Source organism: Methylibium rhizosphaerae, from assembly GCF_006386545.1.
GTDB lineage: Bacteria > Pseudomonadota > Gammaproteobacteria > Burkholderiales > Burkholderiaceae_C > Pseudorivibacter > Pseudorivibacter rhizosphaerae.
This window is the reverse complement of the sequence record NZ_SWAR01000030.1, coordinates 1-56,291: the sequence shown is the minus strand read 5'-3', so window position 1 is coordinate 56,291 and position 56,291 is coordinate 1. Positions and strand designations below refer to the sequence as shown.

The window sequence follows — 56,291 nt, the reverse complement described above, 5'->3', positions numbered from 1 at the left end:
ACGGTCTGGATGAGCGCGCCGAACTTGGGCGAGAAGCCGAGCACGACGGCGATGAGCGCCGCCACCACGAACATGGCGGTCGAGTAGATCTTGGTGGCAGCCATCACGCCGATGTTTTCGGCATAGGTGGTGACGCCGGTGCCGCCCGAGGCGCCCGACACCATGGTGGCGATGCCGTCTCCGATGAAGGCTCGGCCCATGTAGGGGTTGAGGTCGCGGCCGGTCATGGCGCTCACGGCCTTGATGTGCCCCAGGTTCTCGGCGACCAGGATCACCGCCACCGGCGCGATCAGCAGCATCGCCTTCGCGTCGAACACGGGCGCCGCGAAGCGCGGCAGCCCGAACCAGGGCGCATTGGCCAGCGCGGTGAAGTCGAGCGGCTTGCCGAGCCCGAGGCCGTTGGTCAGCACCGCATAGATGACGCTGGCGATGATGAGGCCCACCAGGATGAGCAGCCGCTGCACCATGCCGCGGGTGAACACCGCCACCGCGCCGACGCTCACGAAGGTGATGGCCTGCATCCAGGCGTCGAACGGCGTGGGCGCCATGTTCTTGATCGGCACGCCCGCCAGGTTGAGGCCGATGACGGCCACCACCGCGCCGGTCACCACCGGCGGCATCAGCCGTTCGATCCAGTGCACCGCGGCGCCTGTTTCGACCTCCTCGACCTCCATGCCCTGGATGGGGGCCGACTTGCGGTGCCGCTCGTTGGTGAACCACACCACCAGGCCGATCACCGTGTAGACCACGCCGCAGGCGATGATGCCGCCCAGCGCCACGCCGATGTTGGCGTTGGGGCCGCCCTGGCCGGCATAGCCGGTGGCCGCGATCACCACGCCGATGAAGGCGAAGCTCGAGCCCAGGTAGCTGGGCACCTGGCCGCCGACGATGAAGAAGAAGATCAGCGTGCCGATGCCCGACATCAGGATCGCCACGTTCGGGTCGAAGCCCATCAGGATCGGCGCCAGCACCGTGGCGCCGAACATCGCGATCACGTGCTGCACGCCCATGGCCGCGGTCTGCGGCCATGGCAGGCGTTCATCGGGCGCGACGACTCCCTCGGTCTTTTCGCGCCATTGCGGGAACAGGCTCATGGTTTCTCCTTCGTTTTGTCTGCGCGCTGCGCTCGTGGCGCGGCGGCCGCCAGTGTAGGGAGGCCCACAAACGACGTCACCGGGGCAGGCCCGGTGTCGACAAGGGAGAGAAGAAGATGGGTGGAGCAAAAAAAGAAGGGGAGCGGGACGGGATGTCGAGGGCTCGCTCTCTCCTACCCCGACGCGCCCGCTCCCCCTGGACGTCAACCGGTCCGCAAACCTTTGCCGATGCCGCCGCCCAGCGGCAGGGCCCTCTGGCCCGGCGCGCCGCGCGATTGCAGCACCTTGAATTGACGTGGCGCCGCCCCGGAGGGGAGCGCAACCCGAAGCACCGGCGGCCGCGCAGCCTGATCTTCTACGCTCAGTGCCGCCAGTTGTGAATCGGTGTGTTTGGTATCAGACATGGTGGAGCCCCTCCCCCCTTGTCATCTCGTTGATCAGGCCTGCAGCCGGCTGGCTGCGAATTCGGACAGGCCGAACACCGGCATCGCCGCGGTGCCGCGCGGCATCAGGTGGTCGGCCGCGCGCGCCAGCCAGGCACCCAGGCCCTGGCGAGCCGCACCCTTGGTCGAGCGGTCGCCGCGCTCACCACCGCGCGCCAGGCTCGGGACGCCTTGCGCACCGTGCGGCGTGAGCCGCAGCAGGGACGAAGCGCCGCCACGGCAGCTCGGGGCTGCGGGGCGAAGGCGAGCGGGTTTCGGCGGGGTGGGCATGGGCGGGTGGCGGCTGGAACTCGGTTGGCATTCGCCATGCGCTTTCCATGCCAGCCCGCTTTACCGGTATCCACCGGCGGTTTTGCCGGTTGCGACGCTTCCAAACGACAGGTCGCGTGCGGCACAACGCCAATTCACGTCCGGAGCGTAAGTGCGCGGTTACGGCGCTGACGTAAATCGTCACTTCGCAGCGCGGCAAACGGGCCCGGGCGGTGGCTCAGCCGGGCCGGCACCAGTCGGTCACCCGGGCCATGACGGCGGCATCGGTCAGGAGGCGGCGGTGCCCGAGACCCTCGACCGCCGTCAGCTGGGCCCTGGGCGCCAAGGTCAGCAGCTTCTGGCTGGTGGCGAACGGCGCGGTGCGGTCGCCCATGTCGTGCACCAGCAGGCTGGGCACGCCCAGCCGCGGGCCCAGGCGTTCCGGCTCGAAGATCGACAGCGGCAGGCCTTCACGCGCTTCGATGTGGCGGCGGAACCGCGCGAGCGCGGCGGCGTTGAGGCCGAAGCTGCCGGCGAACCAGCTGGTCACCTGCAGCGGCGAAGGCGACGGGGCCAGCAGCACGAGGCGCTGTGCGGCGAGCCCGCGCCCGACCGCGGCGGCGGCCGCCAGGGCGCCGAGCGAATGCGCCACCACCGCATGCAGGTCGCCCAGGCGGATGGCCACGTATTCCAGCGCCCGCAGGAACTGCGGCAGGGTGCTGCTCCAGCCGTCGCTGGCGCCGTGGCCGGGGAATTCGAGCAGCACCGGCTGCAGCCCGGCGGCATGCAGCGCCTCGGCCAGCGGCAGCATCTGGCCGGCATGGCCGCCCCAGCCGTGCACCAGCAGCACGAGCGGGCGCGACACGTCGGCATCGGCGCGGCGGTAGACGGTGAGCGAGGCCTGCTCGAACGGCCACCGTTCGGCTCGCCAATGCTGCGGTGCCTGCCGGCTGCGCGTGCTCAGCTTGCTGGGCAGCACGGTGAAGAACAGCCGGGTCGCCAGCCGGGTGCCCAGCGTCGGCTGGAGCGCATGGGCGGCTCGCAGGCCCGCGCCGAGCAGGCTGGCTGTGCGGCTGGCCGCATAGAAGTTGGTGGCCGGGTTGGAAGCAGACGTCATCGGACCTCCTGAGGTATATCGCCGAAGGCGCTACGGGGGAGCTCTACAGCCACCCGAAATCGGCGTTGCGCTTGGGTACGGCGCGCAGCAGGCGCCAGGCGGCGCGGGCAGCCAGGGTGCCGGCCCACAGCACGGCAGAACTCACGAGAACGATCAGCATGGCGGTTCTCCTTCTTTCAGGATCGAGGGGGCTGCGATGATTTCGCACGACCGTGCGAAATTAGGAAAAGCAAGACGGCGGCAAGGGTCCACATGGCGGGCCTCAGCTCTGGGCGGTTGGTTGGGCGGGCGGGTCGGCCTGCAGGGTGCGGATCAGCCGTTCATAGGTGATCCAGGCCCGGTCGGCCGCCTTGGGGTCGCGCAGGAAGCGCGCTTCGCGCATCAGCGCGACGAACAGGCCGTCCAGCTCGAACACCAGCTGGTCGGGATGGGTGTCGGGTTTCAGGTGGCCTTCGTCGAGCGCCTGGATGATGGTGCGCTTGAGGGCGGCGCGCCAGCGCAGCGCGCCGTCGATCAGAAGGTCGCGGATCGGGCCGTCGCGGTCGTCGAACTCGAAGGCGCCCGCGCAGTAGATGCAGCCGTGGCGGATCTCGAAGTCGCGCGCCCGCGCCAGCCACAGCCGGATGATCGCGTTCAGGCGCGGCAGCCCGCGCGGCTCACGCATCGCCGGCACGAACACTTCCTGCATGAAGCGGCGGTCGTATTCCTCGACCACCGCCTTCTGCAGCGCCTCTCGGGAGCCGACCCGCGAAAACACCCCGCTCTTCGACAGCCCCAGGCGCTTGGCGACCTCGCCGATCGTCAGGCTGTCCAGGCCGTCCTGCGCGGCCATCAGCAAGGCCGTGTCGAGGATGGCCGCCAGCGTCAGCCCGCTGCGTTCGGTTTTGGTCTCCATGGTGGCTGGAGTTTACGCACGGTCGTGCGAAATTGCAAACCGGCCGGGGCCGGAGTCGGCCGTCAGCGAGGCCGCGAGCGTCCGCCCGCGGGTCACCGCCTCGGCGCGGCTGCCCAGGCCGAGCTTGCCGTACAGGCGGTTGACATGGGTCTTCACGGTGGACAGCGAGACGTGCAGCCGGGCTGCGATCTGCTCGTTGCTGAAGCCGTTGGCAATGCCGCACAGCACCCGCCACTCCTGGCGGGTGAGGCCCTCCGGCAGCGGCCCCGCGCCGTCAGCCTGGACCGGCAGGGCAGTGGGCGCCAAGTACTGCAGCACGCGCTCGCAGCAGCGCCGGGCCTCGGCCAGCCCGACGCTGGCGCGGTCGCGCAGGAAGGCCTGCAGGCGCGGCGCGGACAGCGGCGCGAGCCACAGCAGGTCGAGCGGCTGCTGCGTCCGGCCGCTGCGCCACCACTGCGCGAGCTGCTCGCTGCCGGGGTCAGGCTGCGCGAGACAGGCCACGAGCGCGAGCGTGCTGCCCAGCGCCGCCAGCTGCCGGCGCTCGAGTTCGGCGGCGAGGCTTCGGGCGGCCGCTGCGTCGAGGCGGCCCAGCAGCGCGCCGGCGGCGCAGGCGCAGACCGCCTCGCGCAGTGCCGCGAGCGTGGTCTGTGCATCGATCGCAGGGGCATGCGCGGCCCATCGCGCGAGCACCGTCTCGTCGCCGCGCGCCCAGGCGGCCCACACCTGCACATGGCACAGGTCAGCACGCCAGCGCGCGCAGTGGAAGTCGAGCGCCGCGCGCGTCTCCAGCGCCGTGAGTGCGGGCTGGGCGAGGGCCGCCTCGCCTTGCAGCAAGGCAGACATCACCGCCTGCACCTCGTCGGGAAACGACCAGTAGTCGGCCGGCTGCTGCACCACCGGCAGCTCCACCGCCTGGAGTGAGCGCAGGCGGCGCCCGCGAGCCTGGCGCCGCAGCGAACGCGCCACCCAGCCCAGCGGCGCGGGCGCGGCGGCATCGAGCGGCGCAAGCGAGTCGAGCAGGCGCACCCCTTCGTCGGCGCGGCCGAGGTCGTCGAGCGCACGGCCCATGGCATGGGCACACAGCGCCTCCAGGTAGCCCAGCTGGTCGCGCCGGGATGCTCGCAGCGCATGCTGCAGCGACTCCAGCGCCGCCTGCGGCCAGCCTGCATCGAGCTGTGCCAGGCCCAGCACGAACCGCGCGGCCACCGCCAGCGGCTGCAGGTCGTCCTCGACTTCGGCCAGCGCCTCGCGCGCGTGGGCCTGCGCCTCGCCGGCGGCGTCGAACATCTGGGCCGCACGGGCGCGCACCAGCGCCAGGCCGGCGCGCGCACGCCGCGGCAGGCCGGCCGTTGCATCGAGCCAGCCGGCTTCGCGCAGCCCGCGCAGCGCCTCATGGGGCTGGCGCATCACCTCGGTCTGCCAGGCGGCATGGAGCACGGCCGCATCGGCCGGCGCCTGGGTGGCGGCCTGCTGCAGCAGCGCCTGGAGGCTTGCGAGGTCGCTGCCGGCGTACAGCCTGGCCCAGCCCTCGCGGCGCAGGCGGGCGCCGGCTTCTTCGGAGGGCTTCGGCTCGTGGACAAGACTCATCGGGGGCAGCAGACGTCAGGACGGCGGCGCCGATTGTGCTGCCGTGCATGCGCGCGGGCCGCGTTGCCGTGGCTCCACCGTGGGAATTCCACCGGGGCGGTGGACGCGCGAACGACCCGGTGCCCCGAACAATGGCGGCCCACCGTTTCGAGGACGACGACCCCGCCATGACGACCCTGGACGATCTGCGCCACGCCGCCCAAAGCGCCCTGCTCGCCGCCGGCACGCCGCTGCAATTCGGCACCGCAGGCTGGACCGCCCTGCCGGGTGACCTGGCCGCCGCGGCGGCCGACGCGGACCACCCGGACTGGATTGACGGCGGACTCACCGCCCGGGTGCGCCGGGTGGTGCGCGGCGACGGGTCGGCCGTCGCGCTCAAGGTGGCGCGCAGCGAATGCCTGGTGCGCAACCGCGACGGCCAGCGCTCCTTCCTGAACGAGCTGCTGCGCCGTCGCGAATTGCACGAGCTGGCCGAGCGCGGCCAGGGCATCGCAGGCGTCACGCCCACCCTCCATGCCAGCCTGCACGAGGGCGTGCTGGTGTCGCCATGGATCGAAGGCGGCGAGCGGGTTGCGGCCTGGAGCGAGCGCTCCATCGCGCAGCTGTTCGACACCGGGGCGGCATTGCTGCTGGCGGGCCTGTTCGAGTGGGACTTCAGCCCCGGCAACCTGCTCGACGACGGCCGCCAGTTGTGGCTCTTCGACTTCGGCTACATGTACCCGTTCGATCCGCTTCGCCACCTGAACACGGCCGGCGACGGCACCAGCGCGCCGCAGTTCCACCTCGCCGAACGCTTCGAGACCCGCTGCTTCTTCGGCCACCTGCTCGAGCAGGAGTCGCAGCGCGGCGATGCGGTCGCACTGGCCGCCTTCCGGCTCGAGAAGGAGGTCGCGCTGGCCTGCTACCTGCGCCTGCGTACCGCGCTGGCACAGCGCGGCGCCGGTGCCGCCGTGCTGGCGCAGTACGACTCGGTCACCTCGCAGTGGCGCGACGCGTTGCGCGGCGATCTGGCGGCGCTGTACCTGCGCGAAGGCTGGCGTTCGCACGACGCCGATCTCGACGACGACCTGCGCGGCCAGACCTGCACGCCGATGACGCTGCGGCGCGCCCAGTGGCTGATCGACCAGGCGCACCGCAACTACGACACGCTGCGCGCCGGCGGCGCGCTGGAGCGGCCCGGCGGCGCACCGACGCGCGAGGCGCTGCTGGCGCGGCTGGAGCACGACCACGAAAGGGCCGCACGGTGGCAGGTGGCGGCGCATCCGGGCTGAACCCGCCCGGCGCGCGGCTCAGGCGACCAGGCGCCCCTGCAGGCCGCGCGGCACCGCCGCCAGCAGCCGCTTGGTGTAGTCCTGCTGGGGATGGGCCAGCAGCACCTCGGTGGCATTGCGCTCGACCACTTCGCCGTCCTTCATGACCAGCACCTCGTCGGCCATGAAACGCACCACCGCGAGGTCGTGGCTGATGAAGATGTAGGCGAGGCCGAGCTCGTCCTGCAGGTCGCGCAGCAGGTTCAGCACCTGCGCCTGCACGCTCACGTCGAGCGCCGACACCGCTTCGTCGAGCACGATGACGTCGGGCTCCACCGCGATGGCCCGCGCAATGGCGATGCGCTGGCGCTGGCCGCCCGAGAACTCGTGCGGGTACTTGTGCATCGCGCCGGCATCGAGGCCGACCTTGCCGAGCAGGTAGCGCGCGCGCTCCTCGCGCCCGGCGTCGGTATTGCCGCCCAGCTTGTGGATGCGCATCGGCTCCAGCAGCGTCTGCCCGATGGTGAAGCGCGGGTTGAGCGACGCATACGGGTTCTGGAACACGATCTGGATGCGGCGGCGGAACGGCTGCCACTGCGAGCGGGGCACCTGCAGCAGGTCCTGGCCGTTGAACAGCACCTCCCCGCCCATCGGCCCGCCGGCCGGCTCGTGCAGGCGCAGCAGCGCGAGGCCGGCGGTGGTCTTGCCCGAGCCCGACTCGCCCACGATGCCCAGCGTGTGGCCGCGGCGCAGCGCAAAGCTCACGCCCTTGACGGCCTGGAACTCCTTGCGGCCGAACACGCCGCTGCGCAGCCAGAAGCTCTTGGTGAGCGACTTCACCTGCAGCACGACCGGTTCGTCGGCCCGGGCGGCATGGTCCACCGGCTTCGGCGCCTTGAGCTCGAGACGGCCCTCGATGTGGTCGTCGATCACCATCAGCCGCTCGGCGCGGCCGTCCAGCGTGGGGCGGCAGGCCAGCAGCGCCTTGGTGTAGGCGTCCTGCGGCGCGGCGAAGATCTGCGACACCTCGCCCTGCTCGCGCACCAGGCCGTGGCGCATCACCACCACCCGGTCGGCGATCTCGCCCACCACGCCCAGGTCGTGGCTGATGAACAGCATGCTCATGCGGTGCTTTTCCTTCAGCCGCGCGAGCAGTTCGAGGATCTGCCGCTGGATGGTCACGTCGAGCGCGGTGGTCGGCTCGTCGGCGATCAGCAGCTTCGGTTCGCAGGCCAGTGCGATGGCGATCATCACGCGCTGCTGCTGGCCGCCGGAAAGCTCGTGCGGGTAGGCCGACAGGCGTCGCTTCGGATCGGGCAGGCCCACTTCGGTGAGCAGGCTCTCGGCCTTTTCCAGGGCATGGCGGCGGCTCAGGCCCAGGTGCCTGACCAGCGGCTCGACGATCTGCTCGCCCACGGTGAACACCGGGTTGAGCGAAGTCATCGGGTCCTGGAACACGCAGGCGATCTCGCGCCCGCGTATGGCCTGCAGCTGCGGCAGCGTGGCCGCCAGCATGTCGCGGCCGGCAAAGGTGATGCCGCCATGGCGTTCGGCGTTGTCGGGCAGCAGGTTCAGGATGGACATCGCCGTGACGCTCTTGCCGGAGCCCGACTCGCCCACCAGCGCCACGGTGCTGTTCTCCGGCACCGCGAAGCTCACGCCGAGCTCGCCGCGGCCGACGCCTTCGGCATAGGCGACCCTGGAGCCGCGGCCCATGCGGAAGCGCACGCGGAGGTTTTCAACGTTCAGCAGCGTCATCAGTCGGCTCCGCGAAGCTTGGGGTCCAGCGCGTCCCGCAGCGCGTCGGTCATGAGGGAGAAGGCGGTCACGAACACCGCCATGAAGGCCGTGGCGGCGGCCAGCTGCCACCAGTGGCCCAGGATCAGCTCGCTCTGTGCCTCGGCCAGCATCGTGCCCCAGCTGACCTGGTCGACGCTCACCCCCAGCCCCAGGTACGACAGGATGACCTCGGCCTTGATGAAACCCACCACGTGGATGGACAGCTGCACCAGCACCACGTGGCTCACGTTGGGCAGGATGTGGCGGAACATGCGCGACACGGTGGAGGCGCCGACGGCCTCGGCCGAGCGCACGTACTCGCGCACCGAATGCTTCAGGAACTCGGCGCGCACCAGCCGGTAGATGCCGGTCCAGCCGGTGAGGCCGAGGATGAGTACCACCGAGCCCACGCCGCGGCCGGTGACCGCCGCGAAGGCGAAGATGAGCAGGATGCCCGGGATCGAGGTGAAGACGTTGTAGACCCACTCCAGGAAGTCGCCGACCTTGCCGCCGAAGAAGCCGCCGAAGGCGCCCAGCAGCGTGCCGATGAACGTGGCCAGCAAGGCCGCCGACACACCTACGAGGATCGAGATCTCGGCTCCCTTGACGGCCTTGGCCAGCACGTCGCGGCCGAGCCGGTCGCCGCCGAAGGGCAGCGTTTCGGAGCGCACCTGTTCGGTGGTCTTGAACTGCCTGGCGCGCTCTTCCCATTCCTTGTAGCGCGGCGCCAGCGGGTCCACTGCGGAAAGATCGACGTTCGGCCCCTTGGGCGCGGCGATCGCGGCCGACTCGGTGGACGCCGCCGGGCCCATGAAGGTGGGTGGGGCGTTGGGCACGCCGACCTCCTGCTGCCAGTCGCGGGCCACCAGGCCCACCCCGGCAGCAATGACCAGCAGCAGGAACAGGGCCACGATGACCAGCGACACCATGCCGACCCGGTCGTTGCGAAAGCGCCGCGCGGCGGCGGCCCAGACGCCTTCGGAGCGGGTGGGGACGGCCGTCGCTGCGGCCGCCGGATTTTCGAGTACAGCACTCATTTCAGTTCTTCCCTGGAGCCGCGAGCCGCGCCCGATGCGCGAACGGCAACGCAACCGAGCGGACGCCGCGGAACCGGCTTTGCCGGGCCGCTGGCGGCGCCCCCTTGAGGGGGAGCGCCGAAGGCGCTACGGGGGTGGGTCATTTCAAAACCACCCGTGGATCGACGACCTTGTAGGCCAGGTCTACCAGCAGGTTGATCACCATGGTGATCACCGCGATGTAGATGGTGACGGCCTGGATGACGGGGTAGTCGCTGCGGTTCACCGCCAGCAGCACCTCGCGGCCGAGGCCCGGGATGGAGAAGAACACCTCGATCAGGAACGAGCCGACGAAGATGCCGGGGAGCTGCACGCCGATGTTGGTGAGGATCGGAATGGTCGCGTTGCGCAGCACGTGCTTGAGCAGGATGGTGCGTTCGCTGAGGCCCTTGGCGCGCGCGGTGCGCACGTAGTCCTGGCCGATCTCGTCGAGGAAGAAGCTGCGGTACAGCCGGGTCTGCGGCGCCAGGCTCACCAGCACCGCCAGCAGCACCGGCAGCGGCGCGTAGCGGGTGAGGTTGGTCCACAGGCTGTCGGTCCAGCCCTGCACCGGGAACAGGCCGAGCTGGAAAGCGAACACGTACTGGCCCACGATCACATAGACCAGGAAGGAAATCGACAGCGCCACCGTGGTGAGCACCATGATGCTGCGGTCGGTGAGGCTGCCGCGGACGTAGGCGACGGCAATCGCGAACGGGATCGCCAGCAGCACTTCGAAGAGGAGGATGGGCACCATCACCGTGAGGGTGGCGGGCAGCCGGGTGGCGAACAGGTTGGCCACTGACTCGTTGGTGGCCCAGCTGCGACCCCAGTCGAAGGTGGCGATCTGCCTGACGAAGATCCACAGCTGTTCGAGCACCGGCTTGTTGAGCCCCAGCTGCTCGCGGATGGCGTCGATCTGTTCCGGCGAGGCGTTGAGCCCGCCGAGGATTTCCGCCGGGTCGCCGCCGAAGTACTTGAAGAGGAAGAACACCAGCAGCACGACCCCGGCAAGCGTGGGGATCATTTGCCACAGGCGCCGTATCAGGTAGGCCGCCATGATGGGATGGGTACTCCGCTGAAAAAACCAAACGCCCCGTCCGCTTGTGGCATTCGGGGCGTACGCCGAATCAAAACAGGCGCGAGTCTAGGGCTTTGCCGGCCCGGGTTCACCCGCATTTGCCCGGGTGGCATGCAACTCGCATGCCGTGTTGCCGTCAAAAGACACGCGCTGGGGTTGACCACGGTGGGCGCGGCAAGCGGCTCGCTCTAGACTTCGCGCCTTTCGCGGAGAGCGCCGGCCCACCCCTGCCTGGCGCACACCGGAAGTCCCACAAGGAGATGGCATGAAGATGCGACGCGGCCCGTGCGGCGTGTTCGCCCTGTGTTTGGCGCTGTTGTCGGTGCTGCCCCGTGCGGCAGGGGCCACTGCCCCGGAAAAGGGCGCGGCCGTCGAAGGCATTCCGTCGTCGGCACCGCCGGCGCCCCCGCACTGGAAGGTGCTGCGGGTGTCGTACCGCATCGCCGAAACGGGGTTCGATCCGGCGCAGATCTCGGACCTGTATTCACGCAAGATCACAGAGAACATCTTCGATGCGCCGGTGATGTTCGAGTTCCTGGCCCGCCCGGTGCGCATGCGGCCCAACACGCTGGTCGCCATGCCCGAGATCAGCCCTGACTACAGGACCTTCACGTTCCGGGTGAAGCCGGGCATCTACTTCGCCGACGACCCGGCCTTCAAGGGCGTGAAGCGCGAACTGGTGGCGGCCGACTACGTGTACGCGATCAAGCGCCACTACGACCCCAGGACCAAGAGCCCCAACCTCTACATCCTCGAGAACGCGAAGCTCGCCGGGCTGTCCGAGTACCGCAAGGAAGTGCTGGCGGCCAAGAAGCCGTTCGACTACGACCGCGAGGTCGAAGGCCTGCGCGTACTCGACCGCTACACCTACCAGATCCGCACCGTGGACCCGCAGCCGCGCCTGCTGCTGCAGCTGGCCGACGGCTCGGTGTTCGGCGCGGTGGCGCGCGAGGTGGTGGAGTTCTACGGCGACCGCATCATGGAGCACCCGGTGGGCACCGGCCCCTATCGGCTTGCTTACTGGCGCAGGGCTTCGCGCATCGTGCTTGAGAAGAACCCGAACTTTCGCGCGGAGCGGTACCAGGAAGAAGCGCCGGCCGGCGATGCGCAGGCCCAGGCTGCCGTCGCGGCGCTCACCGGCAAGCAGCTGCCGCTCATCGACCGCATCGAGGTCAGCATCGTCGAGGAGAACCAGCCGCGCTGGCTCGCCTTCATGAACGGCGAGCACGACTACATCGAAGAGGTGCCCACCGACTACGCCAACATCGCCTTGCCCAACAACCAGCTGGCGCCCAACCTGAAGAAGCGGGACATCGTGATGGTGCGCTACCCGCGCGCCGACGTGGCGATGAGCTACTTCAACATGGAAGACCCGCTGGTGGGCGGCTACACGCCCGACAAGGTGGCGCTGCGCCGCGCCATCAGCCTGGCGGTCGACCTCGACAAGGAGATCCGGCTGGTGCGCCGCGGCCAGGCGATCCCGGCGCAGGGGCCGATCTCCCCGGGTACCTGGGGCTACGAGGCCGGCTTCAAGAGCGAGATGAGCGAGTACGACCCGGCGAAAGCGAAGGCCCTGCTCGACATGTACGGCTACACCGACCGCGACGGCGACGGCTGGCGCGACCAGCCCGGCGGCCAGCCGCTCGTGCTCGAGTACGCGACGCAGCCCGACCAGCAGTCGCGCCAGCTCATCGAGCAGTGGAAGAAGAACATGGATGCCATCGGCATCCGCATCGTCTTCAAGACCGCCAAGTGGCCGGAGAACCTGAAGGCCGCCAATGCCGGCAAGCTGATGATGTGGGGCGTGGCCTGGAGTGCGGGCGCACCCGACGGCGACACCTTCCTGGCGCTGGGCTACGGCCCGGCCAAGGGCCAGGCCAACAAGGCGCGCTTCAGCCTGCCTGCCTTCGACAGGGCCTACAACACACAGAAGGTCCTGCCCGACGGCCCCGAGCGCATGGCCGCCGTGGACGAGGCGCGCCGCCTGATCGTGGCCTACATGCCCATCAAGCTGCACGTGCACCGCATCTGGACCGACCTGGCCCACCCGTGGCTCATCGGTTACCACCGCAACGTGTTTCTGCGTGAAGGGTGGCGGTACTTCGACGTCGACCTCGAGCTGCAGAAGAAGTTGGCGAGATGAGCCCGACCTGCAGCGACCACGGCGCATCGAGGTACATGAGACATCTGTGGAACGCGCTGGGCGGCCTGCTGCTCGCGCTCACCGCGCTGCACGGCCACGCCTCCGAGCAGAAGGTGCTGCGCTACGCCTTCCTCATTGCCGAAACCGGATTCGACCCGGCGCAGATCTCCGACCTGTATTCGCGTGTCGTCACGCCGCACATCTTCGAGGCGCTGTTCGAGTACGACCCGCTGGCGCGGCCCTACAAGATCCGGCCGTTGACCGCTCGGGCGATGCCGGAGGTGTCGCCGGACTTCAAGGTGTGGACGGTGCGTCTGAAGCCGGGCATCTACTTCGCCGACGATCCCGCCTTCAAGGGCCGCAGGCGTGAGCTGGTGGCGGCCGACTACGCCTACTCGCTCAAGCGCTTCTTCGATCCGGCGATCAAGAGTCCGATGTACTCGAACATGAAGGACCAGGGCGTGCTGGGCCTGGACGAGTTGCGCCAGGAAAGTCTCAGGCACAACAAACCCTTCGACTACGACCGCGAGATCGAGGGAATCAAGCTGCTGGACCGCTACACGCTGCAGATCCGGATGCAGGAGCCGCGCCCGCGTCTGCATGAGGTGCTGGCGCAGGGCGACCTGCTGGGCGCGGTGGCGCGTGAGGTCGTGGAGTTCTACGGCGACAAGATCATGGAGCACCCGGTGGGCACGGGGCCGTTCGTGCTGAAGCAGTGGCGGCGCAGCTCCTTCATGGCCTTCGAGCGCAACCCCGGATACCGCGAGGTCTACTACGATGCCGAGCCCGCCGCTGCCGATGCCGAAGGCCAGGCGCTGCTGGCGCGGTTCAAGGGCCGGCGCCTGCCCATGATCGACCGGGTCGAGATCAGCATCATCGAGGAGAGCCAGCCACGCTGGCTGGCCTTCCTGCAGGAGTCGATGGACCTCCTGTGGGGGCTGCCGCTCGAATTCGCCGGCATCGCCGTGCCCAACGGCAAGCTTGCGCCCAACCTCGCCAAGCGCGGAATCAAGCTGAACCGCCAGTTGAATGCCGACGTCGTGCTCTCCTACTTCAACATGGAAGATCCGGTGTTGGGCGGCTACTCGCCCGACAAGGTGGCGCTGCGGCGCGCCATCAACCTGGCCACCGATGTCGATCGCGAGATTCGCCTGATCCGGCGCGGCCAGGCGATTCCTGCGCAAGGCCCGTTCGTGCCGCACTCCTACGGCTACCTCGACGACTTCAGATCGCTCAACAGCGAATACGACGTCGCGCGGGCCAAAGCCCTGCTGGACCTGTACGGCTATGTGGACCGCGATGGCGACGGCTTCCGCGAGCTCCCGGACGGCCGGCCGTTGACGCTCGAATACGCAACCACGCCGGACCTGCTGTCGCGTCAGTTCGACGAGCTGTGGAAGAAGAACATGGACGCGGTCGGCCTGCGGCTGCAGTTCAAGGTGGCCAAGTGGCCCGAGCAGCTGAAGTCGGCGCGTGCCGGCAAGCTGCAGATGTGGCAACTGGGTGTCAGCGCATCGCTTCCCGATGGGGCCGACTTCCTGGTGCGCGCCTACGGACCGGCCGCGGGCGGCCAGAACTACGCGCGTTTTCGCATGCCGGAGTTCGATCGCCTGTATGAGCGTGCGCTGCAGCTGCCCAACGGCCCTCAGCGCCTGGAAGTGATGGGGCAGGCGCGCAACCTGATCCTGGCCTATGCACCCTACCGCTACACCGTGCACCGCATGGTCAACGACCTGTCGCAGCCGTGGCTGATCGGCTACCGTCGGCCGGTGTTCACGTCCACCTTCTGGCAGTTCGTCGACATCGACCTGAAGAGACTCCACGAACGATGAAACGCCTTTCGCATCTGCTGATCGCCGCGCTGGCGGCCGGTGCCTTCATGGCGGCGGCGGCACAGCCGCCGAAGGTGCTGCGCTATGCGTTTCTCACTGCGGAGACCGGCTTCGACCCGGCGCGCATCAGCGACCTGTACTCGCGCATCGTCACGCCGCACATCTTCGAGAGCCCTTACACCTACGACCACCTGGCGCGGCCATTCAAGCTGAAGCTGCGCACGGCAGCCGGCATGCCCGAAGTGTCGGCCGACCACCGCATCTGGACCGTGCGCATCCAGCCGGGCATCTACTTCGCTGACGACCCTGCCTTCAAGGGCAGGCGTCGCGAGCTGGTGGCGGCCGACTACGTGTACTCGTTCAAGCGCCTTTTCGACCCGGCAGTGAAGAGTCCGTGGTACTCGACGATGAAGGAGGAGGGTCTCGTCGGCCTCGAAGAGCTGCGTCAGCAGGCGCTCAAGGGCAACAGGCCATTCGACTACGACCGCGAAATCGAGGGCGTTCGCGCGCTGGACCGCTACACGGTGCAGTTCAAGCTCAGCGGGCCACGCCCTCGCTTCATCTACGTGCTGGCGGCCAGCGATATCTACGGTGCAGTGGCCCGCGAGGCGGTCGAGTTCTATGGCGAGAACATCATGGAGCACCCCGTCGGCACCGGGCCGTTCGTGCTGAAGCAATGGCGGCGCAGCTCGTTCATCGCGCTGGAGCGCAATCCGGGCTACCGGGAGCACCGCTACGACGCCGAGCCGAATGCCGACGACGTCGACGGTCAGGCTCTGGCGGCGAAGTTCAAGGGCCGGAGGCTGCCGATGGTGGATCGGGTGGAGATCAGCATCATCGAGGAAAGCCAGCCGCGCTGGCTGGCTTTCCTCGACCGGCAGCATGATTTCCTGGACCGCGTGCCGCTGGAGTTTTCCGGTATCGCGGTGCCCAACGGCAAGCTTGCCCCCAACCTTGCAAAGCAGGGCATCACGATGGTCCGCGGTGTCGCACCCGACTCCACGATGACCCTCTTCAACATGGACGATCCGGTGGTCGGCGGCTACACACCCGAGAAGGTGGCGCTGCGGCGCGCCATCGGCCTCGGCTACGACACGGACCGCGAGATCCGCCTTGTGCGCCGTGGGCAGGCGGTGCTGGCGCAGGGCCCCGTGCCACCGCACACCTATGGCTACGACCCCGAGTACCGCAGCGAGAACAGCGAATACGACCTGGCCAAGGCCCGTGCGCTGCTCGACATGTACGGCTATGTGGACCGCGACGGCGACGGCTGGCGCGAACTGCCCGACGGAGCGCCATTGACGGTGGAGCTGATGAGCCCTACCGATCAGGTCTACCGCCAGCTCAACGAGGTGCGCAAGAAGGCCTTCGACGCGCTCGGCCTGCGGCTGACCATCCGCTTCGGTCAGTGGCCCGAGTTGCTGAAGGCGGCCCGGGCAGGCAAGTACATGACCTGGACCGTCGGGCTGTCTGCGTCGTCGCCTGACGGCCAGCTGGCGCTGGAGGCGAGCTACGGACCGGCGACTGGCGGGCAGAACCTGTCCAGATTCAGGCTCGAGGCCTTCGACCGCCTCTACGAGAAGATGAAGGCGCTGCCGGACGGACCCGAACGCCAGGTGCTGTTCGCCGAAGCGAACAAGCTCGTGGCGGCCTACCTGCCCTACAAGTACCACGTGCACCGCGTGCTTACCGATCTGTCGCAACCGTGGCTGACCGGCTACCGGCGGCCGCTGTTCTGGACCGAGTTCTGGCAGTACGTGGATGTCGACACCGAACTGCGCGACAAGATCCTGCAATGAAAGCCTTGCTGTTCCGCGGCGTCGCGCTGACGCTGGTCACTGCGTTGTCCGTCTGCATGCCGGCCGCCTTCGCACAAGACCGGACCGCGCCCACCAAGGTGCTGCGCTACGCCTTTGAGAAGGCGGAAACCGGCTTCGACCCGGCGCAGATTGCCGACATCTATTCGCGCATCGTCACCGCGCACATCTTCGAGGCGCCGTACCAGTACGACCACCTGGCGCGGCCCTACAAGATCAAGCCGGCCACCGCCGCGGCCATGCCGCAGATGAGCGACAACCACCGCACCTTCGTCGTGCGGCTGAAACCGGGCATCTACTTCGCCGACGACCCCGCCTTCAAGGGGAAGCCGCGCGAGCTCACCGCACAGGACTATGTCTATTCGTTCAAGCGGCTGTACGACCCGGCGGTCAAGTCGCCCGGCGTCAGCAGCTTCGACGAGCAGGGCATCATCGGCCTGCGTGAGCTCAAGCAGGAGGCCGAGCGGACCAAGAAGCCCTTCGATTACGAGCGCGAGGTCGAAGGGCTGAAGGCGCTCGACCGCTACACGCTGCAGTTCAAGTTGCGCGAGCCGCGACCGCGTTTCGTCACCGCGCTGGCCAATCCCGACATCTGGGGTGCCGTCGCGCGCGAGGTGGTCGAAGCCTACGGCGACAAGATCATGGAGCACCCGGTGGGCACCGGGCCCTTCGTGCTGAAGGATTGGCGCCGCAGCTCCCTGATCGTGCTGGAGCGCAACCCGCGCTTCCGCGAAGTCACCTACGACGCCGAGCCGAACCCCGACGATGCCGAGGGCCAGGCACTGCTGGCGCGCTTCAAGGGCCGGCGCCTGCCGATGGTCGACCGCGTGGAGGTTGCCATCATCGAGGAGCGGCAACCCTTGTGGCTGTCCTTCCTCAACGAGGAGCAGGACCTGCTCGAACGCCTGCCCAACGACTACGCTGGGCAGGCCATTCCCGGCGGCAAGCTGGCCCCCAACCTGGCCAGGCGCGGCATCCAGAAGTACCGCATCCTGTCGCCCGACATCACGCTCGCGGTGTTCAACGTGGAGCATCCGGTGGTGGGCGGCTACACGCCGGAGAAGGTGGCGCTGCGGCGCGCCATCAACCTCGGGCTCGACGTGCAGCGGGAAATCGACCTCGTGCGTCACGGCGAGGCGGTGCCGGCGCAGTCCATCGTCGTGCCGATGACCTTCGGCTACCGGGATGACGTGCGCACGGGCGCGGCCGACTACGACGTGGCGCGCGCGAAGGCATTGCTCGACATGTACGGCTACATCGATCGCGACGGTGACGGCTGGCGCGAGCTGCCCGACGGCTCGCCGCTGGTGCTGGAAATGGCCACCCAAAGCGATCAGGTGACACGCAAGCTCGACGAGCTGTGGAAGAAGAACATGGATGCGCTGGGCCTGCGGCTGGCGTTCAAGACGGCGCAATGGCCCGAGAACCTGAAAGCTGTGCGGGCCGGCAAATTCATGCTGTGGCGCGTGGCCTCGTCTGCCGCGTCCCCGGACGGGCTGGGGGCGATGGAGCGCGCCTACGGGCCCTCGACCGGCAAGTCGAACCTGGCGCGCATCCGGCTGCCGGCCTTCGACGCTCTGTACGAGCGCATGATCGGCATGCCCGACGGGCCTGAGCGGCAGGCGCTGTTCGACGAAGCGACCAAGCTGCTGGTGGCATACGCGCCCTATCGCATCGGCGTGCACCGGTTCCACACGGATCTCGCGCATCCCTGGGTGAGCGGCTATCGGCGCCCGCCCTACTGGTTGGGCTGGTGGCACTACGTCGATGTCGATGCCGCACGCCAGCAAGCGGCCATGGCGCGGCGCTGAGCCGCCGCCCCGACGTCACCGTGGCGCCTGGGGATATCGCACGGATTCCGCACCGACCGCCAACCACGGCAGTACCAGCTCCACCTCGGCCACCTCGCGCGCCAGGACTTCGGCGCGTGCGGCCTGCTCGCGCGTGGCCACGCAACCCTGCAGCGTGATGAATCGCCGTTCGGCGATCACCCAGATCGACGTGCCGGCCAGTGCCGGCTCGGCGCGCAGCGCTGCGACCGCGGCCTGCGCGATGCGCGCGTCGTAGCGGTAGGCGTTCGGTTCGCTGCAGGTGCCGGCCAGCCAGCAGCTGGTGCCGCGCTCGACGCGGTAGTGAGCCTCCTGCTTCAGCTCGGTGTCTGTGTAGGCCGGCCCGCGCGGCGTGGGGCAGGCGGGCGCACCGGTGGTTGCGGCGACGAAGGGGTCGTTGAACGGGTTGAGGTGCAGTGCCTCGCCGGCCAGCGCCGCTGCCGTGCACAGCACCGCGGCCAACACCACGCTGGCGAGGCGGATCGTCATCGCGCCCGCTCCAGCTGGGCGGCCAGCGCGTCGCCCACTTCCTGCATGAACAGGCTCACGCGTGCGGTGCGGCGCAGGTCGGGGTGGGTGAGCAGCCAGACGTCGGTGCGCAGTTCCTCGATCTCGGAGGACACCGCCACCAGGCTCGGCTCGGACAGCGCCACGAAGGTCGGCAGCAGCGCCACGCCGATGCCGGTCTTGAGCATCGCCACGCTGGCGTTGAACACGTCCACGCGCAGCCGCACCTGCTGCGGCAGCAGGTGCGCGTGCATCCAGCGGTCGAAGCTGCGGTAGGTGGCCTCCTTCTCGAAGGCGATCCACGGCGCGGTCTCGATGAGCCTGGCCAGCGGGGTCACGCGCTGCGGCAGCCCGGGCGCACCGCGCAGCGCATAGACACGGATGCGCGCGGCCCCGAGGCGGCGGCCCACCAGGTGTTCGGGCACGCTGTTGGCAATGCGCAGGGCCAGCTCCGCCTCGCGCTTGGAAAGGTCGGCCAGCGTGACCGTCTCGACGGCCTCCACCTCGATGCCGGCATGCGCCCGCGCAAAGGCGGCCAGCGCCTGCGGCAGCAGGTAGTTCATGCCCACCGGGTTGGTGGAAAGCCGCAGGTGGCCGGTGAGCGCCAGGTCGCGGCCCAGGATCCGACGGCCGATGTCGTCGACTCGCGGAGCGAACAGCCGTGCCTCGTGCACCACCAGCTCGCCGGCCTCGGTGGGTGCATAGCCGCCGCGCTGCCGCACGAAGAGCTGGGCCCCGAGACGCTTCTCCAGCGCGTCGAGCCGGCGCAGCACCGTGGTGTGGTTCACCCCCAGCGAGCGTGCCGCGCCGGCCAGCGAGCCGGCGGTGGCCACCGCCAGCGCGGTGCGCAAGTCGTCCCATTGCAGCGCCGTTTCCATGGGGCGCGAGCCTACCTCACCTCCTGCGCCTGTGCAAAAACGCAAAGTCGAACTGCGATCCCGTGTATTGGCTGTGCGCCGATGCACGCATACAGTGGCCCCCTCGGACTGCAAGGGAGAGCCAGATGGCCGCCTCGACGATTGCCGCTGCCCGCACCCTGCCGCGTGCGGGCTCGCGTGTGGCACCGCGCGTCTGGGTGCCCGGTGTGGACACCCCTCGCCAGCTGCGCATGCTGGAGCCGCTGCGCGAGCGCGAGCTGGCCGAACAACGGCGTGCCGGGCAACTCGCTGCCGCCGCGCCCTCGAGCTTCGTGCCGACCCGTCCGTCATGGGCCGAGCGTTTGGGCGAGTGGCTGGCCCGCCGGGGCGACGCGGCGATGCAGCGCCACATGAAGGCGTGGACCCTGCCGCGCTGAGTCCTCCTCCGCCCGCTACAGGGGCAGCTCGGTGAAGTAGCGCCCGCCGTGGAAGATCAGCGGCAGCGCGCCGGGGCGGTGCGAGCAGCGTTCCACCTCGCCGACGAAGATGATGTGGTCGCCTTCTTCGTACTGGCTGCGGTTGAAGCACTCGAACACCGCTGCGGCCCCCTCGATCAGCGGCACGCCGCCCGCCCCTTCGCGCAGCGCCAGCCCGGCGAAGCGGTCGGCGCTCTTGGTGGCGAAGCGCGCTGCCAGTTCACGCTGCTCTGCCGCAAGGATGTGGATCGCGTAGTGCGACCCGCGTGAAAACACCGGCATGGAGCCGGCCTTCAGCGACAGGCTCCACAACACCAGCGGCGGCTCCAGCGATACCGAGTTGAACGAGTTGGCGGTGAGTCCCACCAGTGCCCCTTCGGCAGTGCGCGCCGTGACGATGGTGACGCCGGTGGCGAACATGCCGAGCGCCGCGCGGAAGTCGCTGGAGGTGAAGCTGGGCGCCTGGGCGCGGCGGGGCGGATTCATGCGGCGGATTGTCCCGTAAGCCGCAGCGGCCGGCGGCCGCCTGCCTAGAATCCGCCGATGACCGAGCCCCAGCCGACCGTCGCCCCGCCCGTTGCGGCCGGCCACACCCCCGTCTACCGCCGCAAGCTGTTCTGGGTTGCGCTGCTGTACTTCAGCGAGGGCCTGCCGCTGGGGGTCTTCTTCGACCTGTTCCCGGTGTACTTCCGCCAGCAGGGCGTCAACCTGGCCGACATCGGCCTGCTCAGCCTGCTGGGCCTGGCCTGGACGGTGAAGTTTCTCTGGGCGCCGGCAGTCGACTGGGCGCGCCACCACCGCTGGTGGGTGGCCGGCGCCAACTTCGGCATGGCGGCGGTGATGGGCCTGTTTGCCGGCGAACTGGGCTTCGGCCCGTGGGTGTGGGTGGCGATCGGCGCCTTCACCATGCTCTCGGCCACCAACGACATCGCGACCGACGGCTACACCATCGAGCTGCTCGACCAGCGCGAATACGGCATGGCCAACGGCTTTCGCATCGGCTTCTACCGGGTCGGCATGCTGACCGCGGGCGCGGTGCTGGTGGTGTCGGGCTGGTATGGCTGGACGCAGGCCTGGCTGGTGGCCGCCCTGGCCTTTGCGCTCAACGGCTGTGCAGTGCTGTTCGCACCCAAGGAACCACCTCGGCCGGGCAGGCCGCCGGCCAGCGTCGCCCAGGAATGGACGCTGCTGAAGCAGCAGCCGCTATGGCTGCTTGCATTGGCGCTGGTGATCGCCGGCCTCGTTTGGCCGGTGCTGGCGCCGGTGGCCAAGGCGGCCGGCTGGCAGGCGGTGGTGGCGGTGAGCAACACCTGGTGGTTCAAGGGGCTGCTGCCGGTCGGGCTGATGTTCGCCGGGGCCGGCCTGCTGGTGGTGGCCGCAAAAGGGCCGCGTGCAGGCGAGATGCGCAACGGCCCCGTGTTCGGCGCCTGGGTCGAGCTGCTGGCCCGCCCGGGCATGCTGGCGGTGCTGCTGTTCATCCTGACCTTCAAGCTGGGCGATGCGGCCATGGGCTTCATGGTCAAGCCGTTCTGGGTCGACTCGGGCTTCTCGAACGCGCAGATCGGGCTGGTGAGCGTGAACGTCGGGCTGGCACTGTCGATTGCCGGCGGGCTGGTGGGCGGCTGGTACGTCGACCGTGCCGGCATCTTCAAGGGGCTGTGGGTGCTGGGCCTGTGGCAGGCGCTGTCGAACCTCATGTATGCCGCGGTGGCCGCCTACGTGCCGAGGGTGCTCGCCGGCGGCGCCGAGCCGGGCGCGGTGGCGCTGTCGTACCAGTTCGCGGTCTACGCGGCCAGCGCTCTGGAGAGCTTCACCGGCGGCCTGGGCACCGGGGCCTTTCTCGCCTTCCTGATGGGCATCACCAGCAAGGCGCGGGCGACCACCGAATACGCCATCCTGTCGAGCATCTTCGCGTTCAGCCGCGCCGTGGCCGGATGGGCCGGCGGCATCGGGGCCCAGGAGCTCGGTTACGCCTGGTACTTCTTTGTCACCTTCTGGCTCAGCTTCCCGGCCTACGCGTTGTTGCCGCAGGTCCGCCGTATGCTGGAACACCATGAAGTCCGTTGAGGTCTGAACGACATCGTCACGCGTTGCCCTTCAAGTCACCATGTACCACTGCGCCTTCTGCCAAGCCTTGCACGCCGTGTCCGCCGCGGCGAATGCCCACGACCAACCGGCCCCACCCGATCGGGGCCGGCGCCTTTTCACGGGCGCGCTGCTGGCCGGCGCCATGAGCCCGGCGCTGGCGCGCGAAGGGGTCGAGGTCGGTGATCAGTCGAGCCTGGCCAAGCTGGTGCCGGCCGAGCAGATCGAGGGCGCCGCCAAGCAGCAGTACGGCGAAATGATTGCCCAGGCGCGCGCCAAGAACGCGCTGGCGCCGGACGACCACCCGCAGACCGTGCGCCTGCGCGAGATCGCCAAGCGCATCATCCCGTTCAGCGACAACTGGAACGCCCGCGCGAAGCAGTGGAAGTGGGAGGTCAACCTCATCAATTCCAAGGAGCTCAACGCCTTCTGCATGCCGGGCGGCAAGATCGCGTTCTTCTCCGGCATCCTGCGCCAGCTGAAGCTCGAGGATGACGAGGTCGCGATGATCATGGGCCACGAAGCCGCGCACGCCTTGCGCGAACACGCGCGTGAGCGCCTCGGCAAGACCATGGCCACGCGCGGCGGCATCGAGATCCTCTCGGCGCTGCTCGGCCTGGGCAGCACCGGCCGCATGATGGCCGACCTGGGCGGCCAGCTGCTCACGCTGAAGTTCAGCCGCAGCGACGAATCCGAGGCCGATCTCGTCGGCATGGAGCTGGGTGCACGCGCCGGTTATGACCCGCAGGCCGGCGTGACCCTCTGGGAAAAGATGGGCGAAGCCGCCAAGGGCGCACCGCCGCAGTTCCTGTCCACGCACCCGTCGGGCCCGAGCCGCATCCGCGACATCCAGGCGAACCTGCCGCGCGTGCAGCCGCTGTACGCGCGGGCCCCGAAGCCATCACGGCGATTTGCCGTGATGACCTGAAGCGGGCTCAGCGCGCGACTGGAAGCGCGGCTCAGTTGTAGCGCGCCGTGCTGTCCTTGTAGCTGCCGTCGAGCATGCGATAGCGCAGCTGGAGCGTGCGGCTGCTGCTGCCATCGCTGGTGAGCGGGCGGAAGCTGGCGCCGGCTGGCGCGTTGGCCACGGCCGAGGTGGCGCCGCGCGCCACGCCCACCAGGCCCTGGTTCACCGCGAGGCCGCCGCCCGAGGTGTAGACCCCGGCCGAACGAATGGTCTCGGCGTACGTATTCGCCGCCCAGGCCAGCGTGGTGCTGGCCACTGCACCGGCCTGGGCGCCGCTCGGGTCCAGGAAGGCGAGCGCGGTGCTGGTGAAGGACACCCACTGCAGGCTGCCCAGACGGGTCGCGGGCACCAGTGGTGTCAGCAGCGTCTTGTTGAAGGTGTGGCGCGGCGCAGTCTCGCCCTCGTAGAAGATTTCCACGCTGTACGAGGTCAATGCCTTCAGCGCGCCATAGTCGATGTAGTCGGTGGTGCCCGGTGCCGCGCCGTAGTCGAGCGGATGCGCCCAGTTGACGGACGCGGTGTTGTTGCTGCTGCCCGCGTTGGGATTGGGGCGCAGGGTGGTCGCGTCGGCACCTGAGAGACCCATGGTGCGCTGCAGCTTGAAGATGTTGCCCACGTCGGCCGCCGGCGTCGCCACAGCCGGGTCGGTGTTGCCCGTCTTGTTCCTGATGTTGAGCCAGCTCTGTTCGGTGACCAGCGCCGGATCAGGGCGGGTGAGCACGATGCCCGCGGTCGGCAGCCCGGGCCCGGTGACGCGGGCCGCACGCATGCCGCTGCTGCCCGGGCCGCCCTTGTTGACGAAGATCTCGAAGCCAGACTCGTAGCGGCTCGCCCCGGCGTTGGCGAACGGCGCCGTGCCGGGGTTGGGCGCCAGCTGCTCGGAGCGGCGCACGTAGGCGCGCAAGGCCGTGTCCACCGGCTGCTGGTTGCCCCACAGCCACCAGTCGCTGTTGCGCTCGGGCGTGGCGCTGCCGGGGAGCCTGATGGCCACCGTGATGATGTTGCCGGCGTTGCCGTTCGCGTCGACGTAGCGGATGTTGATGACCGCACGGTCGCGGTCGTCGCTGGTGGTGTCATCGATGAACCACATCACCTCGGGCAGGCTGAACTGCGCGCCGGTCATGGTGTTGTCGTGGAGCAGGCCGTAGAACTGCTGGCCGGCGCGGTAGCCGTTGTGCAGGTAGTTCGCATGCGCGATGTCTTCGCAGTCGGTTGCCACCTCGGTCACTTCGGGCCCGCCTTCGCTCGCCGCAATGGCAGTGTTGCTGGCCAGCGCGCGTTGCGCCGGCGGCAAGGCAAAGCATGCGTTGAACGCAGCAGCCGCCGCCTTGATGGCATCGGCGAGCGTGATGACCGCGGTGCCCGGCGCAGGCAGTGTGGTTGGCGTGGTGGTGGTGGCGCCAGCCAGCGGCACCGCATCGGCAGGCCGGTCGATGGTGGCCACGGTGGTGACGCCGTTGACGGTGCTGATCTGCAGCAGGTCGACGATGCGGTCGGCGGTGTTGCCGGACACCGTGGCGGTGGCTGCGGTGATCGGCGTGCTGAAGGGGTCGTAGCCGGCTGGCGCGTTCAACGCGGCCAGCACGTCGGCCAGCTGCCCCACCACCTTGGTGGTGATGCTGCCGAGCGCCGCTGTGTCGAGCAGCGATGGGTTGGCCACCGCCGACAACGCACTGCGATCGGGCGCCAGCTGCGCCACGATGGCCGTGGTGATGGGCGTGACGTTCACCGTGAGCGGTGTGCCCGGACTGGGTGTGCTGGTGCCCACGCTCACCATGGGCGGCCGGGCGCCGCTCGGGTCGGTGACCACCACGATGAACGGTGCCGTCCTGCCGCCTTGCAGCGTGCAGCTGTAGGCCCCGGTGTCCGACGTCACGATGCTGGTTTCCTGGCAGACCGGGGCACCCGAGGCATCGGTGATGCGCACGTCCGCCTTCGACAGGGCGGCACCCACGGCCGCGACGCCGGCCAGCGTGATGGGCGCCGCCGGTGGCGGTGCGGGCGGGTCATCGCTGCCGCCGCAGCCCAGCAGCGCCCAGGCTGCCAAGGTGGCTGCGGAAAGCCCCGCACCGGCGGGAAGGGAATGGGTGGGTGTGCGCATGCTGTCTCTCCTCTCGCGGCTGCCCGACGGGGCAGCTCGGCGAGCGAGCCTAGAGATCCCGGCATGGCGGCGCATCGTTCAAAGGAACGAAGGGTTCCCACCCCCTAGTTCGAAGTGGCCCATCCGCCACATGGCTGATGGCGCCTTGGGCAGTCCGTCCCACAGAATGAGGATGACGGTTGCATTTGCTAACAGCATGCTCACGCCACCAAGAACAACCAGCGGGGATACCGATGCCTGGCTCGTGCTGCCCCGGGCTCACCGGGTGGTGCTCGTGGTGGACGTGGTCGAGTCCGTGCGTCTCATGGAGCAGGACGAGGAAGACACCATCACCCGCTGGCGCGCCTTCGTGCGCAGCGTGGAGCGGGAGCTGCTGCCGCAGCGAGGTGGCCGCCTCGTCAAGAGCCTGGGTGACGGCCTGATGCTGGAGTTCGAACGTGTCCTGCCTGCCGTTCAGACCGCCCTTGCCATGCAACAGCTCGCCCAGACGATGAACCAAGGCCGCGCGGCCGAGCGCTGCATGTTCCTGCGCATGGGCGTGCATGCGGCCGACGTGGTGGTGGACGAGCGCGACATCTATGGCGCGGGGGTGAACCTCGCGGCGCGGCTGGCGACGCTGGCGGGGCCGGGGGAGGTGGTGGTGTCGGCGGAGGTGAGGGATGAGTTGGTTCCAGAAGTCGACGCCGAAGTGGAGGATATGGGCTCGTGCTACCTGAAGCATCTGAGCCAGCCTCTGCGGACGTTTCGCTTGCAGTGGGCGCAGCGCTCAGGGGACAGCCGTCAGCCGCCCCAAGTCAAGATCGGGCGGATTAGCGTGGCTGTGCTGCCACTGGTCGCACAGGGGGGCACAGCCGCCGATGCGACGCTCGCGGAGCTCTTTGCTGACGAGGTTATCTCGATACTCTGCAAGTCCAACCAGTGGCAGGTCATCTCTAGGCTCACCACTTCGCGTCTTGCAGGCCGTCAGTATGGGCCTGGGGACGTTGGCAAGCTGCTTGGTGCCACCTACGTGCTGTCGGGTCAGATGCTGCGAGTGGGACAGAGATGCAGGCTGTGGGTCGAGCTGTCGGCGGCACAAGACGAAAGAGTCATGTGGGGCACGTCCCTGTCCGTCACTTCGCAAGACTTGCTCGACGGCGGCGGCGACGGGCCGATCGCAAGAATCGCGGCTGAAGTCGGCAATCAGTTAATCAAGGGCGAACTGTCCAGAGCTTCAACTTCGAACCTGCACAACCTCGAAGGCCAATCCGTCCTTTTGCACGCGATTGCCCAGATGCACCGGCTGTCGTCAGCAGAGTCGGACAAGGCGCGGCAGGCGTTGCTCTATCTATGCGACCGATATCCGCGCTCCCCAGAACCCAGAGCATGGCTCGCCAAGTGGCACTTCATTCAACTCGCTCAAGGCTGGAGCGCGGATGCGCGTGTTGACGCAGAGCGTGCAAGGAGCGAAGTGAACCGGGCGCTCGAGATCAGCCCCGAGCACGCGCTCTCGCTGGCCATTGCCGGCCAAGTCAGCGCGTTCGCCTTTGGTGATGCCACAGGGGCCGAACAAAGTCTTGCAAAGGCAGTGTCCGTGAACCCCAACGAGTCTCTGGCGTGGTTGTTCTTGTCGTCGGTTTACGCGAATCAAGGCGCTGGGATCGAAGCAGTTGAAACGGCGACCAAGGCGAGGCAGCTCTCGCCGTTAGACCCGCTCCGCTATTTCTATGACATCTTTGCAGCCTCGGCCGCGCTGGCCGCGGGGGAATACCGGCATGCAACTGAACTGGCGCGCGCGTCGATCAGGGCGAACCGAACCCATCTGCCAAGCTACCCGATCCTGATCGTGGCTCAGGCCTTGGGAGGATGCGTCGACGAAGCGAGAGCGACGGCGCGGGCGTTCCTTGAAATGCGTCCAAAAGCCTCGGTAGCGCGCTACCGGCGCCTTCATCAGGCGCGTCCTGCACTCGTTGCTACCTACTGTGACGCGCTGCTGGCCGCAGGTATTCCTCCGTGACCACAATCTCAAAAGGAGAGAGGCGATGGTGATGTTTCTTACGCCTGGGCCCATCCCGGGGCGGCGCAGGCTTGGATATACGGCGTTCGATTCATCGCCAGGCAGCGTATCCGAGGAGCTGCTCACAAAGGCCATAGAGGAGGCGGCAAAGCGGCTTCCGCCCGGGTGGCCCTGGTATCAGAAGAACAAGCAACCCCTGCAGACTAACTACAGTCAGATCATCGCTGCGTTCAAGATCACGCCTGCGCCGGCGGCTGGGGGAGAGCTTCGCAAGCTTGCCCCCGAGGTTCTCGTTCTCCTCTGTCGTCAGGAGTTGCTTCAATCGCTACGAACGACTTCCTCCACCTCAGGCGGCAAGACAACCGCGAAGACATCCAGCGTCGCGGGAAGCGGTGCTTGCATTTGCAGCCTCGAGTCGCCGGCAAGCATGCTCGATGCCGAGGCGAGCGACGTCGTGACCAGAAAGTCAGACCGTCAATCACGACAAGGCGAGATCCTTGCACAGGTCTCGGCAATTGATGCGTTCATCGGGTCGGTGCTCGGCATGACCCCGGACTCCCATCCATGGACAGTTCTTCTGATGCAGGTGGTAGCGGACGCGATCGCGGGACCAGTTCACGCATTGAAAGCGGCGCTTCACATCCAGCGACCCGCGGAGTTGAACGCCAAAGTGATGCCGCTCATTGCCGTCCCGGGCCACCGCAGCTTCCCAGCTGGCCACGCCGCCTATGCCTTTGCCCTTGCACTGATTTTGCCGACCGTCGTGAACCGATCGGAGGCTTTCCAAGATCTGCTGAACCTGGCACTGGGAGTAGCCGACAACCGCGTCGTCGCAGGTCTTCACTATCCTGTGGATGGCTTGGGTGGCCTTGCAATTGCCTTGTCATTCGCCACATGGGCCATCGGCCTCGGCTCTGGCAGCACTCAGTTCTTGTTCCTGCGCACTGAAGGAGCAGTCCAGGGCCAGGTCGACCCCGTGTACGACGTCACCGTAACTCTGCAGCGCGCGCAGGGTCTGACCGGGGAAGAAGCACCGCTCTGGGGGGATCTCTTGACCTTGGCCTCCTATGAATGGCTCTGAACGACGCGATCTCGTTCGAAGCGTTCACCAATTGGACGGGAGGTGTGACTTCAGTCGAATCGATGCTCCGTTTGCAGCAAGGTACCCACCTCGCTCCAAGTCCTTCATCAACCTCGACACCATCTCCCTCGAGCACCCCACCCGGCTCGCGATCTCCGCATGCGTGAGCCGCTCGTGGATCACGCGCGTGCCGTCCCCCTGCGGCACCGCCAGCTCATCCAGCAGCCGCACCAGCCGCCCGTACGCATCCAGCAGCGCCATGTTGCGCGCATCGCGCGTGGCCATGCGTGCGCGCCGGATCACCTTTGCCAGGAGTTCGAGTGCGAACTCCGGATGCTGAGCGATGTGCTGCTTGAGCGTGTGCCGCGTGACGACCGTGCACACGCTCGGCTCCAGCGTGATCACCGAGGCCGACCGCGGGCCGCCGTCCAGGCTCATCTCGCCGACGTATTCGCCGGGGCCGTAGATGCCGAAGGTGATCTCCCGATCCTTGGCGCCCATCGAGAACGCCTTCAGACGGCCGGCGAGGATGATGAAGAGGGTGTCGCCGACATCGCCCTCCTGGATGATCAGCGTGTTGCGCCGGTAGTGGCGCAGTTCGCCACGCTCTGCCAGCGCCTGCAGGCCGGGGCTGAACGGGGACGGAGCGCCGTTGGCGGCGGGTTGTTCTTGAGTTCCTGCCATCGCACCCTCTCCACACGTGCGGCGCACGCGCGGCGGCGCGTGCGTGTGCCAATGTAGCCGAGGGCCCTTGCGACGGGTGACGTATTCAGTGCACCGCCGCCATCTTCACCGCCGGCGCAATGGGCGGCAGCGTGGCCACCTGCTTGACCAGTTCGCGAATGCTCCCAGCCGCCGTCTTGCTGCGGATGCTGCTGACCTGCGTGCGGATGGTAGAGATCGCGACGCATTGGTGTTCGGCGATCTCGCGCGGCCGAAGGCCCTTGCACAGCGCCAGCAGCACGGTGTTCTCGGCGGGGGTGAGGGCATGCAGTTTCGAGAAGAAGCTGACGCTGAGCGATTCGCACACCTGCCGCTTGGCCAGCACCAGCAGCACATGTGCGTCGGCGCCGGTGCGCAGAGGCACCACCGCCACGGTGACGCGGCCGTTGGTGTCCTGCAGAGGCAGCAGGCTGCGCCGGCCGCGTTCGGCGTCCGCCAGGGCGCGTGTCAGCGCCCCCTGGTCTGCGCGGTGCCGCGCGCTCACCTGCCCCTGCAGCAGCTGCAGCGGGCCGGCGCCGGAGCACTCGTGCATCGCGAGGTGGTTGCCGAAGCGCAGGATCCCGTCGGTGCCGACCACCAGCACCGGGTAGTCGATCTCGTCGAGCACGAGCGCGAGCAGCTCGCTGCCCGCGGCACCCGAATGCCGGGGAATGCCCGCGGCCCGCGGGTCGGCGTCAAGGTCGTTGCTTGTGAACAGCGCTTGGTTCATGCAGCCCCTCCGGTGTGTAGCGGTGACGGTCGCTACAAAGGTAGCGGGGCGGGCGTCGCGCAGGCCGTGCCTATTGCCCCGGCGCCTGGTGAATATTCACCGCGCCGGACGCACCTCAGCGCTCAGGTGCCGCGCACGTAGGGGTTCGAGCGGCGCTCCCGGCCGAAGCTGCTCTCCGGGCCATGGCCTGGAATGAACACGGTGCCGTCACCCATCGGCCACAGCCGCTGGGTGATGGAGGCGATCAGCGTGTCGAAGTCGCCGCCGGGGAAGTCGGTGCGGCCGATGGAGCCGGCGAACAGCACGTCGCCCACGAAGGCGCGCTGTGCCTCGGCCGAGTAGAACACCACGTGGCCGGGGGTGTGGCCGGGGCAATGGCGTACCGCCAGGGTGCTCTCTCCGACCTGTACCGCGTCTCCGTCTTGCAGCCAGCGCGTTGGCGCGAACGGCTCCGCGGGCGGGAAGCCGAACATGCGGCTTTGCTGCGGCAGCCCGTCGATCCAGAACTGGTCGGCAGGGTGCGGGCCGATGATGGGCAGCCCTTCCTCGCGCGCCAGCGTGCCGGTGCCGCCGGCATGGTCGATGTGGGCATGGGTGAGCCAGATGGCCTTGAGTGTGACGCCGAGCCGGCGGATCTCGGACCGCAAGGTGTCGAGGTCACCGCCCGGGTCGATGACGGCAGCCTCCATCGTCTTGTCGCACCAGACGATGGAGCAGTTCTGTGTGAAGGCGGTGACGGGAACGGTGAGGTAGCGGAGCATGGCGGCCGTGGTGTGGGGAATCGACCACCCATTGTTCCAAACGCCCGGAGCGCTCCAGGCGCTCCGGGCCGGTCAGAACGAGTAGCCGATGGCGAAGCTGATCTGCGGGATCGCCTTCACCTTGCCCACGCCGTCGCGCAGCTCGGCGGTTTCCTTGTCCAGGTCCTGCTGGCTCACCAGGTTGGCGTTGGGGCCGCTTACCGAGGTCCTGACCTTGGCCTTGCCGATGATGGCGCCCAGGTCGAACGAGAAGCGCAGCCCGGTGCCGGCGTCGTGGTGGCCCCAGCCGATGCCCAGGTAAGGCGTGGTACTGGGCAGCTTGACCTCGGCATCGATGCGGTCCTGCGGCGTGAGCACGTAGGTCGTGTCGCCGATTTCCACCGGCTGGTTGGTGCCGCGCGCGGTGAGCGCGAGCTTCATGTTGTTGGCCGTGATGCCGGCGGTGACGCGGAAGCCCCCGGCCATGGGAAACCAGTCGGCGAACACACCGCCGCGGGCGAACTTCAGAGTGCCTTCGTAGCGGATGCCTTCCTCGTCGTACTGGTCGTCATGGGTGCCGAGCGTCAGGTAGTCGGCGCGCACGGTGAAGTGGCTGTTGAGCGGCTGGGCGAAACCCAGGCCCGCGCCCGGAAAGCCGAGCTGGCCGTAGACCTCGCCCGCCTGGGCGGTGCCGAGCAGGCCGGCCGCGAGACCGAGTGCGGCGAGGGTGCGGTAAGGCTTCATGCGTACTTCCTTCTTTCGGATTGCAGTGAGTGACGGGGATGAGGCCAAGGATGCCGCCCTGCCTCCGGCTGCGCTACGTACGAAAGGATGAAGCGTCGCGCTGGCGCCGCACCCGCGCGTGAAATATCTGCGCTTGATGCCGTTTGTTGCCGGCCGGCGCGGCGGCGAGGCGGCCGCTACAGGGTGAAGTCGTAGTCGATCACCAGCGGCGCGTGGTCCGAGAAGCGCTCGTCCTTGTAGATGAACTCGCGCCGGGCCAGGCTCGCGATGCCGGGCGTGGCCAGGTGGTAGTCGATCCGCCAGCCCACGTTCTTGGCCCAGGCCTGGCCGCGGTTGCTCCACCAGGTGTACTGCTCGCCGCGGTCGTTGAGCGTGCGGAACACGTCCACCAGCCCCAGCTCCTCAAGAGAACGGGTCATCCACGCGCGTTCCTCGGGCAGGAAGCCGCTGTTCTTCTGGTTGCCCCGCCAGTTCTTCAGGTCGATCTCCTTGTGGGCGATGTTCACGTCGCCCACGAGCAGGAATTCACGTTCGGCCTTCAGCTCGCGCATGTGCGGAAAGAAGCCCTCGAGGAAGCGGAACTTGGCCAGCTGCCGCTCCTCGGAGCTCGAGCCGCTGGGGAAGTAGCAGCTGATGACCGACAGCTTGCGGTGCGGTGTGTCGAAGCGCGCCTCCACGTACCGGCCCTCGGCGTCGAATTCCTGGTTGCCCCAGCCGATCAGCACGTCGCTCGGCTCGCGCCTGCTGTACAGCCCCACGCCCGAATAGCCGGGCTTGGCGGCGTAGTGGAAATGGCCCGTCATGCCGGCCAGCGTGTCGAACTTGCCCACCACGTGTTCGGCCTGGCATTTGAGTTCCTGCACCCCCATACAATCCGCCGCGACGCTTTCGGCCCAGGGCACGAAGCCCTTGTTGGCGGCAGACCGGATGCCATTGAGGTTGAGAGAGACGAGTCGAAACAAAGGGGTGCTCCCATGACCCGAGCCCAAGGCGCTTCGGATGCGCTGGCCCAGGAATTCGTGGCGTTTTCAGTCGAAGCCGGCGTGCTGCGCTTCGGCGAATTCAAGACCAAGGCGGGGCGCCTGAGCCCCTACTTCTTCAACGCCGGCCTGTTTGACGACGGCGCCAAGCTGGGCCGTCTCGCGGAATTCTATGCACGGCGCCTGCTGGCCTCGGGCCTGCAGTTCGACCTGCTGTTCGGCCCGGCCTACAAGGGCATCACCCTGGCCGCGGCGGTGGCCATCGAGCTGGCGCGGCTGGGCAAGAACGTGCCGTATGCCTACAACCGCAAGGAAGCCAAGGACCACGGCGAAGGCGGCACCCTGGTGGGTGCGCCAGTCAAGGGCCGGGTGCTGATCATCGACGACGTCATCTCGGCCGGCACCTCGGTGCGCGAGTCGATCGCCATGATCACCGCCGCCGGCGCCACCCCCTGCGGCGTGACGATCGCCCTCGACCGCCAGGAAAAAGCCACGGAATCCGACGGGTCCGAAGCCAACCATTCCGCTGTGCAGCACGTTGAGCGTTCACTCGGTCTTGCGGTCGTCTCGATTGCCAGCCTGTCCGACTTGCTGCAGTATCTGGCCGCCCAGTCGGACCCCGAGCTGACCCGACACCTCCCTAAAGTTCAGGCTTACAGGAACCGATACGGGGTCTGAGAATCCACGAAACCATGCGCGTTGGGACCGTCGTATTTGCTGCTTTGTTGTTGCTGTCGAGCGGCGCCGCGTGCTTTGCGGCGCCCGATAGCGGGGCCGGCTCCATCTATACCTGTATCGACGCGCGTGGCCGCAAGCTCACGTCCGACCGGCCCATCCTGGAATGCCTCGACCGCGAGCAGCGGGTGCTCAACAAGGACGGCTCCCAGCGCCAGACCTTGCCGCCCTCGATGACCGCCGACGAGCGGGCTGCCGTGGAGGAGGCCGAGCGCCGCAAGGCGGCCGAGCGCGTCGCCCGCCAGGACGCCATCCGCCGCGACCGCAACCTCCTCAACCGCTTTCCCAACCTGGCGGCGCACAACAGGGCGCGCGAAGCCGCCCTCGACGACGTGCGCAAGGCGGTCAAGGCCTCCGAGCAGCGCCTGGCGGCCATCGAGGCCGAGCGCAAGCCGCTGCTCAACGAAGCCGAGTTCTACAAGGGCAAGCAACTGCCGGCCAAGCTCAAGACCCAGCTCGAGTTCATCGACGTGACGGCCGAGGCGCAGAAGACGCTGGTGCAGAACCAGCAGGCCGAGGTCGTGCGCATCACCGCGCTCTACGACCAGGAGCTGGAGCGCCTGAAGAAGCTGTGGGCCGGCGCGCAGCCAGGTTCGCTCGGTTCGGCGATGGCCGAAGCGCTGCCGGGGGCCGGCGCCGCCGCCACCCGCAAGCCCTGAGCCCAACGGGGCAGCGCCGCCCCGGCTGCGTCAGTGCAAGGCCCGGCGCATCAGGTACTGGTGCAGCGGCTGGCGCACGAAGCCCAGCTGTTCCAGCACGTCTCCGCCCAGTTGAGGCGCGAGCAGGGCCGGCATCTGCAGGCGCCGCTGCGGGTGCTCGGCGGCAAGCCGCCTCACCAGACCCGCCAGCGAGCCGCTGGCGGCGTCCGCCTCGTGCACCACACGCAGGGCCAGCATGCTGTCGTCCTGCGGTGGCAGGTCGAACACCAGCAGCGCAGTGCCGGCCTGCCAGGCGGTGCCGCGGGTGGTGGGCGCGCGCAGCAGGTGGGCCGACTGCTGGAAGGGCATGTCCGTGACCTGCCGTGCCAGCCAGTCGGCCGCCGCGGCCAGCGGCAGCACGGCCGGAACGGGCGCGGGCCCCTCGGCATGCCGGACAGCCGAGGCGCCGCAGGTGTACCCGTGCAGCGGCATCACCTCCTGAAAGCCGAAGCTGAGGTACAGGCGGTGCGCGCGAGGGTTCTGGGCGAACACTTCGAGCTCGATGGCGGTGTCGCCGCGGCCGCCGGCCTCGGTGATCGCACGCTCGAGCAGCGCTTGCGCCAGCCCGCTGCCGCGGGTCTCGGGCAGCAGGCCCATGGCGCCGACACGGCAGCGCGGACCGTCGCGCTCCGGGCGCCGGCCGATGAACACGAAGCCCAGCGGCCGGCCGGCGGCGTCCACGGCCACGCGCGACAGGACCGCATCGGCGCCCTGGCGTGCGAGGAAGGCGGCCAGGCCGGGGACGTCGAGCGTCATCGTGCCGGCCACATAGTGGGCGAAGCTGGCGTTGAAGGCCTCGGCCAGCGCCTGCGGCGCGACCTCGCCGGCCGCAACGATGGTGGGGGCGGTCAAGGCGTCGCCGCTCAGCCGAGCTTCTTCTTCAGCAGCTCGTTCACCTGCGCCGGGTTGGCCTTGCCCTTGGTGGCCTTCATGGCCTGGCCCACCAGCGCGTTGAAGGCCTTTTCCTTGCCGGCGCGGAATTCGTCCACCGATTTCCGGTTGGCCGCCAGCACCTCGTCGAGGATGCGCTCGAGCTCACCGGTGTCGCTCATGGTCTTCAGGCCCTTGGCCTCGATGAGGGCGTCCACCTCGGTGCCCTCGCCCGACCACAGCGCCTCGAACACCTGCTTGGCGCCGTTGTTCGAGACGGTGCCGTCGGCGATGCGTCCGATCAGCGCGGCCAGCGTCGCGGCGCCCACCGGGCTGTGCTCGATGCCCTTTTCCTCGGCATTGAGCCGGCGCGACACCTCGCCCATGAGCCAGTTCGCCACCAGCTTGGGGCTCCTGCAGGCATCCCGCGCGGCCTCGTAGTAGCGCGCGAAGGCGAGGCTCTGGGTCATCATCGACGCGTCATAGGCCGGCAGGCCGTCGTCGCGCATGAAGCGCTCGGCCATCACCCGCGGCAGCTCCGGCATCCCGCCCTTCACCCGCTCCACCCAGGCCGGCTCGATGACGAGCGGCGGCAGGTCGGGATCGGGGAAGTAGCGGTAGTCGTGCGCGTCTTCCTTGCTGCGCATGGCGCGGGTCTCGCCGCTGTCCGGGTCGAACAGCACCGTGGCCTGCTGGATCGGCATGCCGTCCTCGATCTGCTCGATCTGCCACTGCACCTCGGCATCGATCGCCTGCTGCAGGAACCGGAAGCTGTTCAGGTTCTTGATCTCGCGGCGCGTGCCCAGCGGTGCGCCGGGCTTGCGCACCGACACGTTGGCATCGCAGCGGAACGAGCCTTCCTGCATGTTGCCGTCGCAGATGCCCAGCCACACCACCAGCGCATGCAGGGCCTTGGCGTACTCGACGGCCTCCCTGGCCGAGCGCATGTCCGGCTCGGTCACGATCTCCAGGAGCGGCGTGCCGGCTCGGTTGAGGTCGATGCCGCTCTGGCCGTGGAAGTCTTCATGCAGCGACTTGCCGGCGTCTTCCTCGAGGTGGGCGCGCACCAGGTGCACCGTCTTTTCCTCGTCGCCGACGAAGAACTTCACCACGCCGCCCTGCACCACCGGCACCTCGTACTGGCTGATCTGGTAGCCCTTGGGCAGGTCCGGGTAGAAGTAGTTCTTGCGCGCGAAGATCGACTGCGGCGCCACCGTGGCGCCCACCGCCAGCCCGAAGCGGATGGCACGTTCGACCGCGCCGCGGTTCATCACCGGCAGGGTGCCCGGCAGGGCCAGGTCGACCACGCTGGCCTGCGTGTTGGGCTCGGCGCCGAACTGGGTGCTCGAGCCGGAGAAGATCTTGGACTGCGTGGACAGTTGCGCATGCGTTTCGAGGCCGATCACGACCTCGTAGCCGCGCACGAGTTGGGGTGTTGCCATCTCAGTAGCCCTCCGGCGCGCGGAGGTGGAAGTCGGTGGCCTGCTGGAAGGCATGGGCCGCGTGCAGCAGCTGCGCCTCCTGCCAGTAGTTGCCGATCAGCTGCAGGCCGACCGGGAGCCCGCCTTCGCCGAAACCCGCCGGCACGCTCATGCCGGGCAGGCCGGCCAGGCTGCCGGGCAGCGTGAAGATGTCGGCCAGGTAGTTGGCCACCGGGTCGCTCTTGGCGCCGATCTTCCAGGCCACCGTGGGCGACACGGGGCCGGCGATCAGGTCGCATTGGCTGAAGCAGGCCTGGAAGTCGTCGGCGATCATGCGGCGCAGCTTCTGCGCCTGCAGGTAGTAGGCGTCGTAGTAGCCGTGGCTGAGCACGTAGGTGCCGATCATGATGCGGCGCTTCACCTCGGGGCCGAAGCCTTCGCTGCGGCTCTTGCGGTACATGTCGAGCAGATCGGTGTACTGCCTGGCCCGGTGGCCGTAGCGCACCCCGTCGAAGCGCGACAGGTTCGAGCTCGCCTCGGCCGGCGCGATGATGTAGTACACGGGGATCGACAGCTCGGTGCGCGGCAGGCTCACGTCCACCAGGGTGGCGCCGAGCTTCTCGTATTCGGCCAGGGCCGCGCGCACCGCGCCGCTCACGTCGGCCGCCACACCTTCGCCGAAGAACTCCTTCGGCAGGCCGATGCGCAGGCCCTTGAGCGGCTGGGCTGCACTGGCGCCTTCGCGGGTGGTGCCGATCGCGGCCACGAAGTCGGGCACCGGCTGCTGCGCGCTGGTCGAGTCGCGTTCGTCGAAGCCGCTCATCGCCTGCAGCAGCAGGGCGCAATCCTCGGCGGTCCTGGCCAGCGGGCCGGCCTGGTCGAGGCTGGAGGCGAAGGCGATCATGCCGAAACGCGAGCAGCGGCCGTAGGTGGGCTTGATGCCGGTGACGCCGGTCAGCGCGGCCGGCTGGCGCACCGAGCCGCCGGTGTCGGTACCGGTGGCCGCCGGCACCAGCCGCGCGGCTACGGCCACCGCCGAGCCGCCCGACGAGCCGCCGGGAATGCGCGACGGATCCCACGGGTTGCGGGCCGGGCCGAAGGCCGAGTTCTCGTTGCTGCCGCCCATGGCGAACTCGTCGCAGTTGAGCTTGCCCAGGGCCACCGTGCCGGCCGCCTTGAGCTTGGCCACCACCGTGGCGTCGAAGGGCGAGCGGTAGCCGGCCAGCATCTTGGAGGCGGCGGTGCTGGCGAAGTCGGTGGTGACGTAGATGTCCTTGTGGGCGATCGGCACGCCGTCCAGCGCGCCGAGGGCCGCGCCGCGGGCCCGGCGTTCGTCGGCGGCGCGGGCCTGCTGTTGTGCCAAAGCGGCATCCACCTGCAGGAAGGCGCCGAGTTGTTCATGGGTGGCCACACGTGCAAGCAGGTGTGACGTGAGTTCCTCGCTCGAAAACTCGCCGGCGGCGAGCCCGCGGCCGACCTCGGCCACGCTGAGCTGGTGCAGGGGGCGGACGCTCATTCGATCACCTTCGGCACGAGGAAGAGGCCCGCTTCGACGGCCGGAGCGCTCTTCTGGCTGGCCTCGCGCTGGTTGGTCTCGGTGACCGCGTCGTCGCGCAGGCGCAGGCTCACGTCCTGCACGGCCGACAGGGGCGTGTACAGCGGCGCGACGCCGGTGGTGTCCACCGCTCGCATCTGCTCGACGATCTCGAAAAAGCCGTTGAGCTGGCCGAGCATCTCGGCCTGTTCGCCGGGGGTGAGTTCGAGCCGCGCCAGCAAGGCGATGCGGCTCACGTCTTCAGGGGTCAGGGCCATGGGGAATCTCTGGTGGAACCGGGCCGAAAGCCGTGTATTTCCGCGGCTTGGCGCACGAGGCATGGGGTATTATCTTCGGTTATCCACAACGGCTCGCGGCGTAGGCGCTTCCCTCTGGCATCGGCACGCAAGTGCCGGCATCTCTCGCGCTTCGCAACGGTCGTACAACCCAAACAATTTTTCCGGCGGGTCGTGTCCTACCACGGCCCGATGGGACTGCTGAGCCGCCATTCATGTTCGGATCACTGCGCCGCTACTTCTCCACCGATCTCGCGATCGACCTCGGCACCGCCAACACCCTGATCTACGTCCGCGGCAAGGGCATCGTCCTCGACGAGCCTTCCGTGGTGGCCATCCGGCACGAAGGCGGGCCCAACGGCAAGAAGACCATCCAGGCGGTCGGCGCCGAGGCCAAGGCCATGCTGGGCAAGGTGCCGGGCAACATCGAGGCCATCCGCCCCATGAAGGACGGCGTGATCGCCGACTTCACCGTCACCGAGCAGATGCTCAAGCAGTTCATCAAGATGGTCCACCCGCGCTCGGTGCTCAAGCCCAGCCCGCGGATCATCATCTGCGTGCCCTGCGGCTCCACCCAGGTCGAGCGCCGCGCCATCCGCGAGTCGGCGCTGGGCGCCGGCGCTTCGGAGGTCTACCTGATCGAGGAACCCATGGCCGCGGCCATCGGCGCCGGGCTGCCGGTGTCCGAGGCGTCCGGCTCGATGGTGGTCGACATCGGCGGCGGCACCACCGAGGTGGGCGTCATCTCGCTGGGCGGCATGGTCTACAAGGGCTCTGTCCGGGTGGGCGGCGACAAGTTCGACGAAGCCATCATCAACTACATCCGCCGCAACTACGGCATGCTGATCGGCGAACCCACCGCCGAGGCCATCAAGAAGGAAATCGGCTCGGCCTTCCCCGGCAGCGAAGTCCGCGAGATGGAAGTGAAGGGCCGCAACCTGTCCGAAGGCGTGCCGCGCAGCTTCACCATCAGCAGCAACGAGATCCTCGAGGCGCTGACCGACCCGCTGAACCAGATCGTCTCCAGCGTGAAGAACGCGCTCGAGCAGACGCCGCCCGAACTGGGCGCCGACATCGCCGAGCGCGGCATGATGCTCACCGGCGGCGGTGCGTTGCTGCGCGACCTCGACCGACTGCTGGCCGAGGAAACCGGCCTGCCGGTGCTGGTGGCCGAAGACCCGCTGACCTGCGTGGTGCGCGGCTGCGGCATGGCGCTCGAGCGCATGGAGCGTCTGGGCTCCATCTTCACTTCCGAGTAAGCCCATTCCATGTGCACCAGGAGGCCGGCTGCGACCCACGTGGCCGGCTTCTGTGCTTCAAGATTCGTGGTGTCGCGCTAGTTCAAAGACGACATGCCGCTCGGTACCCTCGACCGCACCCCGCCGCCCTTCTTCAAGCAGGGCTACTCGGCCTTCACGCGGCTCATCTTCTTTTCGGCGCTCGCCCTGTTCCTGATGGTGGCCGACACCCGCTTCGCGGTGACGCAGCCGCTGCGTGCGGTGGTGGCCACCGTGCTGCACCCGGTGGAGCTGGCGCTGCTCGCGCCGGTGAAGATGTTCCAGGGCGGGCACGAGTACCTGGCCGGACTCTCGGCGGCGCGCCAGGGCGAAACGCAAGCGCGGGAGCTGCTGGCCAAGCAGGCTGAGCGCGTCACCCGCATGGAACAGCTGGAGCAGGAGAACGCCCGCCTGCGCGCCTTGCTCGACCTGCGGCCGCGCCTGTCGGTGCAGTCGCAGACGGCCGAGGTGCTGTACGACACGGCCGACCCCTACACCCGCAGGGTGGTCATCGACCGTGGTGCCACCCAGGGCGTCGAGCGCGGCTCGCCGGTCATCAACGAAGCCGGCGTGCTGGGCCAGGTTACGCGGGTCTACCCGCTCACTTCCGAAGTCACGCTGCTCACCGACCGCGACGCAGCCATCCCGGTGCTCAACGTGCGCTCGCAAGGGCGCGGCGCCGCCTACGGCGACCCGGGCAGCACCGCCATCGGCGGCGGCATGGAGCTGCGCTTCATGGCCGGCAACGCCGACGTGCAGCCCGGCGACCTTCTCAACACGTCCGGGGTGGACGGCATCTACCCGCCGGGGCTGCCGGTCGCCAAGGTGGTGAAGGTGGACCGCCGCGCCGACTCGGCCTTCGCCAAGATCGTGCTGGCACCCGTCGCCGTGCCCGACGGCGCCCGCCATGTGCAGGTGCTGCAGCCGGTGGGCGCCCAGCTGCCGCCGCGGCCGGCACCTGTCGAGGCCGCCGCATCGGCACCTGCCGCCGCACGCAAGGGAGCCCGCAAACCATGATGCCCCGCGGCTCCGACCAGCTGCTGCTGCCGGTCAACCCGGCGTTCATGTGGGCGTCCCTGCTGGGCGCGCTGGCGCTCAACCTCATCCCGCTCGGCCGGGTCGCGGCCATGCCCGACTTCCTGGCGCTGGTGGTGGTGTTCTGGAACGTGCACCAGCCGCGCCGCGTGGGCGTGGGCGCGGCCTTCGTGTTCGGCCTGCTGATGGACGTCCACGAGGGTGCCCTGCTGGGCCAGCATGCGCTGGCCTACACGCTGCTTTCGTACTTCGCGATCACCATCCATCGCCGCTTGCTGTGGTTCACCGTGCCCTCGCAGGCGGTGCAGATCCTGCCGCTGTTCTTCGCGGCGCACGCGGTGTCGCTCATCGTGCGCTTGTTGGCAGGCGGCAGCTTCCCGGGGTGGAACCTGATGTTCGCGCCGTTCATCGAAAGCCTGCTGTGGCCGGTGGCGTCGGTGATGCTGCTGGCGCCGCAGCGCCGCCCACCCGACCCCGACGAGAACCGCCCACTTTGAAGCCGTGACCCGCGACTTGTGACCGGTGTCCGGTGAGGACATCATTCACGGGCCACGCGGGCTCACGAGTCATCCGTCACCAGTCACAGGTCACCACCCAGCCATGACCGAGCTCAAGAACGTCGAACAGGAGCTGAGCCGCTTCCGCCTGCGGTTGTTCGCGGCGGCGGCCTTCGTGCTCATCGGCTTCGGCTTGCTGGCGGCGCGGCTGGTGTTCCTGCAGATCTACAAGCACGAGGAGCTGTCCACCCAGGCCGAGGCCAACCGCATCGCGGTGGTGCCCATCGTGCCCAACCGCGGGCTCATCGTCGACCGCCAAGGCGTCGTGCTGGCCAACAACTATTCGGCCTACACGCTCGAGATCACGCCGGCCAAGCTCGATGCCGACCTCGACGCCACGATCGATCAGCTGGCCGAGGTCATCGACATCCAGCCGCGCGACCGCCGCCGCTTCAAGCGGTTGATGGACGAAAGCAAGGGCTTCGAGTCGCTGCCCATCCGCACCAAGCTCACCGACGAGGAGGTGGCTCGCTTCACCGCTCAGCGCTTCCGCTTCCCCGGCGTGGACATCAAGGCCCGGCTGTTCCGCAACTACCCCTACGGCCAGCTCGCCAGCCACGTGCTGGGCTACATCGGGCGCATCAACCAGAAGGAAAAGGAAGCCATCGAGGACTCGGAGGACGCGGCCAACTACCGCGGCACCGACTACATCGGCAAGCTGGGCATCGAGCAGAACTACGAAAGCGAGCTGCACGGCATCACCGGCTTCGAGGAGGTCGAGACCAGCGCCGGCGGGCGGGCGGTGCGCCGGCTGAAGTCCAACCCGGCCACTCCGGGCAACACGGTGCGCCTGTCCATCGACATCAAGCTGCAGGCGCTGATCGAGGAGCTGTTCGGCGACCGCCGCGGCGCGCTGGTGGCGATCGACCCGCGCAACGGCGAGGTGCTGGCCTTCGTCAGCAAGCCGACGTTCGACCCCAACCTGTTCGTCGACGGCATCGACAACGAGAGCTGGAAGGAGCTCAACGAATCGATCGACAAGCCGCTGCTCAACCGCGCGCTGCGCGGCACCTATCCGCCGGGCTCGACCTTCAAGCCCTTCATGGCGATGGCCGCGCTCAACAGCGGCAAGCGCTCGGCACACCAGGCCATCCTGGACAACGGCACCTTCATGTTCGGCAACCACCGGTTCCGCAGCCACGGTGACGGCGGCCTGGGCATGGTCGACATGTACCGCTCGATCGTGAAGTCGAGCAACGTCTACTACTACTCGCTGGCCAACGAGATGGGCGTCGACCTGATGCACGAGCAGCTCATGCCGTTCGGCTTCGGTCGCCTCACCGGCATCGACCTGAAGGGCGAGGTGACCGGCGACCTGCCGTCCACCGAGTGGAAGCGCAAGAAGTACAAGCGCCCGGAACAGCAGAAGTGGTACGCCGGGGAAACCATCTCGCTGGGCATCGGGCAGGGCTACAACAACTTCACCATGCTGCAGCTGGCCAGCGCGACGGCCACGCTGGTGTCGGGCGGCCAGCGATTCCAGCCGCGCCTGGTGCGCGAGATCGAGGACGTGCTCACGCACGAGCGGCGGCAGATCTCGTCGGAAGCGCTGGAACCGCTGGCGCTCAAGCCGGAACACGTCGAGCTGATCCGCAATGCGCTGCATGGCGTCACGCAGGAAGGCACGTCGACCCGCGTGTTCATGGGCGCGGGCTACAAGAGCGGCGGCAAGACGGGCACGGCGCAGGCGGTGGGCATACGGCAGAACGAGAAGTACAACAAGGAACGCATGGGCGAATACCTGCGCGACCATTCGCTTTACACCGCCTTCGCGCCGGTCGACAACCCGCAGGTGGCACTGGCGGTGATCGTCGAGAACTCCGGGTTCGGCGCCGAGGCCGCGGCGCCGATCGCGCGGCGCGTGCTCGACTACCTGCTGATGGGCCTGTACCCGAGCGTCGAGGACATTGCGGCCGCCCGCGTCGGCCAGGCCGGCGCGCCGCTGGGCAAGCCGCGGCAGGCGGTGGACGTGCCGCTGCCGGGGGCGCCGGCGGCGATGCCGGAAAACGGCCCGCCGGGGGCAGCGGCCCTTGCCGCAGCAGCGGCATCGGCACCCCAGCCGAGCGCCTCGGCTGTGCCGGCGCGGCAGGTGGTTCCGGTGTCGGCGGGAGCGTCGCGATGAACGTCTCCTTCGAGAAGCCCTCGCTGTGGCAGCGCATCCGGCCGGTGTTCATCGGCTTCGACGGGCCGCTGGTGTTCGCCATCCTGCTGCTGGCGGCGGCCGGCATGCTGACCATGTATTCCGCCGGCTTCGACCACGGCACGCGATTCGTCGACCACGGCCGCAACATGCTGCTGGCGGCCGCGATCCTGTTCGTCGTGGCGCAGGTGCCGCCGCAGCGGCTGATGTCGCTGGCCGTGCCGCTCTATGTGCTCGGCGTGGCCCTGCTGATCGCGGTGGAGCTGTTCGGCATCACCAAGAAGGGCGCGACCCGCTGGCTCAACGTGGGGGTGGTGATCCAGCCCAGCGAGATGCTGAAGATCGCCGTGCCCCTGATGCTGGCCTGGTGGTTCCAGCGCCGCGAAGGCCAGCTGCGCACGCCCGACTTCCTGATGGCGGGCGCCCTGCTGGCGGTGCCGGTGGGCCTGATCGCCAAGCAGCCCGACCTCGGCACCGCGATCCTCGTGCTGTCCACCGGGGTGTACGTGATCTTCTTCGCAGGTCTCAGCTGGAAGCTGATCCTGCCGGTGATGGTGTTGGGCGCGGCCGGCATCATCGCGCTGATTGCCAGCGAGTCGACCATCTGTCAGCCTGACTTGCAGTGGCCCTTCCTGCGCGAATACCAGAAGCACCGGGTGTGCACGCTGCTCGACCCGACGCAGGACCCGCTGGGCAAGGGGTTCCACATCATCCAGGGCATGATCGCCATCGGCTCGGGCGGGCTCACCGGCAAGGGCTTCATGAAGGGCACGCAGACCCACCTGGAGTTCATTCCCGAGCGCACCACCGACTTCATCTTCGCCGCCTACTCCGAAGAATTCGGCCTGATCGGCTGCATCGGCCTCGTGCTGGGCTTCGTGTTCCTGATCTTCCGCGGCCTGATGATCGCGGCCGAGGCACCCACGCTGTTCGCCCGGCTGATGGCGGGCGCCATCACGCTGAGCTTCTTCACCTACGCCTTCGTCAACATGGGCATGGTGAGCGGCATCCTGCCGGTGGTGGGCGTGCCGCTGCCGTTCGTGAGCTACGGCGGCACGGCCATGGTGACGCTCGGGCTCGGGCTGGGCATCCTCATGTCCATCGCCAAGAGCCGGCGGTTGATGCAGTCTTAGCCCACCCCCTACGCGCTTCGCGCGCCCCCTCGAGGGGGCGGCCCCCTCTGGACCGGCGGAGCCGGATCTTGGGGGCCACTTGGGTCGGCGCTCCGGCCTCGCCGTCGCGCCTCTCGCCTCTTCTCTTGATCCTGCGTTCAGCGTTCAGCGTTCAGGTGCCTTGGCGTGCGGCGCGCAGCTTGCGGTGGGTGGCGCGGGCGTGGCGGACCCAGCCGTGGCGCTCCCAGCGCCACCACATCAGCAGGCCGCGCAGCCATTCGTCGGCGGTGTAGGCGATCCACACGCCCACCAGCCCCAGTCCGAGGGTCGCGCCCAGCAGCCAGCTGCCGCCGGCCAGCACCAGCGCCATCGAGACGGCGCCTGCCGCGACCGGGAAGCGGGCGTCGCCGGTGGCCCGCAGGGCGTTGATGACCACCAGGTTGAAGGTTCGCCCGGGCTCCAGCAGCACGGTGATCCACAGCAGCGCGGTGGCCGCGTCGATGATGGCTTCGTCCTGCGTGAACAGGCGCAGCACCCAGGGCGCCGCCAGCGCCGCCAGCAGCGCCATCGTGGTGGAGACGCCCAGTCCCCAGGCCAGGTTTCGGCGCACCAGGCGGTGTGCCTCGTGCAGGCGGCCGGCGCCGATCATGTGGCCCACCAGGATCTCGCTGGCGAAGCCGGTGGCCAGGCCGAACAGCAGCACGTAGTACATGACCTGCAGCGCATACGACTGCGTGGCGAGCGCACCGGCGCCCATCCTGGCTGCCACCGCCACGCTCACCATGAAGGCCACCCGGTAGGCGATGTTCTCGGCCGCGCCGGGCAGGCCGATGTGCAGCACCGCATTGATCTGGCGCGCCGGCAGCCGCCACCAGTCGGCGCGCTGCGGCGTCAGGTTCAACCGCAGCCTCCACAGCCACAGGTGCATCGCCAGGCCGGCCGCGCGGCTGGCAGCCAGCGCCACCGCAAAGCCGATCAGCCCCAGCGCCGGCAACGGCCCGCTGCCGCGCATCAGCGGCGCGGCCAGCAGCAGGTGCACGGCATGCATGCCGACCATCACGAACAGCGTGTCGCGGCCGTGCAGATGGGCGCGCATCACGCTCGCCATGCTGGCGTTGTAGGCGTCGAGCGCCAGCGCCACCGCCAGCACCTGCAGGAAGGGCGTGGCCAGCGGCAGCACCTCGGGCGGCGCGCTCATGAGCTTCAGCAGCGGCTCGGCTGCCACCACCGTGACGAGCGCCACCCCGAGCCCCATCCAGGTGCTGGCGCCCAAGCCGGCCCGTGCCACCGCATCGGCCTCGTCGCGCCGGCCGGCGCCCAGGTTCTGGGTGATGACCACGCTCACGCCGATGCCCACCACGCGGAACAGGATGAACAGTGCCGCCATCAGGTGGTTCGCCAGCGAAAATGCGCCGGCCGCCGTGTCGGAATCTCGCGCGGCCAGCCACAGGCCGACGGCGCCCACGGTCATGCCGAGCAGGAACTCGGCAAAAATGGGCCACGCGATGCCGAACAGGGCGGGCCGTGGTGCGGGCGACGATTCAGAAATGCGCACGGTGATGGCGGATCTTGGGAGGGTGATGCCTCACGGAGGCGGCGTAACGGGCGCTCGCGCGCGGCGCTTTGTACCGCAGGCGCGTCCCGGCGGTGTGGGGCGCACGGAGTCTTTCTGGTTACAGTGCTCTTCCTGGGCTGGCCCAGGGTAATGCCTCAGGCGCATTGCCCCTTGCCTTGAAAGCATGGCCGCGGGCTGAAGTTTTCATACACCATATCGAACGATGAGACCCATCCCTGGCCACCTGCCAACCCATCCTGCCCACAGTGGTGCAGACGCCGCGGCCCTGGCCTTGCGCCACGCGGGTATCGAGGCGGTTTTCCTGGCCGAACGCTCTGAACCGACGCGCGGGCTCGAACAGGCCGCCGAGTCTGCGGGCGGGCTGCGAAGTACGCGCCTGTCGGGCGAGGCTGCGGCCGTGCATGCGGCCAGTGGCTATGCGCGTCGCACCGGTCGCGCAGCCGCGGTCGTGCTCGGCCCCGGCGCCTCCTTTGCGCGCGCGGTGCCGGCACTGGCCACGGCGCTGCTGGACTGCGTGCCGATCGTGTGCGTTTGCGTCGACACGCCACAGGCCTTCGTGGGCCCGGGCGCGTGTACCGAATGGGATGTGATGGGCCTGTCCATGCCGGCCACCAAATGGGCAGGACGGGCTTTGCATGCAGGCGAGATCGAATCACGTTTGCGCCGCGCGGCGGCCATCGCGATGGCCGGCCGCAGGGGGCCGGTGGTGCTGGCCGTGACGCCGGAAGCGCTGGCCGAGGCTGCCCCGGCACAAAGGGAGCCGCAAGACGGGCATGCGGAGCCTGGCCCTGCCGGGCAGGCGCCGCGCAAGCAGCTGGAGCGCATTCTCAAGCTGGTGGAAGGCAGCAGGCGGCCCCTGCTCTATTGCGGCAGCGGCGTGGTGCGTTCCGGCCCGGCGGCCTGCGCGGCACTGCAGTCGCTGGCAAACCTGACCCGCATCCCGTGCGTGCTGACCTGGGGAGCGCTCGATGCGCTACCCACGGACGACAGGCACCGGCTGGGTCTGCTGGGCCCCTTCGGCGATGCCGTGGCCAACGCCGCAATGCGTCATGCAGACCTGGTGATCGTGCTGGGAGCGCGCTTCGAGGAGAGCCTGCCGGCGCCAGCGGTGGTGGGCACGACCACCCGCCATGTGGTGCACGTGGACATCGACCCGGTGAGCATCAACAGGGTGGTGCGCGCCGACGTGCCGGTGGTCGGCGACTGCGGCGCAGTGCTGGAGCGCCTCGTGGAACTGGCAAGCGAGGCCGGCATCGATGGCTCGCGGCTGGATGGCTGGTGGGCGCAGCTGGCCGACGTCCGTGCGGCCAGCGAGACCGTGGCTGACCAGCCGGAAGGCCGCATCACGCGGTCGGTGCTGGCGCAAGCGCTCGGGAGCATCGCCAGTGAAGTCGTGATCTCCATGGACGCCAGCCGTCATACGAACTGGCTCGCGGCACACCTGCGTTTCTTGCGGCCAGGCCAGTGGCTGGCGACCGGGCCTTCCAGCGAAATGCCCGGGCAGGCCGTGATGGCCGCGGTGGGCGCCCTCGCTGCCGCCAAGGCGCCTCTCGACCCGCTGCTGTGCCTGACCGACGAGCGCTCGCTGCTGGCCCTGGCGGGCGAATTGCCGGCGCTCGCCGCCACAGGCTGGCCGCTCAAGCTGGTGTGCGTGAACACCGAGCCGGGAGGTATCGACACGCGTGCGCTGGCCGAAGCCTGCCGCTGGAGCGCCGCTCGCGCGGATGACCCGGCGACGCTGCCGCAGGCCCTGCTGGCCCTGATGGCCTCGCCAGGCCCGGCATTGCTGCAGATCGAGATGGGTCGTCGCTTGCCGCGCAAGCTGCGACCTGAGTCACCAGGCCTGCGTCTGGGCTTGTTCGGCGAGACGGAGCGAGTGGCCGAAGGCTTCGTGCCGGTGCCGGTGCCAGCGCCCGCGCGCCGCTGAGGCGCTCCGCCGTCAGCCGCCGTTGTGGTTCGCAGGCCGCGGCGCAGGCGGCATGCGCCCCAGCGTGTGCCGCGCCAGGAAGACCTTCTCGATGTCCAGGCTGCCTCGCACGCCGAGGTCCTGCCGGTGGTAGCGCAGCCAGTGCGTCGCCGCCTTGCGGCCCAGCTCGAACAGCTGCTGCAGGAAGGTCCAGTCGGTGTTGAACTTGCTCGAGGCGTTGTAGGGTGCGAGCCCGTCATCGTCGGCCACCATGTGCAGCCGCAGGTCCTTGTAGCGCCCAGCCTGCAGCGTTCCCTCGCGCACCAGCCGCGACACGAAGGCGATCGCGCGCATCTCGGCCACGAGGCTGGCATTGAAGGTGATCTCGCTCAACCGGTCGATGATCTCCACTGCCCGCGTGGGCAGCGCCTCGCGTGACAGCGGGTTGATCTTCACCAGCATGATGTCCATCGCCTCGGTGTTGTAGATGAGCGGGTAGATCGCCGGGTTGCCGGTGTAGCCGCCGTCCCAGTACGGCTCGCCGTCCACTTCGACGGCCTGGAAGATGAACGGCAGGCAGGCCGATGCCAGCAGGGCATCGACGCCCAGCTCGCGCTTGGTGAACACCCGCGCCTGGCCGGTGCGCACCGAGGTGGCGGTGATGAACAGCGGGATGTCGCAGCGTTGCAGGTCGCGCTCGACCACGTGCCGCTGCACCACATCGCGCAGTGGATTGAGGTTCAGCGGGTTGAACTCATAAGGGCTGAAGGCCCGGAAGAAGCTCGACAGCCACTGGTAGCTCGGCAGCTGGTCGAAGTTGAAGTGGTTGCCGGTGGCGCCCGCCTGGCTCACCGAAAACGGCGAGAAGACCTGGCTGCTGTGGCTCACGTCCTTCCAGAACGCCGCCAGCGCCTCACGCGCGCCCTCGCGCCCGCCGCGGGCGAAGCCGGTGGCCAGGACCGCTGCATTGAGCGCGCCGGCGCTGGTGCCCGAGATGCCGCCGATCTCGAGTTCTTCGTCTTCGAGCAGGCGGTCGAGCACGCCCCAGGTGAAGGCGCCGTGCGAGCCGCCCCCTTGCAGGGCCAGGTCGAAGCGCCGGCGCGCGGGTGCCTTGTCCTTGGAGTGGGGTGTGTGTTCGTCCATCGCGTGCTCAAGGGTGTACTTCGTGGGTGTCGCCGGCGGGCGGGGGCGAGCTGTCTGCGTGCTGCACCAGCGCGGCAAAGCGCAGCGTGAAGCGGGCGCCCGGGCCGCCGTCATGCGCGCCGGCTCCGGCAGGGGCATTGGTGCCCGGCCCGCGCGCGTCTTCGAGGGTCAGCTCGGCACCGTGGCGGCGTGCGATCTCGCTCACGATGGCGAGTCCGAGGCCGGAGCCGTCGACGTTGGTGCCCAGCGCCCGGTAGAACGGCTGGAACACCAGGTCTCGCTCTGCGGGCGGGATGCCGGGGCCGGAGTCCTCGACCTGCAGCACCACCACCTGCCCGAAGGGGTCGCTGACCACACGCACCGTGACCGTGCCGCCGGCGGGCGTGTACTGCAGTGCGTTGTCCACCAGGTTGCCGAGCAGCTCGCGCAGCAGGATGGGCTGGCCCATCACCATGGCCGAGCCGGGGTCGGGGCCTTCGTACCCGAGGTCGATGCGCTTGTCCATCGCGCGCGGCACGAAGTCGCGCACCGTCTCGGTGGCCAGCGACGCCAGGCACAGCGGCTCGAGCTGCAGGCGCTGGCTGGCGTCTTCGGTGCGGGCCATGGCCAGCAGCTGGTTGACCATGCGCGCCGCGCGCTGGCTGCTGCGGGCGATCTGCTGCAGCGAGGCGGCCAGGTGGTGCGGGTCGGCGGTGCCGGCTTCGATCTCGCGCTGCGCCAGCTCGGCCTGCATGCGCAGGCCGGCGAGCGGGGTCTTCATCTGGTGGGCCGCGTCGGCCAGGAAGCGCTTTTGCGTGCTGATCGAACGGTCGAGCCGGCCCAGCAGGTCGTTGATGCCGCGCACCAGCGGCGCCACTTCCTCGGGCGCCTCGCGTTCGTCGATCGGCGAAAGATCGTCGGCCGCGCGGGCGCGGATGCGCTGCTGCAGCTCGTTGAGCGGCGAGATGCCGCGCGCCAGCGCCAGCCACACCAGCAGCACCGCGATCGGCAGGATCACGAACTGCGGCAGGATCACGCCCTTGATGATCTCGGTGGCGAGCTTGGAGCGCTTGCCCAGCGTTTCGGCCACCTGCACCAGCGGCCGGGCCGCAGCGTCCCGGCTTGCGGTGGCCTGCGCCACTGGAGGTCCGTCGAGCCACAGGTAGGCCACCCGCACCGGCTCGCCGTGGACGAACTCGTCGCGGAAGCGGATCTCGCCGACGACCGGCTTTTCGTCTTCGGGCGGCACCGGGATGTCGCGGTCGCCGCTGACGAATTCGCCGCGGGTGCCCAGCACCTGGTAGTACACCTCGTCGGCCTCGTCGGCGCGCAGCAGGTCGGCGGCGGGGGTGGATAGCTGGAAGCGCAGGCGCGCCGGCGCGTCCTGCGCCGGCGGCAGCACCTGCTGCGCCAGCACGCGGGCGGTTTCGCCGAGCGCGCGGTCATAGGGGCGGTTGGCGATGTTCTGCGCCACCAGCCAGGTGAGTGCCACGCTCATCGGCCACAGCAGCAGCAGCGGCGCGAGCATCCAGTCGAGGATCTCGCCGAAGAGGGAGCGCTGTTCGCGGGGTGGGCTGGTCATGCTGGCGGTGGCCCCGCGAAGGGTGTTGCGCCCGGGGCGCTGCGGAGGTGGGCCAATCTACCCCGGGATCTTTTCGAGGCAGTAGCCCAGGCCGCGTACGGTGGCGATGCGGATGGGGCCCTGCTCGATCTTCTTGCGCAGGCGGTGGATGTAGACCTCGATGGCGTTGTTGCTCACCTCCTCGCCCCATTCGCACAGCCGCTCGACCAGCTGGTCCTTGCTCACCAGCCGGCCGGCCCGCTGCAGCAGCACCTCCAGCAGGCTCAGCTCGCGCGCGGACAGCTCGATCATCTGGTCGTTGATGTAGGCCACGCGGCCGGTCGCGTCGAAGGTCAGCGGCCCGTGCTTGAGCAGCGACGAGGCGGTGCCCAGCCCGCGGCGGGTGAGCGCGCGCACGCGCGCTTCGAGCTCCTGCAGCGAAAACGGCTTGGCCATGTAGTCGTCGGCACCGAGGTCCAGGCCCTTCACACGCTGCTCGACGCTGTCGGCCGCGGTGAGGATCAGCACCGGCGTGGCGCTGCCGCGCGCACGCAGCTTCTTCAGCACCTCGAGCCCGTGCAGGCGCGGCAGGCCCAGGTCCAGGATCACGAGATCGAATTCCTGCGACGCCAGGGCGGCATCGGCTTCGGTGCCGCTGCCCACGGCGTCGGCGGCATAGCCAGAGTTGCGCAGGGTGCGCAGCAATCCGTCTGCCAGCACTTGATCATCTTCGGCGATCAGGATGCGCATGGCGTGTCTCCTACGTTTCGAACGATTCTATTGAGGCGGGTCGGCAACCCGCTGCGGGCATTCAGCATGGCGAGGCATCTCAGCCGCCGCCGGCATAGGCCTCCAGCCCGAGGGTGACCACGGTGGCCACTTCCGCCCCAACCTCCTGGCGGAACTCGGCTTCAGCCTGCGCCACCGCCTGGCGAAAGGCCTCCAGCCACAGCAGCCCGGTGGGCGTGAAGCGGACCCAGCGCGCGCGCCGGTCGCGCGTGTCGGCCTCGCGGGTGACCAGGCCCCAGGCCTCGCACTGGTCCACCAGGTCGCCCATGGCCTGCTTGCTCATGCCGGCCTGCTGGGCGAGGTCGGTGAGGCGGGATCCTTCGGGCGCGAGGTGGCGGGTGATGTGGACGTGCGCGGCGCTGACCTGGGCCCGCGCCGCCAGATTCGACAACGCGAGCGGGACGTCGATGTTGCGCGCCATCAGTTCCAGGACCCGTTCGTCGAAGCGGCGCATGGCATGGCCGAGCAGGCGGCCCAGGTGGGTCTGGCGCCAGGAGGGGTCGGCGGGAGCGCTTTTCGGCATCGCCAGATGGTAAGGCAAACTGACCAAAAAACGTTTGCGAGCCCCAGTACTCGCCACTAACATCCTGTGCATCCATCCAGCCTGTCGTTAAAGACAGGCGCTCGATTCCAGCATCAAGTCATGAAAACCAAGGAGATTTCCGTGGACGCACCCGTCAAGGCACTGAACACCGAAAAAGCCAAGGCCTTGCAGGCCGCCCTGGCCCAGATCGAAAAGCAGTTCGGCAAGGGCTCGATCATGCGGCTGGGTGAAGGCGAAAAGATCGAGGACATCCAGGTCGTCTCCACCGGTTCGCTCGGGCTGGACATCGCGCTGGGCGTCGGCGGCCTGCCGCGCGGCCGCGTGATCGAGATCTACGGGCCGGAGTCGTCGGGCAAGACGACGCTCACGCTGCAGGTGATCGCCGAGATGCAGAAGCTGGCCGGCACCTGCGCCTTCATCGACGCCGAACACGCCCTCGACGTGCAGTACGCCAGCAAGCTCGGCGTGAACCTGCAGGAGCTGCTGATCTCCCAGCCCGACACCGGCGAACAGGCGCTCGAGATCGTCGATGCGCTGGTGCGCTCGGGCTCGGTGGACCTCATCGTGGTCGACTCGGTGGCAGCGCTCACCCCCAAGGCCGAACTCGAAGGCGAGATGGGCGACGCCCTGCCCGGCCTGCAGGCGCGCCTCATGAGCCAGGCGCTGCGCAAGCTCACCGCCACCATCAAGAAGACCAACTGCACGGTGATCTTCATCAACCAGATCCGCATGAAGATCGGCGTGATGTTCGGCAGCCCCGAAACCACCACCGGCGGCAATGCGCTGAAGTTCTACGCCTCGGTGCGCCTGGACATTCGCCGCATCGGCAGCATCAAGAAGGGTGAAGAGGTCATCGGCAACGAGACCAAGGTCAAGGTGGTCAAGAACAAGGTGTCGCCCCCGTTCAAGACGGCCGAGTTCGACATCCTCTTCGGCGAGGGCGTGAGCCGCGAAGGCGAGATCGTCGACATGGGTGTGACCGCCAAGATCGTCGAGAAGTCGGGCGCCTGGTACGCCTACAACGGCGAAAAGATCGGCCAGGGCAAGGACAACGCGCGCGAGTTCCTGCGCGAGAACCCCGACATCGCCCGCGAGATCGAGAACAAGATCCGCGAGTCCATCGGCATCACGCTGCTGCCCCCGGCCGCCGCGGCCGAAGACGGCGAGGAATAAGCCCGCCGTGCCCGCGCCCAAGCTGTCGCTGAAAGGGCGGGCGCTCAAGTACCTCGCGGCGCGCGAACACTCGCGCGCCGAACTCCTGCGCAAGCTCGCCCCGCATGCCGAGGAGCCGGCCGAGGTGGAGCGCGTGCTCGACGAGCTCGAGGCCCGCGGGCTGCTGTCGGCCGAGCGGTTCGTCGAATCGCTGCTGCACCGGCGCGCCGCGCGTTTAGGCACCGCGCGCCTGCGCCAGGAACTGCAGCAGCACAAGCTGCCGGCCGACGCGGTGGCGCAGGCGGTCGAGGCGCTGCGCGGCACCGAGCTAGAACGCGCGCGCGCCGTCTGGCAGCGCCGCTTCGGCGGCGAGCCGGCGGCTGACGCCGCCGAGCGCGCACGCCAGGTGCGCTTTCTCACGGCCCGCGGCTTCTCCTCCGAGGTGATCCGCCGCGTGGTGCGCGGCGCCGACGGTGACTGAGTCGCAGGCGCCATCCGCGCCCGGCGCCGCTGCGCGCTTGTAGTGCGCCGTAGTACCGAGCGTTTTTGGTGCGTCGCACCATGCTAAAGTGCGCCGTTCGCCACCCGGGGCACCCGGGCCCGGCTCCGCCCCCACCGTAGTACCCGCCCGCGTCAGACCGATGGCCCTGCCCACCGCCGCGCCCCAGCGTCAGTTGAAGCATCGACGCAGCATCGACGTCCAAGTCTTTGCGCGTGGCAACGGCCTTTGGGAGGTCGATGCAAGGCTTTCCGACATCAAGACCCGCGACTGGCCGCTGGCCACCGGCATGCGCCCGGCCGGCACGCCGGTGCACGACCTGCTGCTGCGGCTGGTAGTCGACGAAAAGCTCGACATCCTCGAGGCAGGCGCCGAGTCCAGCTGGGTGCCCTATCCCGGTCACTGCGATGCGTACGGCGATGCCTACGCCCGCCTGGCCGGCCTCAACCTGCTCAAAGGTTTTCGCCAGGCCGTGAAAGAGCGGCTCGGCGGCGTGCTCGGTTGCACCCACCTGACCGAGATGGCGCAAGTACTGCCGACTGCCGTGATCCAGGCGTTTGCCGGCGAAGTGCTCAACACCCAGGAAGGCGGCCAGGCCGAAGCCGCGACCCAGCCGTTCCAGATCGACCGTTGCCACGCCTTGCGCAGCGACGGCCCGGCCGTGCGCACCTACTATCCGCGCTGGTACCGCCCCCGGGCGGTGGCCGCCGCGACGAAGCGCTGATCACCCTCATCACAACAAGCAGTACCCGTTTTTTGAACCTCGGAAGAGTCACACCATGAAGATCCACGAGTACCAAGGCAAGGAAATCCTGCGCCAGTTCGGCGTGCCGGTGCCGCGCGGCCATGCCGCCTTCACCGTGCAGGAAGCGGTCGAAGCCGCGCAGAAGCTGGGCGGCCCGGTGTGGGTCGTCAAGGCGCAGATCCACGCAGGCGGCCGTGGCAAGGGCGGCGGCGTCAAGCTGGCCCGCTCCATCGACGACGTGAAGAAGCTGTCGGGCGAGATCCTCGGCATGCAGCTGAAGACCCACCAGACCGGCCCCGAGGGCCAGAAGGTGCGCCGCCTGCTGATCGAGGAAGGCGCCGACATCAAGAAGGAGTACTACGTCGCTGCCGTCACCGACCGCGGCACGCAGAAGGTGGCCATCATGGCCAGCTCCGAAGGCGGCATGGACATCGAGGAAGTGGCCCATGCCACGCCCGAGAAGATCATCAAGGTGTTCGTCGATCCGGCCGCAGGCCTGACCGACGCCCAGGGCAAGCAGCTGGCCGACGGCATCGGCGTGCCCGCCGCCTCGCAGGCCCAGGCCATCGACGTGTTCAAGAAGCTCTACCAGTGCTACATGGACACCGACGCTTCACTGGCCGAGATCAACCCGCTGATCCTCGAAGGCAACGGCAACATCAAGGCGCTGGACGCGAAGTTCAACTTCGACTCCAACGCGCTGTTCCGCCACCCCGAGATCGTGGCCTACCGCGACCTCGACGAGGAAGACCCGGCTGAAATCGAAGCCTCCAAGTTCGACCTGGCCTACATCCAGCTCGACGGCAACATCGGCTGCCTGGTCAACGGCGCCGGCCTCGCGATGGCCACCATGGACACCATCAAGCTGTTCGGCGGCGAGCCGGCCAACTTCCTGGACGTGGGCGGCGGCGCAACGGCCGAGAAGGTCACCGAGGCCTTCAAGATCATGCTGAAGAGCCACAACGTCAAGGCGATCCTGGTCAACATCTTCGGCGGCATCATGCGCTGCGACACCATCGCCGAGGGCGTGATCACCGCCTGCAAGGCGGTGAACCTGAAGGTGCCGCTGGTGGTGCGCATGAAGGGCACCAACGAGGACCTGGGCAAGAAGATGCTCGCCGAGTCCGGCCTGCCCATCATCTCCGCCGACACCATGGCAGAAGCGGCCCAGAAGGTCGTCGCTGCTGCCAAGTAATGCCCTGAAGGAAGAACGAACATGAGCATCCTGATCAACAAGGACACCAAGGTCATCACCCAGGGCATCACCGGCAAGACCGGCCAGTTCCACACCCTGGGCTGCCAGGCCTATGCCAACGGCAAGGCCGCCTTCGTTGCCGGCGTGAACCCCAAGAAGGCCGGCGAGAAGTTCTCCGACATCCCCATCTACGCGACGGTGCAGGAAGCCAAGGCCCAGACCGGCGCCGGGGTCTCGGTGATCTACGTGCCGCCCGCGGGCGCCGCGGCTGCCATCTGGGAAGCGGTCGAGGCCGACCTCGACCTGGTGGTGTGCATCACCGAAGGCATCCCCATCCGCGACATGCTCGAAGTGCGCAACAAGATGAAGGTCAAGGAAGCCAAGGGCGGCAAGAAGACGCTGCTGCTGGGCCCCAACTGCCCCGGCCTCATCACGCCCGACGAGATCAAGATCGGCATCATGCCCGGCCACATCCACCGCAAGGGCCGCATCGGCGTGGTTTCGCGCTCCGGCACGCTGACCTATGAAGCCGTGGCGCAGCTCACCGAGCTGGGCCTGGGCCAGTCGAGCGCCGTGGGCATCGGCGGCGACCCGATCAACGGGTTGAAGCACATCGACGTGATGCAGATGTTCAACGACGACCCCGAGACCGACGCGGTCATCATGATCGGCGAGATCGGCGGCCCCGACGAAGCCGAAGCCGCCCGCTGGTGCAAGGCCAACATGAAGAAGCCCATCGTCGGCTTCATCGCCGGCGTCACCGCCCCCCCGGGCAAGCGCATGGGCCATGCCGGCGCGCTGATCTCCGGCGGCGCCGACACGGCCGATGCCAAGCTCGCCATCATGGAGGAGTGCGGCTTCACGGTGACGCGCAATCCGTCCGAGATGGGCAAGCTGCTGAAGAAGGCCATCGGCGCCTGAGCGGTACGGCATCCGCCCCGATCACAAAGCCGCCCGCCGGGCGGCTTTGTGTTTGTCCGGCGTGCGTAGTCCTACGCACCGGAGCAGCCGCAAAGCCCGCCTAAACTCCAGCGGGATTCGAGATACAACCCCTGCCGGCGCCACGCCGGCTTTTCATTCAAGCGAGGACACTGCCATGGAGCAGTTCATGACGGCCGAGTTCTGGATCGCGGTCGGCCAGATCATCATGATCGACATCCTGCTGGGTGGCGACAACGCGGTGGTCATCGCGCTGGCCTGCCGCAAGCTGCCCGCCAAGCAGCGCACGCAGGGCATCCTGTGGGGCACCGCCGGCGCCATCGTGCTGCGGGTGGTCCTGATCTTCTTCGCGCTCACGCTGCTGAAGATCTCCTTCCTCAAGCTGGTGGGCGCGGCCCTGCTGATCTGGATCGGCATCAAGCTGCTGCTGCCCGAGGACGAGGACGAGCAC

General features: G+C 68.6%; 51 protein-coding genes (1 of these 51 running past the window's edge). 24 read left to right on the top strand and 27 right to left on the bottom strand.

What is annotated here, in order from left to right; all coding sequences use genetic code 11:
• From E8D38_RS20010 to E8D38_RS19985, 6 genes are all read right to left on the bottom strand, one after another.
• A protein-coding gene (locus E8D38_RS20010) for a solute carrier family 23 protein (RefSeq protein ID WP_140634826.1) crosses the window boundary here: on the bottom strand, positions 1-1,094 show its 5' portion. It extends 247 nt beyond the left edge of the window; the window shows 1,094 of its 1,341 coding nt (coding positions 1-1,094); the start codon lies at positions 1,092-1,094; the stop codon falls past the left edge of the window.
• Positions 1,095-1,297: 203 nt separating this feature from the next.
• Positions 1,298-1,498 carry a hypothetical protein gene (locus E8D38_RS20005; protein ID WP_140634824.1) on the bottom strand — a complete coding sequence of 67 codons (201 nt, stop codon included), beginning with the start codon at positions 1,496-1,498 and terminating at the stop codon, positions 1,298-1,300.
• A gap of 33 nt (positions 1,499-1,531) precedes the next feature.
• The gene (locus E8D38_RS20000) at positions 1,532-1,807 is read right to left on the bottom strand and encodes a hypothetical protein (RefSeq protein WP_140634822.1); all 276 of its coding nucleotides are present in this window, start codon (positions 1,805-1,807) and stop codon (positions 1,532-1,534) included.
• Positions 1,808-2,024: 217 nt separating this feature from the next.
• A complete protein-coding gene (locus E8D38_RS19995; protein WP_140634820.1) occupies positions 2,025-2,903 on the bottom strand; it encodes an alpha/beta hydrolase in 879 nt (292 codons plus the stop codon).
• A gap of 262 nt (positions 2,904-3,165) precedes the next feature.
• Positions 3,166-3,798: a TetR/AcrR family transcriptional regulator gene (locus E8D38_RS19990; RefSeq protein WP_140634818.1), complete on the bottom strand. Its 633-nt coding sequence runs from the start codon at positions 3,796-3,798 to the stop codon at positions 3,166-3,168.
• A 12-nt stretch (positions 3,799-3,810) separates the two neighbouring features.
• Positions 3,811-5,385: a helix-turn-helix domain-containing protein gene (locus tag E8D38_RS19985; protein WP_140634816.1), complete on the bottom strand. Its 1,575-nt coding sequence runs from the start codon at positions 5,383-5,385 to the stop codon at positions 3,811-3,813.
• A gap of 167 nt (positions 5,386-5,552) precedes the next feature.
• Here E8D38_RS19985 and E8D38_RS19980 point away from each other — a divergent pair, with 167 nt between their 5' ends.
• The gene (locus E8D38_RS19980; RefSeq protein WP_140634814.1) at positions 5,553-6,656 is read left to right on the top strand and encodes a protein kinase family protein; all 1,104 of its coding nucleotides are present in this window, start codon (positions 5,553-5,555) and stop codon (positions 6,654-6,656) included.
• Between the two features lie 18 nt (positions 6,657-6,674).
• Here the strand turns inward: E8D38_RS19980 and E8D38_RS19975 are convergent, their stop codons facing one another.
• The 3 genes from E8D38_RS19975 to E8D38_RS19965 all read right to left on the bottom strand — a co-directional run bounded on the left by E8D38_RS19975 (position 6,675) and on the right by E8D38_RS19965 (position 10,529).
• Positions 6,675-8,393: an ABC transporter ATP-binding protein gene (locus E8D38_RS19975; RefSeq protein WP_181179286.1), complete on the bottom strand. Its 1,719-nt coding sequence runs from the start codon at positions 8,391-8,393 to the stop codon at positions 6,675-6,677.
• Positions 8,393-9,451: an ABC transporter permease gene (locus E8D38_RS19970; RefSeq protein ID WP_140634812.1), complete on the bottom strand. Its 1,059-nt coding sequence runs from the start codon at positions 9,449-9,451 to the stop codon at positions 8,393-8,395. Before E8D38_RS19970 ends, E8D38_RS19975 begins: the two co-directional genes overlap by 1 nt.
• Positions 9,452-9,590: 139 nt before the next feature.
• On the bottom strand, positions 9,591-10,529 hold the full coding sequence (locus E8D38_RS19965) for an ABC transporter permease (RefSeq protein WP_140634810.1): 939 nt from the start codon (positions 10,527-10,529) through the stop codon (positions 9,591-9,593).
• Positions 10,530-10,815: 286 nt separating this feature from the next.
• Between E8D38_RS19965 and E8D38_RS19960 the strand changes: the two genes are divergently transcribed.
• From E8D38_RS19960 to E8D38_RS19945, 4 genes are read left to right on the top strand one after another with little or no spacing between them, the layout of a single operon-like run.
• Complete coding sequence (locus tag E8D38_RS19960) at positions 10,816-12,693, top strand: ABC transporter substrate-binding protein (protein WP_246099579.1); 1,878 nt, start codon at positions 10,816-10,818, stop codon at positions 12,691-12,693.
• A 35-nt stretch (positions 12,694-12,728) separates the two neighbouring features.
• Complete coding sequence (locus tag E8D38_RS19955) at positions 12,729-14,525, top strand: ABC transporter substrate-binding protein (protein WP_140634808.1); 1,797 nt, start codon at positions 12,729-12,731, stop codon at positions 14,523-14,525.
• Positions 14,522-16,324 (top strand): ABC transporter substrate-binding protein, encoded by a 1,803-nt coding sequence (locus E8D38_RS19950; RefSeq protein WP_140634806.1) that lies wholly within the window; start codon positions 14,522-14,524, stop codon positions 16,322-16,324. The genes E8D38_RS19955 and E8D38_RS19950 overlap by 4 nt, the downstream gene beginning before the upstream one ends.
• Positions 16,321-18,153, top strand: coding sequence for an ABC transporter substrate-binding protein (locus E8D38_RS19945; RefSeq protein ID WP_140634804.1), 1,833 nt, complete (start codon positions 16,321-16,323; stop codon positions 18,151-18,153). Before E8D38_RS19950 ends, E8D38_RS19945 begins: the two co-directional genes overlap by 4 nt.
• 15 nt (positions 18,154-18,168) lie before the next feature.
• Here E8D38_RS19945 and E8D38_RS19940 read toward each other — a convergent pair whose 3' ends face one another.
• Both E8D38_RS19940 and E8D38_RS19935 read right to left on the bottom strand, forming a co-directional pair.
• Positions 18,169-18,660, bottom strand: a complete 492-nt coding sequence (locus E8D38_RS19940) for a BON domain-containing protein (protein WP_140634802.1) — start codon at positions 18,658-18,660, stop codon at positions 18,169-18,171.
• The gene (locus tag E8D38_RS19935) at positions 18,657-19,556 is read right to left on the bottom strand and encodes a LysR family transcriptional regulator (RefSeq protein WP_181179284.1); all 900 of its coding nucleotides are present in this window, start codon (positions 19,554-19,556) and stop codon (positions 18,657-18,659) included. Before E8D38_RS19935 ends, E8D38_RS19940 begins: the two co-directional genes overlap by 4 nt.
• Before the next feature lie 125 nt (positions 19,557-19,681).
• Between E8D38_RS19935 and E8D38_RS28390 the strand changes: the two genes are divergently transcribed.
• Positions 19,682-19,972 (top strand): hypothetical protein, encoded by a 291-nt coding sequence (locus E8D38_RS28390; RefSeq protein WP_181179282.1) that lies wholly within the window; start codon positions 19,682-19,684, stop codon positions 19,970-19,972.
• A 15-nt stretch (positions 19,973-19,987) separates the two neighbouring features.
• Here E8D38_RS28390 and E8D38_RS19930 read toward each other — a convergent pair whose 3' ends face one another.
• Positions 19,988-20,497 carry a flavin reductase family protein gene (locus E8D38_RS19930; RefSeq protein ID WP_140634798.1) on the bottom strand — a complete coding sequence of 170 codons (510 nt, stop codon included), beginning with the start codon at positions 20,495-20,497 and terminating at the stop codon, positions 19,988-19,990.
• 57 nt (positions 20,498-20,554) lie between these two features.
• Between E8D38_RS19930 and E8D38_RS19925 the strand changes: the two genes are divergently transcribed.
• Positions 20,555-22,078 (top strand): MFS transporter, encoded by a 1,524-nt coding sequence (locus tag E8D38_RS19925; protein ID WP_140634796.1) that lies wholly within the window; start codon positions 20,555-20,557, stop codon positions 22,076-22,078.
• 40 nt (positions 22,079-22,118) lie between these two features.
• Positions 22,119-23,024, top strand: a complete 906-nt coding sequence (locus tag E8D38_RS19920) for a M48 family metallopeptidase (protein ID WP_140634794.1) — start codon at positions 22,119-22,121, stop codon at positions 23,022-23,024.
• Positions 23,025-23,055: 31 nt separating this feature from the next.
• On the opposite strand, the gene E8D38_RS19915 is transcribed toward E8D38_RS19920, so the two are convergent.
• Positions 23,056-25,164: a hypothetical protein gene (locus E8D38_RS19915; RefSeq protein WP_181179281.1), complete on the bottom strand. Its 2,109-nt coding sequence runs from the start codon at positions 25,162-25,164 to the stop codon at positions 23,056-23,058.
• Between the two features lie 172 nt (positions 25,165-25,336).
• Between E8D38_RS19915 and E8D38_RS19910 the strand changes: the two genes are divergently transcribed.
• Both E8D38_RS19910 and E8D38_RS19905 read left to right on the top strand, forming a co-directional pair.
• Positions 25,337-27,160, top strand: coding sequence for an adenylate/guanylate cyclase domain-containing protein (locus E8D38_RS19910; RefSeq protein ID WP_181179279.1), 1,824 nt, complete (start codon positions 25,337-25,339; stop codon positions 27,158-27,160).
• 25 nt (positions 27,161-27,185) lie between these two features.
• Complete coding sequence (locus tag E8D38_RS19905) at positions 27,186-28,241, top strand: phosphatase PAP2 family protein (protein WP_140634787.1); 1,056 nt, start codon at positions 27,186-27,188, stop codon at positions 28,239-28,241.
• Positions 28,242-28,265: 24 nt separating this feature from the next.
• On the opposite strand, the gene E8D38_RS19900 is transcribed toward E8D38_RS19905, so the two are convergent.
• The 5 genes from E8D38_RS19900 to E8D38_RS19880 form a co-directional block, all read right to left on the bottom strand.
• On the bottom strand, positions 28,266-28,925 hold the full coding sequence (locus E8D38_RS19900) for a Crp/Fnr family transcriptional regulator (RefSeq protein ID WP_140634785.1): 660 nt from the start codon (positions 28,923-28,925) through the stop codon (positions 28,266-28,268).
• Positions 28,926-29,010: 85 nt separating this feature from the next.
• Positions 29,011-29,673, bottom strand: coding sequence for a helix-turn-helix transcriptional regulator (locus E8D38_RS19895; protein WP_140634783.1), 663 nt, complete (start codon positions 29,671-29,673; stop codon positions 29,011-29,013).
• Positions 29,674-29,795: 122 nt separating this feature from the next.
• On the bottom strand, positions 29,796-30,434 hold the full coding sequence (locus tag E8D38_RS19890) for an MBL fold metallo-hydrolase (RefSeq protein WP_140634781.1): 639 nt from the start codon (positions 30,432-30,434) through the stop codon (positions 29,796-29,798).
• A 72-nt stretch (positions 30,435-30,506) separates the two neighbouring features.
• On the bottom strand, positions 30,507-31,157 hold the full coding sequence (locus tag E8D38_RS19885; RefSeq protein ID WP_140634779.1) for a hypothetical protein: 651 nt from the start codon (positions 31,155-31,157) through the stop codon (positions 30,507-30,509).
• A 176-nt stretch (positions 31,158-31,333) separates the two neighbouring features.
• Entirely contained in the window at positions 31,334-32,119 is a 786-nt protein-coding gene (locus tag E8D38_RS19880) for an exodeoxyribonuclease III (protein WP_140634777.1), read from the bottom strand.
• A 12-nt stretch (positions 32,120-32,131) separates the two neighbouring features.
• On the opposite strand from E8D38_RS19880, the gene pyrE reads away from it, so the two are divergent.
• Positions 32,132-32,815 carry an orotate phosphoribosyltransferase gene (gene pyrE, locus E8D38_RS19875; protein ID WP_140634775.1) on the top strand — a complete coding sequence of 228 codons (684 nt, stop codon included), beginning with the start codon at positions 32,132-32,134 and terminating at the stop codon, positions 32,813-32,815.
• Positions 32,816-32,829: 14 nt separating this feature from the next.
• A complete protein-coding gene (locus E8D38_RS19870; protein ID WP_140634773.1) occupies positions 32,830-33,531 on the top strand; it encodes a DUF4124 domain-containing protein in 702 nt (233 codons plus the stop codon).
• Between the two features lie 30 nt (positions 33,532-33,561).
• On the opposite strand, the gene E8D38_RS19865 is transcribed toward E8D38_RS19870, so the two are convergent.
• The 4 genes from E8D38_RS19865 to gatC are packed head-to-tail and all read right to left on the bottom strand — an operon-like array spanning position 33,562 to position 37,673.
• On the bottom strand, positions 33,562-34,422 hold the full coding sequence (locus tag E8D38_RS19865) for a GNAT family N-acetyltransferase (protein ID WP_140634771.1): 861 nt from the start codon (positions 34,420-34,422) through the stop codon (positions 33,562-33,564).
• A gap of 11 nt (positions 34,423-34,433) precedes the next feature.
• Positions 34,434-35,882, bottom strand: a complete 1,449-nt coding sequence (gene gatB, locus E8D38_RS19860) for an Asp-tRNA(Asn)/Glu-tRNA(Gln) amidotransferase subunit GatB (RefSeq protein WP_140634769.1) — start codon at positions 35,880-35,882, stop codon at positions 34,434-34,436.
• Position 35,883: 1 nt separating this feature from the next.
• Positions 35,884-37,377: an Asp-tRNA(Asn)/Glu-tRNA(Gln) amidotransferase subunit GatA gene (gatA, locus tag E8D38_RS19855; protein WP_140634767.1), complete on the bottom strand. Its 1,494-nt coding sequence runs from the start codon at positions 37,375-37,377 to the stop codon at positions 35,884-35,886.
• A complete protein-coding gene (gene gatC, locus E8D38_RS19850) occupies positions 37,374-37,673 on the bottom strand; it encodes an Asp-tRNA(Asn)/Glu-tRNA(Gln) amidotransferase subunit GatC (protein WP_140634765.1) in 300 nt (99 codons plus the stop codon). The genes gatA and gatC overlap by 4 nt, the downstream gene beginning before the upstream one ends.
• A 233-nt stretch (positions 37,674-37,906) precedes the next feature.
• Here gatC and E8D38_RS19845 point away from each other — a divergent pair, with 233 nt between their 5' ends.
• From E8D38_RS19845 to rodA, 5 genes are all read left to right on the top strand, one after another.
• Positions 37,907-38,950 (top strand): rod shape-determining protein, encoded by a 1,044-nt coding sequence (locus E8D38_RS19845; RefSeq protein ID WP_140634763.1) that lies wholly within the window; start codon positions 37,907-37,909, stop codon positions 38,948-38,950.
• A gap of 93 nt (positions 38,951-39,043) precedes the next feature.
• Positions 39,044-39,985 carry a rod shape-determining protein MreC gene (gene mreC / locus E8D38_RS19840; RefSeq protein WP_140634761.1) on the top strand — a complete coding sequence of 314 codons (942 nt, stop codon included), beginning with the start codon at positions 39,044-39,046 and terminating at the stop codon, positions 39,983-39,985.
• A complete protein-coding gene (gene mreD / locus E8D38_RS19835) occupies positions 39,982-40,500 on the top strand; it encodes a rod shape-determining protein MreD (RefSeq protein WP_140634759.1) in 519 nt (172 codons plus the stop codon). Before mreC ends, mreD begins: the two co-directional genes overlap by 4 nt.
• 103 nt (positions 40,501-40,603) lie before the next feature.
• Positions 40,604-42,682 (top strand): penicillin-binding protein 2, encoded by a 2,079-nt coding sequence (mrdA, locus tag E8D38_RS19830; protein ID WP_140634757.1) that lies wholly within the window; start codon positions 40,604-40,606, stop codon positions 42,680-42,682.
• Positions 42,679-43,833, top strand: coding sequence for a rod shape-determining protein RodA (gene rodA / locus E8D38_RS19825; RefSeq protein ID WP_140634743.1), 1,155 nt, complete (start codon positions 42,679-42,681; stop codon positions 43,831-43,833). The genes mrdA and rodA overlap by 4 nt, the downstream gene beginning before the upstream one ends.
• Positions 43,834-43,984: 151 nt before the next feature.
• Here rodA and E8D38_RS19820 read toward each other — a convergent pair whose 3' ends face one another.
• A complete protein-coding gene (locus E8D38_RS19820) occupies positions 43,985-45,367 on the bottom strand; it encodes an MATE family efflux transporter (protein WP_246099578.1) in 1,383 nt (460 codons plus the stop codon).
• Between the two features lie 223 nt (positions 45,368-45,590).
• On the opposite strand from E8D38_RS19820, the gene E8D38_RS19815 reads away from it, so the two are divergent.
• Positions 45,591-47,315 (top strand): thiamine pyrophosphate-binding protein, encoded by a 1,725-nt coding sequence (locus E8D38_RS19815; RefSeq protein ID WP_140634737.1) that lies wholly within the window; start codon positions 45,591-45,593, stop codon positions 47,313-47,315.
• Positions 47,316-47,327: 12 nt separating this feature from the next.
• Here the strand turns inward: E8D38_RS19815 and E8D38_RS19810 are convergent, their stop codons facing one another.
• The 4 genes from E8D38_RS19810 to E8D38_RS19795 all read right to left on the bottom strand — a co-directional run bounded on the left by E8D38_RS19810 (position 47,328) and on the right by E8D38_RS19795 (position 51,289).
• Complete coding sequence (locus E8D38_RS19810) at positions 47,328-48,437, bottom strand: patatin-like phospholipase family protein (protein WP_140634735.1); 1,110 nt, start codon at positions 48,435-48,437, stop codon at positions 47,328-47,330.
• A 7-nt stretch (positions 48,438-48,444) separates the two neighbouring features.
• A complete protein-coding gene (locus E8D38_RS19805) occupies positions 48,445-49,998 on the bottom strand; it encodes a sensor histidine kinase (RefSeq protein ID WP_140634733.1) in 1,554 nt (517 codons plus the stop codon).
• Between the two features lie 57 nt (positions 49,999-50,055).
• Positions 50,056-50,727: a response regulator gene (locus tag E8D38_RS19800; RefSeq protein ID WP_140634732.1), complete on the bottom strand. Its 672-nt coding sequence runs from the start codon at positions 50,725-50,727 to the stop codon at positions 50,056-50,058.
• A 79-nt stretch (positions 50,728-50,806) separates the two neighbouring features.
• Entirely contained in the window at positions 50,807-51,289 is a 483-nt protein-coding gene (locus tag E8D38_RS19795) for a MarR family winged helix-turn-helix transcriptional regulator (RefSeq protein ID WP_140634730.1), read from the bottom strand.
• A 141-nt stretch (positions 51,290-51,430) separates the two neighbouring features.
• Here E8D38_RS19795 and recA point away from each other — a divergent pair, with 141 nt between their 5' ends.
• From recA to E8D38_RS19765, 6 genes are all read left to right on the top strand, one after another.
• Positions 51,431-52,483, top strand: coding sequence for a recombinase RecA (gene recA / locus E8D38_RS19790; RefSeq protein ID WP_140634728.1), 1,053 nt, complete (start codon positions 51,431-51,433; stop codon positions 52,481-52,483).
• 7 nt (positions 52,484-52,490) lie between these two features.
• The gene (gene recX, locus E8D38_RS19785) at positions 52,491-52,943 is read left to right on the top strand and encodes a recombination regulator RecX (protein ID WP_140634725.1); all 453 of its coding nucleotides are present in this window, start codon (positions 52,491-52,493) and stop codon (positions 52,941-52,943) included.
• 160 nt (positions 52,944-53,103) lie between these two features.
• Positions 53,104-53,685, top strand: coding sequence for a DUF2889 domain-containing protein (locus E8D38_RS19780; protein WP_140634723.1), 582 nt, complete (start codon positions 53,104-53,106; stop codon positions 53,683-53,685).
• Between the two features lie 55 nt (positions 53,686-53,740).
• Entirely contained in the window at positions 53,741-54,901 is a 1,161-nt protein-coding gene (gene sucC, locus E8D38_RS19775) for an ADP-forming succinate--CoA ligase subunit beta (RefSeq protein ID WP_140634721.1), read from the top strand.
• Positions 54,902-54,922: 21 nt separating this feature from the next.
• Positions 54,923-55,822, top strand: a complete 900-nt coding sequence (gene sucD / locus E8D38_RS19770) for a succinate--CoA ligase subunit alpha (RefSeq protein WP_140634718.1) — start codon at positions 54,923-54,925, stop codon at positions 55,820-55,822.
• Positions 55,823-55,997: 175 nt separating this feature from the next.
• On the top strand, positions 55,998-56,291 hold a 294-nt coding region (locus E8D38_RS19765), incomplete at its 3' end, for a TerC family protein (RefSeq protein WP_425462800.1).

Coding starts and splice junctions, on each gene's coding strand:
- E8D38_RS19915 (WP_181179281.1), bottom strand. CDS start 25,164: ATGCGCACACCCACCCATTCCCTTCCCGCCGGTGCGGGGCTTTCCGCA.
- E8D38_RS19965 (WP_140634810.1), bottom strand. CDS start 10,529: ATGGCGGCCTACCTGATACGGCGCCTGTGGCAAATGATCCCCACGCTT.
- E8D38_RS28390 (WP_181179282.1), top strand. CDS start 19,682: ATGGCCGCCTCGACGATTGCCGCTGCCCGCACCCTGCCGCGTGCGGGC.
- E8D38_RS19920 (WP_140634794.1), top strand. CDS start 22,119: ATGTACCACTGCGCCTTCTGCCAAGCCTTGCACGCCGTGTCCGCCGCG.
- rodA (WP_140634743.1), top strand. CDS start 42,679: ATGAACGTCTCCTTCGAGAAGCCCTCGCTGTGGCAGCGCATCCGGCCG.
- E8D38_RS19890 (WP_140634781.1), bottom strand. CDS start 30,434: ATGCTCCGCTACCTCACCGTTCCCGTCACCGCCTTCACACAGAACTGC.
- E8D38_RS19800 (WP_140634732.1), bottom strand. CDS start 50,727: ATGCGCATCCTGATCGCCGAAGATGATCAAGTGCTGGCAGACGGATTG.
- gatB (WP_140634769.1), bottom strand. CDS start 35,882: ATGGCAACACCCCAACTCGTGCGCGGCTACGAGGTCGTGATCGGCCTC.
- E8D38_RS19940 (WP_140634802.1), bottom strand. CDS start 18,660: ATGACGATCCGCCTCGCCAGCGTGGTGTTGGCCGCGGTGCTGTGCACG.
- E8D38_RS19935 (WP_181179284.1), bottom strand. CDS start 19,556: ATGGAAACGGCGCTGCAATGGGACGACTTGCGCACCGCGCTGGCGGTG.
- E8D38_RS19960 (WP_246099579.1), top strand. CDS start 10,816: ATGAAGATGCGACGCGGCCCGTGCGGCGTGTTCGCCCTGTGTTTGGCG.
- E8D38_RS20000 (WP_140634822.1), bottom strand. CDS start 1,807: ATGCCCACCCCGCCGAAACCCGCTCGCCTTCGCCCCGCAGCCCCGAGC.
- E8D38_RS19970 (WP_140634812.1), bottom strand. CDS start 9,451: ATGAGTGCTGTACTCGAAAATCCGGCGGCCGCAGCGACGGCCGTCCCC.
- E8D38_RS19930 (WP_140634798.1), bottom strand. CDS start 20,497: ATGAATCCGCCCCGCCGCGCCCAGGCGCCCAGCTTCACCTCCAGCGAC.
- gatA (WP_140634767.1), bottom strand. CDS start 37,377: ATGAGCGTCCGCCCCCTGCACCAGCTCAGCGTGGCCGAGGTCGGCCGC.
- sucC (WP_140634721.1), top strand. CDS start 53,741: ATGAAGATCCACGAGTACCAAGGCAAGGAAATCCTGCGCCAGTTCGGC.
- E8D38_RS19900 (WP_140634785.1), bottom strand. CDS start 28,925: ATGGCAGGAACTCAAGAACAACCCGCCGCCAACGGCGCTCCGTCCCCG.
- gatC (WP_140634765.1), bottom strand. CDS start 37,673: ATGGCCCTGACCCCTGAAGACGTGAGCCGCATCGCCTTGCTGGCGCGG.
- E8D38_RS19995 (WP_140634820.1), bottom strand. CDS start 2,903: ATGACGTCTGCTTCCAACCCGGCCACCAACTTCTATGCGGCCAGCCGC.
- E8D38_RS19780 (WP_140634723.1), top strand. CDS start 53,104: ATGGCCCTGCCCACCGCCGCGCCCCAGCGTCAGTTGAAGCATCGACGC.
- pyrE (WP_140634775.1), top strand. CDS start 32,132: ATGACCCGAGCCCAAGGCGCTTCGGATGCGCTGGCCCAGGAATTCGTG.
- E8D38_RS19955 (WP_140634808.1), top strand. CDS start 12,729: ATGAGACATCTGTGGAACGCGCTGGGCGGCCTGCTGCTCGCGCTCACC.
- E8D38_RS19910 (WP_181179279.1), top strand. CDS start 25,337: ATGACGGTTGCATTTGCTAACAGCATGCTCACGCCACCAAGAACAACC.
- E8D38_RS19985 (WP_140634816.1), bottom strand. CDS start 5,385: ATGAGTCTTGTCCACGAGCCGAAGCCCTCCGAAGAAGCCGGCGCCCGC.
- E8D38_RS19990 (WP_140634818.1), bottom strand. CDS start 3,798: ATGGAGACCAAAACCGAACGCAGCGGGCTGACGCTGGCGGCCATCCTC.
- mreD (WP_140634759.1), top strand. CDS start 39,982: ATGATGCCCCGCGGCTCCGACCAGCTGCTGCTGCCGGTCAACCCGGCG.
- E8D38_RS19980 (WP_140634814.1), top strand. CDS start 5,553: ATGACGACCCTGGACGATCTGCGCCACGCCGCCCAAAGCGCCCTGCTC.
- E8D38_RS19895 (WP_140634783.1), bottom strand. CDS start 29,673: ATGAACCAAGCGCTGTTCACAAGCAACGACCTTGACGCCGACCCGCGG.
- E8D38_RS19845 (WP_140634763.1), top strand. CDS start 37,907: ATGTTCGGATCACTGCGCCGCTACTTCTCCACCGATCTCGCGATCGAC.
- E8D38_RS19885 (WP_140634779.1), bottom strand. CDS start 31,157: ATGAAGCCTTACCGCACCCTCGCCGCACTCGGTCTCGCGGCCGGCCTG.
- mrdA (WP_140634757.1), top strand. CDS start 40,604: ATGACCGAGCTCAAGAACGTCGAACAGGAGCTGAGCCGCTTCCGCCTG.
- E8D38_RS19810 (WP_140634735.1), bottom strand. CDS start 48,437: ATGGACGAACACACACCCCACTCCAAGGACAAGGCACCCGCGCGCCGG.
- E8D38_RS19975 (WP_181179286.1), bottom strand. CDS start 8,393: ATGACGCTGCTGAACGTTGAAAACCTCCGCGTGCGCTTCCGCATGGGC.
- mreC (WP_140634761.1), top strand. CDS start 39,044: ATGCCGCTCGGTACCCTCGACCGCACCCCGCCGCCCTTCTTCAAGCAG.
- E8D38_RS19815 (WP_140634737.1), top strand. CDS start 45,591: ATGAGACCCATCCCTGGCCACCTGCCAACCCATCCTGCCCACAGTGGT.
- sucD (WP_140634718.1), top strand. CDS start 54,923: ATGAGCATCCTGATCAACAAGGACACCAAGGTCATCACCCAGGGCATC.
- E8D38_RS19795 (WP_140634730.1), bottom strand. CDS start 51,289: ATGCCGAAAAGCGCTCCCGCCGACCCCTCCTGGCGCCAGACCCACCTG.
- E8D38_RS19805 (WP_140634733.1), bottom strand. CDS start 49,998: ATGACCAGCCCACCCCGCGAACAGCGCTCCCTCTTCGGCGAGATCCTC.
- E8D38_RS19945 (WP_140634804.1), top strand. CDS start 16,321: ATGAAAGCCTTGCTGTTCCGCGGCGTCGCGCTGACGCTGGTCACTGCG.
- E8D38_RS19925 (WP_140634796.1), top strand. CDS start 20,555: ATGACCGAGCCCCAGCCGACCGTCGCCCCGCCCGTTGCGGCCGGCCAC.
- E8D38_RS19870 (WP_140634773.1), top strand. CDS start 32,830: ATGCGCGTTGGGACCGTCGTATTTGCTGCTTTGTTGTTGCTGTCGAGC.
- E8D38_RS19905 (WP_140634787.1), top strand. CDS start 27,186: ATGGTGATGTTTCTTACGCCTGGGCCCATCCCGGGGCGGCGCAGGCTT.
- E8D38_RS19950 (WP_140634806.1), top strand. CDS start 14,522: ATGAAACGCCTTTCGCATCTGCTGATCGCCGCGCTGGCGGCCGGTGCC.
- E8D38_RS20005 (WP_140634824.1), bottom strand. CDS start 1,498: ATGTCTGATACCAAACACACCGATTCACAACTGGCGGCACTGAGCGTA.